The sequence below is a fragment of the Erwinia sp. PME.40.26/001 genome (assembly GCF_055556675.1).
The window spans coordinates 1,542,759-1,595,298 of record NZ_JBVHNP010000001.1 but is presented as its reverse complement, the minus strand read 5'-3'; the positions used below and the strand labels follow the sequence as shown (position 1 = coordinate 1,595,298).

Genomic DNA, 52,540 nt, shown 5'->3' with positions numbered 1-52,540 from the left:
CTGATGATCTGTTCGTCGGAAAAACGCTTCTTCATGGGGATGTCCTCATGTGGCTTATGAAGACATTACTAACATCGGGGTGTACTAATCAACGGGGAGCAGGTCAGGTTGGCGATGCCATTTGAAGAAAATCTAAACTGAAAAATTTTTCCGATCCGAAAACGGCAGGCGGGTGCGGTGTAGTGCCGTTTCGGTCTGCACTACATTTATTCTGCGTTGTTTGTATGCTGAAGTGATGAAATCATTGACAATTAATTTATTATTAGAGAATACTCTAATGATTGCACTTATTAGGATGCTTTGACGTAAAGTATCCTCTCAACATGGAATTAATATGAAACTTGAGAACATATCTTTTGGTGAACGAGTCGCCGAGCAGGAATCAGACAGACTATCAAATTATTTTGTGAAAACCCAGCAATGGGAGTCCTTGTATAACGGTGATGTTGATATAATTTTTGGTGCTAAAGGCTCTGGTAAAAGTGCATTATATACATTGTTGCTTAAGAGAGTTGAAGACTTCGAAAGTAAAAATATAATACTTCTATCCGCTGAAAAACCTACTGGTAAAACTGTATTTTCTGATGTAAGTGATGAGCCACCTACTGCTGAAAAAGAGTTTGTAACTTTATGGAAGGTTTATTTCTTGCAAATCACTTGTGACTGGTTGATAAAGAATGATTATTATAAAGGTGATGCTAAGTTAGTTATAGATAAACTAATTGCAGCAGGATTAATTGAGCAAAAAAATTCATTAAAAGCATTTGTTAATAGTGCAAAGAATTTCGCTAAGAAATTGATTAGTATAGAATCTGTTGAAGCGGGTGCAACATTAGATGGAGGAGTGTCTGGGAAGATTTCTTTCAGAACTCCCAGTGAAACACAACGCAGGGATGGATATAGTTCAGTTGATGAGTTGTTCGAGATTCTAAATATATACTTAGGTGAAATAAATGTTGACTTCTGGGTTTTATGTGATCGATTAGATGTAGCATTCGAACAAAGCTTAGAACTTGAAAAAAATGCGTTGCGAGCATTGTTTAAAGTTTATTTAGATTTGGAGGAGTTTGAAAATATTGCTCTAAAAATTTTCCTAAGAAATGACATATGGAATCGGATTACTAAAGAAGGGTTTAGAGAGGCAAGCCATATAACGCGAACTACTAATATTGAATGGTCTACTAATAATTTATTAAACTTAATAGTTGTTAGATCCTTGGAAAATCAAGAGATTATAAACGAATTGGGTATCAATCCTGATGACATCAGGGCTGATTTTGAGAAGCAAAAAGATTATTATTATACACTATTCCCAAGTCAGGTTGATGTGGGTGAAAAACAATCAGATACATTCGATTGGATTATTAGCCGAGTAAGGGATGGGCTAGGCTATGTTGCTCCGCGCGAGCTCATTCACTATTATAATCAAGCGGTTTTAGAAGAACGCAGAGAGCAAGATATTAGCAGTGATAAGGCTGAGCCGCCAAACATTGTAAGTCGGCAAGCTATAAAAAAATCAACTTTTGAAATTTCGAAGGTGAAATTGGAGCAAACAATATTTGCTGAATATCCTATGCTCAGAGAGCATATCATGTCTTTTGAAAATCAAAAGGCTGAGCATACTCTTGAAACAGCAGCAAATGTATGGGGGGTTGATATGGCTAAGGCTAAAAGTCTGGCAGTGCAATTGTCAGAAATTGGTTTTATTGATCAAAAGATTTTCAAAAATGACTCTCAATTGAAGATACCATTCTTATATCGACCATATTTGAATATCGTTCAAGGAAAGGCATTTTAATTCGCGCTGTGATGCAATTTTGATTGCATCACATTCTCACCGTACCAATTAATCATTTCTCTCCGCTGATTGATATATTGCGCATGATTGTAAGTTCCTCTAATAGAGTTCTTATCAACATGCGCAAGCTGCATCTCTATCCAGGCGCTATCAAAGCCATGCTCATGCAAAATAGTGCTCATCATATGCCTGAATCCGTGACCAGTCAGCCGGCCATGATAACCCAGCATCTTGATCACCTTATTGATACTGGCATCGCTCATGGGTTTTCTGACGTCATTCCTGCCCGGAAACACCAGCTGATATTTGCCAGAAATCACCTTCAGCTTTTTGAGGATCTCAACGGCCTGTGTTGAAAGCGGCACCAGGTGAGAACGGCGCTTCTTCATCCGTTCTTTAGGAATTTCCCAAAGTGCGTTTTTCAAATCGAACTCGCTCCACTCTGCGGCTCTGAGTTCAATTGTACGAACGCCTGTCAGCATGAGTAGCTGGGTGGCGTATTTAGTCAGTAAGCTGCCCTGATAGCCATCCAGCGCTTTCACAAAGTCTGGGACCTCTTTCTCAGTCAGGAAGGGGAAGTGATTCTGTTTTGGCTTGTTCAAGGCAATGGCCAAATCGGGTGCGAAATTATGTTTTGCCCTGCCCGTGACGACGGCATAACGCAGCACTTCACCGCAGCGCCGACGGATTTTACTGGCCTGCTCTAATGCCCCGCGTTTCTCAATTTTTTGCAGGACCGTGAGTAACTCCAGCGGCTCTATCTGATCGACAGGGCGATGACCGACAAAAGGGAATATATCGCGTTCCAGGCAGCCTAAAACCTCTTTAGCGTAGCCTTCAGACCATGTGCTTTGCTTGGAGCTGTGCCACTCTCTGGCCACGGCCTCGAAATTGTTCTCATGAGAGAACCGCAGCGCTATCTTCTCGGCTTTACGGGCATCGCTGGGGTTGATTCCTTTTGCCAGCATCGAACGGGCCTCATCACGCTTACGGCGTGCCTCAGCCAGAGAGACTTCCCCGTAAACGCCAAAAGAGATCATCTTAGGTTTACCAATAAAGCGATAGCGAAAGCGCCAGCCCTTTGCGCCATTCACCTCAACAAGCAGCGACAGGCCAGCGCCATCGTTAAGCGTGTAGGGTTTTTCCTGCGGTTTAGCGCGTTTAATTTGAATGTCAGATAGCAGCATGTGTATAGAAAAAATATCGAACCAGGTTATACGCAATATTATACACAACTGTGTATAGATTCCATTATATTTGGCGGGACGTTGCTGGACGTCAGGTGTGGGTTATTATTCTGTTTATAAAGGATTTTTAGACTTTCTGGAACGTGCCGGGAGGTGTAAATGGTGTCCCCTGCAGGAATCGAACCTGCAACTAGCCCTTAGGAGGGGCTCGTTATATCCATTTAACTAAGGGGACAGCGGCGCGCAGTATAGCGCAATTCATGCCGCAGATTAACCACTTACCGCGCTGACTGCGCGATTAACCATCAATTGTCCTGTTCTGCGGCCTCTTTTTTCTGCTGGCGCTTCGCTTCGGCTTCTGCTTTGGCTTTGGCTTTGTTACTCATATCGTTGCGAATCTGCGCATGGCTGATCAGCGCGAAGATAAAGGTACCGCCAATAATATTGCCTGCCAGCGTCGGCAGGGCAAACGGCCAGATAAACTCCTGCCACGGGATAGCGCCGTTAAACACCAGATAGAAGATCTCCACCGAGCCCACCACGATATGCGCCAGGTCGCCCAGCGCCACCAGCCAGGTCATCAGGATAATAATCCAGATTTTTGCCGCACCCGCTGAGGGGAACATCCACACCATGGTGGCAATGATCCAGCCGGACACCACCGCGTTGGCAAACATTTCGCCGGGAGTATTCTCCATCACTTTCTGACTGATGGTGACAAAGGCACCGCGAACGGCGTCGTCGAAAATCGGCATATGGTTAAAGGCCAGCGCGGCCAGCGCCGTGCCGATCAGGTTACCGAGCAGCACCAGGCCCCACAGGCGCATCAGCAGCAGCACGTTGCTGCCGCTGGGTTTGTGCATCACCGGCAGAACGGCGGTCACGGTGTTTTCGGTAAACAGCTGCTGGCGCGCCATAATGACGATGATAAAGCCAAAGGTGTAGCCCAGGTTCTCCAGCAAAAATCCGCCGGGGCCGTCATGCAGATTCACCTGGAAGATCCCTTTCGCCATCAGCGAGGCTCCCATCGACAGCCCGGCGGCGATGGCGGAAAACAGCAGCGCCAGTCCGTCACGCTCCAGCTCCTTCTCCCCCTCCTGACGTATCTGCTCGTGAACGGCGGCGGCGCGGGAGGGGAGGGCATCTTCATCCACCTCAATCTCCTCACCCTGTTCGCTTTCCTCACTTTCTACCTGGTTTTCATTATCGTTTTGTGTGGTTTTCATCATCGTTCCCGAAAAAATAGTTATCCCCTAAGCGTAGCGGGTATTTGCTGATGTGATGTCAGGTCACCCTGTTTAAGATTAAGAGTAACAAAGCTTTAACCACAGGCTACAATCGCTTAAAAAGCCGCCATTTCAGGGGGTTTTAAGGGGGTAAACGGCAACAGACCGGGCCTGGTCAGCTTAGGCAGACACACTCTTTGTGGTACTATCCCGCCATTAAATTTAACACTATGCGATTTTCCTCTCATGCTGGCAGCCCAAAATCTGACATGTGTTCGCGATGAGCGAACGCTCTTTAGCGATCTCAGTTTTACCGTTAAAGCCGGCGATATGGTGCAGGTGGAAGGGGAAAACGGTGCGGGCAAAAGCTCCCTGTTACGCATTCTGACCGGTCTCAGCCAGCCAGAGCAGGGGGCCGTGCTCTGGCAACAGCGCAGCATCCACCAGCAGCGCGACGCGTTTTACGCCAGCCTGCTCTACATTGGCCATCTGCCGGGGGTAAAAGCCGTACTGACCCCGTTTGAAAACCTCCGTTTCTGGTATCCGCACGCGTCGCAGGACGAACTCTGGCAGGCGCTGGAGCAGGTCGACCTCACCGGCTATGAAGACGTAGCGGTTGCCCGGCTGTCGGCCGGTCAGCAGCGGCGCGTGGCGCTGGCCCGGCTGTGGCTGTCCCGTGCGCCCCTGTGGATCCTCGATGAGCCGTTAACCGCTATCGATCAATCCGGTGTGGAAACGCTGATGTCACTGTTTATAAAGCATGCCGGGCAGGGCGGGGCGGTGATCCTGACCACGCATCAGGCGCTGCCTTCGGCGGCGGTCAGCCTCAGCCGCATTCGCCTGACGTCAGGCGGGGCCGTCTGATGCTGTGGCCGGTCATGAAGCGGGAGCTGCGCATCGCGTTTCGCAGCGGGGCGGAAATTGTTAACCCTCTGTGGTTTTTTCTGATTGTCATCACCCTGTTTCCTTTAGGGATTGGGCCGGAGCCTGAGCTGCTGGCGCGGATTGCGCCCGGCATTATCTGGGTGGCGGCGCTGCTTTCGTCCCTGCTGGCGCTGGAGCGTCTGTTCCGTGACGATTTTCTCGACGGATCGCTGGAACAGCTGCTGCTGCTGCCCACGCCGCTGCCGCTGACGGTGCTCGGTAAGGTTGCCGCCCACTGGATGGTCACCGGCCTGCCGTTGCTGATCCTCTCGCCGCTGGTGGCGCTGCTGCTGTCGCTGGATTTTACCACCTGGCGTGCGGTGGCGCTGACGCTGCTGCTGGGGACGCCCACGCTCAGTCTGCTGGGGGCGATTGGCGTCGGGCTGACCGTCGGGCTGCGTCGGGGCGGAGTATTACTGAGTTTACTGGTGTTGCCGCTGGCCGTGCCGGTCGTGATTTTTGCCAGTGGGGCGATTGAAGCGGCCAGCCAGGGGCTGCCGGTTGATGGCTATCTGGCCCTGCTGGGCGCTCTGCTGGCCGGCAGTGCGACGCTGGCACCTTTTGCCACGGCGGCGGCACTACGAGTAAGCGTACACTAACCGGCTGATAAGACAGAATAACAGGCTGACGTACGTACGATTGACGAACAACACCAGAACGATGACTTTTTGACTGTGAGCAAAATAATAATGTGGAAATGGATACATCAGCTGGGCAAGCCAGAGCGGCTGTACCAGTTATGCGGTCGCTTTGTACCGTGGTTTGCGGTCCCGGGCGTGGCCGTGCTGTTGCTGGGCTGGGTGTGGGGCTTTGGCTTCGCCCCGCCAGCCTCTGAGCAGGGTGACGGTTTTCGTATCATCTATATCCACGTGCCGATGGCCATGTGGTCGATGGGGATCTATGGCTCTATGGCCGTCGCCGCTTTTATCGGGCTGGTCTGGCAGTGGAAAACCGCCGATCTTGCCGCGATGGCCATGGCACCTATTGGCGCGGTGTATACCTTTATTGCGCTGGTGACCGGGGCCGCCTGGGGCAAGCCGATGTGGGGGGCGTGGTGGAAGTGGGACGCGCGTCTGACCTCTGAGCTGGTGCTGCTGTTCCTCTATATCGGTGCTATCGCGCTGTATCATGCCTTTGAGGATCGCCGGGCGGCCGGACGTGCCTCGGGCATTATGATCCTCGTGGGGGTCATTAACCTGCCGATTATTCACTACTCCGTCAACTGGTGGAACACCCTGCATCAGGGCTCCTCCGGGGTGCTGTTACAGGCTGTCGACCCGAGTATGCGTCCGCCGCTGCTGTGGGCGGTGCTGGGCGTCTGGCTGGTGTTTATCACCCTGACGCTGCTGCGCCTGCGCAATCTGCTGCTCCACAGCGAGCGCCACCGTCCGTGGGTGGCGGCGATCGCGGCAAAAGGAGGGCGCAGCGTATGACCCCTGCCTTCGCATCCTGGCATGATTTTTTTGCCATGGGCCACTATGCCTTCTACGTCTGGCTGGCCGTTGCCAGCACGTTGATCCCGCTGGCTCTGCTGGTGCTGCACACGCTGTGGCAGCGTCGTCGCCTGCTGGCCGGGATCCGCCAGCGACAGGCGCGTGAGCAACGCATTCGTGCGGTAAAAATGAAAAAGGCCGCCCCTGCCGCGGCAGGAGAAAAATCGTGAATCCCCGTCGTAAAAATCGCCTGATTCTGGTGACGCTGGTGCTGGTCGGGCTGGGTCTCGCTACCGCGCTGGTGATGTACGCGCTGCGATCGAACATCGACCTGTTCTATACCCCGGGTGAAGTGATCAACGGCAAGGGGGACCAGCAGGTGAAGCCGGAGCCGGGCCAGCGTCTGCGCGTGGGCGGGATGGTACTGCCGGGCAGCGTAAAGCGCGATCCGCATACGCTGAAAGTGTCGTTTAAGCTCTATGACGCGGTGGGGGTGATCAGTGTCAGCTACGAAGGGATCCTGCCGGATCTGTTCCGTGAAGGGCAGGGTGTGGTGGCGCAGGGTGTCCTGCAGGACGGCACTCACGTGACGGCCTCTGAGGTGCTGGCAAAGCATGATGAAAAATACACCCCGCCGGAAATTGAAGACGCAATGAAGAAAAACCATCGTTCCCCGGCGGCCACCGCCGCCACCGCCGCAGCGGGAGGTCAGCCATGATGCCGGAAGTGGGAAGTTTCCTGCTGTGCCTGGCGCTGGCGCTCTCGCTGCTGCTGAGTGTCTACCCCCTGTGGGGGGCCGCGCGCCAGGACCAGCGTCTGATGGGGCTGGCGCGTCCGCTGACCTACGGGCTGTTTGCCTGCATCGCCGGGGCCTTTGCGATCCTCGTCCATGCGTTTGTGGTAAATGATTTCAGCGTTGCCTATGTGGCCACCAACTCCAATACCCTGCTGCCGGTCTATTATCGTATTGCCGCCACCTGGGGCGCGCACGAGGGATCGCTCCTGCTGTGGGTGCTGCTGCTTAGCGTCTGGACGCTGGCGGTGGCGCTGTTCAGTCGTTCCATGCCGGAGGATGCCATCGCGCGCGTGCTGGCGGTGATGGGGATGATTAACCTCGGTTTCCTGCTGTTTATCACCCTGACATCCAATCCGTTCACCCGCACGCTGCCTGACTTCCCGATCGACGGCAGCGACCTGAACCCGATGCTGCAGGATATCGGCCTGATCTTCCATCCGCCGCTGCTGTATATGGGCTACGTCGGTTTCTCCGTGGCCTTTGCTTTTGCCATTGCTTCACTGATGGCCGGGCGGCTGGATACGGCCTGGGCGCGCTGGTCGCGGCCCTGGACCACGGCAGCCTGGGTATTTCTCACCATCGGCATCGTGCTGGGGTCGGCCTGGGCCTATTACGAGCTTGGCTGGGGCGGCTGGTGGTTCTGGGATCCGGTAGAAAATGCCTCCTTTATGCCGTGGCTGGCCGGCACCGCACTGATCCACTCGCTGGCGGTGACGGAAAAACGCGGCACCTTCAAAGCCTGGACGGTGCTGCTGGCGATCACTGCTTTCTCCCTCAGCCTGCTGGGGACCTTCCTGGTGCGCTCCGGGGTGCTGGTGTCGGTTCACTCCTTTGCCTCAGATCCGGCGCGCGGCATGTTTATCCTCGCCTTCCTGATTATTGTGATTGGCGGTTCGCTGCTTCTCTACGCCATTAAAGGCGGCAAGGTGCGCAGCCGGGTGCAGAACGAGGTCTGGTCGCGCGAATCGTTCCTGCTGGGCAACAATGTGCTGCTGATTGCCGCGATGCTGGTGGTCCTGCTCGGCACGCTGCTGCCGCTGGTGCATAAGCAGCTGGGGCTGGGCACCATCTCTATCGGCGAACCCTTCTTCAATACCTTATTTACCTGGCTGATGGCACCGATGGCGCTGCTGATGGGCATCGGCCCGCTGGTTCGCTGGCGGCGGGATCAGCCACAGAAGCTGTGGAAACGGCTCGGGCTGGCGCTGCTGGCCACCCTGCTGCTGTCCATCCTGCTGCCGTGGCTGATGCAGGATCGCATCGAGGCGATGACGGTCGTGGGGCTGCTGATGGCGGTCTGGGTGATCATCCTGACCTTGATGGAACTGCACGAGCGCGCTACCCACCGGCACGGCTTCTTCAGCGGACTGCGGCACCTGTCGCGCAGCCACTGGGGCATGGTGCTCGGCCACCTGGGTGTTGCGGTAACGGTGATCGGCATTGCCTTCAGCCAGAATTACAGCGTGGAACGCGATGTGCGTATGAAAGAGGGCGACGGCGTGGACGTGGCCGGTTACCACTTCACGCTGCGCGGCGTGAATCGCCTGGTGGGCCCGAACTATTCCGGTACGTCGGGGGTGATAGACGTCACCCGCGATGGAAAGCATGAGGCGACGCTGTCGGCGGAAAAACGCTTCTACAGCGCGGCGCGAACCATGATGACTGAAGCGGCCATCGACGGCGGATTCACCCGCGACCTTTACGCGGCGCTGGGCGAAGAGCTGGACGACAAGTCCTGGGCGGTGCGTCTGTACTATAAACCCTTCGTGCGCTGGATCTGGTTTGGCGGCGTGTTTATGGCGATCGGTGGGGTGCTGTGCCTGCTGGATCCCCGCTACCGGTCGCGTAAGAAAGCCCTTAAGGAGGCGGTATGAATAAGAAAGTGCTGTATATCCCGCTGATCCTGTTTTTACTGCTGGCCGCGGCGCTGCTCTGGCAGCTCAGCCGCAATGCCAACGGGGACGACCCCACCCGGCTGGAGTCCGCGCTGGTCGGTAAGCCGGTGCCGGTTTTTAAGCTGGAGTCGCTCGAGCAGCCGGGCAAAACCTATGACCAGTCGGTGCTTAACGACGGTAAGCCGATCCTGCTGAACGTCTGGGCCACCTGGTGCCCGACCTGCCGGGCCGAGCATCAGTATCTGAATACCCTGGCCGCGCAGGGCGTGCGCGTGGTGGGGCTGAACTATAAAGACAACCGGCAGAAAGCGGTCGACTGGCTCAACAGCCTGGGTAACCCGTATGCCCTGAGCCTGTATGACGGTGACGGAATGCTCGGGCTGGATCTGGGCGTGTACGGCGCGCCGGAAACGTTTTTGATCGACGGTCACGGCATTATCCGCTATCGCCACGCCGGGGATATGAACGAACGGGTCTGGCATGATGAGGTGAAACCGCTGTGGCAGAAATACAGCCAGGGGGCCGGATCGTGAAAGTGTACGGGATCCTGCTGGCGCTGGTGCTGTTCAGCGCGGGTGTGCAGGCTGACAACATTGATACCTATTCCTTCGCGACAGTGGCCCAGGAGCAGCAGTACCGCCAGCTTACGGCGTCGCTGCGCTGTCCGAAGTGTCAGAACAACAGTATTGCCGACTCAAACGCCATGATAGCGGGCGATATGCGCCTGAAAGTGTATCAGCTGTTACAGGCCGGACAGACACCTGAACAGGTGAAGGCTTATATGGTGGCGCGCTACGGTAATTTTGTTTCTTACCAGCCGCCGGTCACCCCGTCGACGCTGATCCTCTGGGCCGGGCCGGCCCTGTTTGTCATTATCGGCGCGCTGGTGATCATCCTGCGCAGCCGTAAACGGGCCGTACGCGTCGAGCTGGATGCTGAACAGCAGCAGCGGCTGGATGCACTGTTAAAGAATGACGGGAAGCAATCATGAGTGCGCTTTGGTTAACGATCCTGATCCTGCTGGTAGCCGCCTGTGGGCTGATTTTATTCGGCGCCGGGCGTCGCAGAAGACATAGCACAACCGATCGCGACCAGCTGAATCAGGTCTTTTATCATCAGCGTCTGCAGGAGCTGGAAGAGGATGAGGGGCAGGGCGTCGTGGCCGATCGCCCCGAGATGGTGCGGGAGCTGCAGGAAACGCTGCTGCTGGATATCCCGCAGCAGACCTCGCCGCCGCAGGCACGTCAGGTCAGCCGCTGGGTGCTGCTGCCCGGTGTGGTGATCCTCGTGGTGGTCAGCCTTGGCGTCTATTTTAAGACGGGAGGCCTGCAGCAGGTCATGGTCTGGCAGCAGGTGAAAAATGAGCTGCCTGCACTGCGGGCACAGGTGATGGACCCTCAGGCGCGACCGCTCAGTATGGAGCAGCTGGCGCGTCTGGCGCTGGGCATCCGTTCCGGGCTGCAAACCGATCCCGGTAATCTTGATGACTGGAAAATGCTGGGCCGCCTTGGCATGGTGCTGAATAACGCCGCGATGGCTACCCAGGCCTTCCGTCATGCGCTACAGCTGGCCCCTGGCGACCTGGATGTTCGGCTCAGCTATGCCGATGTGCTGACGCGGTCCGCCGATCCGCAGGATAACCGCGAAGCCCTGATGATGCTGGAGCCGATGGCGGTGCAGTATCCCGACAGTGTGCAGGTGCAGGGGCTGTTAGCATTCAATGCCTACAGCCAGCAAGATTACACGCAGGCGATTGCATCATGGAATAAGATGTTGTCTCTGCTACCGAAGGGTGACGGACGTGCGGTCATGATCCAGCGCAGCATTCAGCAGGCGAAAAGTGCGTCAGGTAAAGAGAACAGCCGCCTGGCATTAACAATCAGTCTGTCCCCGGCGGCAGAAAAAATGTTACCGAACGACGGAGTGTTGTATATTTCTGTGTCTGACGGTATTTCGCAGGTTCCCGTAGCCGTGAAAAAAGTGCCGTTGAGTCATTTTCCTTTATCGATCACGCTGGATGACAGTAATGCCATGATGCCAGATCGGTTACTATCCGCGCAGCATCAGGTGCAGGTTCGCGTACGCATCTCACGCGACGGCAGCGTAAATCGTTCACCCGGCGACTGGTTCGGGTTGAGCGAGATACTGCCATTTTCAGGTCAACAGCAGCTTGCCGTTGAAATTAACCGGCAATAGCGGGCGATAATCTAAAAAGTACAGGGAGAAAACTATGAGCTATCGCCTGACGGGTTTAGCGCTGGCGAGCGTACTGATGGTCGGCTGTGCCAGTTCTAAGACAGGGGATGAACCTCAGGGACATGCCGATCCTCTGGAAGGTTTCAACCGGTCCATGTTCAACTTTAACTACAACGTGCTGGACCCGTATGTCCTGCGCCCGGTTGCCGTGGCGTGGCGTGACTATGTGCCGCAGCCTGCGCGTAACGGGCTGGGTAACTTCTTCACCAACCTTAACGAACCGTCGACGATGGTGAACTACTTCATTGAAGGCAATCCGTATAAGGCGATGGTGCACTTTAACCGTTTCTTCCTGAACACGCTGCTGGGCATGGGGGGGCTGATTGACGTTGCGTCGATGGCGAACCCGAAGCTGGCAAAAGAAGAGCCGCGCGCCTTTGGCAGCACGCTGGGTCACTACGGCGTGGGCTACGGTACCTACGTGGAAGTGCCGGGCTACGGGGGGTTTACCCCACGTGAAGATATCGGTGGCCTGGTGGATGATGTCTATCCGCCGCTGCTGTGGCTGACCTGGTGGATGTCGGCAGGGAAATGGGCACTGGAAGGGATTGAAACCCGTGCGCAGCTGCTGGATTCCGACGCGATCCTGAAGAATTCAAACGATCCTTACGCCTTTATGCGTGCGGCTTATTTCCAGCATCATGATTTCCTGGCGAGTGACGGTAAGCTGATCCCGCAGGAAAACCCTAATGCGGCAGCGATTAAGAATGATCTCGGCGATATTGATGCCGAATAAGGCCTGAGTTCAGGCTGAATGTTTTCATCCGGGCATCAGCTTCCTCTGTTAATAAAAAACCCCACAGGCGTGGGGTTTTTTTTTGCTTTAACTCTGAAGAGCCGTCTCAGAATTTATAGTTGAAACTGGCACCGTACAGCCAGGCTTTACCGCTGGAGCTAAAGGTATAAGGCGTTGCCTGTCCATTCTGGGCGGTAGCAATCGGGTCATTCCCTTCCTTGACGGTGACTTTTTTACCGTGCATATAGGAAACGCCTAAATCCACTGACGCGTCTTTATTAAAGGCATACGACGTACCGGCACTCAGCCATAAACGATCCTGATCGGGAATGGAAATAGAACGTTTATCTGACGGTACCGGGCTGTCATCAAAGGCAATACCGGTGCGGAAGGTCCAGTTATCGTCGTAATAATAGCTGGTACCGAGGGCAATACGATAAGCATCGTGGAAGCTTTCGTCTTTATAGAACAGCTCCTGACCATTGCTGCCGGTGGCTTTTAATTCCTGGAACTGGCTCCAGCTGGTATAGGCCATGCTGTAGTGAACGGCCCACTGCGGTGCCACTTTGTGGTAACCGGAAATTTCCCACATTTCAGGCAGGTTCAGCGACAGCGAGCCCGGAATGGTGCTGCCGCTGGTGCCGGTAGGCAACCCGAACTGGCTGCCGATAGGGTTAAAGGCGACCGGAATATCACTGCGGTAGTCACCGTCAAAATCAATCTTCACTTCAGAGCGGTAGGTCAGACCGAAGCGGTTATTATCATCCACTTCATACAGCACGCCGGCGTTCCAACCGTAGCCCCATTCATCGCCTTTCAGGTGGGCAATCTGGGTATCGGCAGGGGCCGCAGGCAAGCCTGCTGCCGGCAGGAACGAACCCAGTTCGCCGATGGTACGTTCAATTTTAGCCCGGGCGTAGACTGCATCAAAGCCCACACCAAAGCTGAAATGCTGGTTAAGGCGGTAGGCAGTGCTGAGGTTCAGGTTCATCGTCAGCAGGTCGGTTTTACCGGCAAACGGACCACCGGCATAGCCGTCATTAAACTCAGTTGCGAGACCGTAATTGCTGGTGGCCGATGCGCCGATCCACCACTGGTCATTCAGCGGCTGCACATAATGAATATTCGGCACCCACTGGGTCGGAGCAATATTATCGGCATTCAGACTATTGCCTGCGCCAGACTGCCCCTGAATATTAACATCCGGGTCAATAAATACCGCGCCAATAGAAAACATCGGACGGTCCATTAATGCCATGGTTGCCGGGTTACGGCTGGCTGATGCCGCAGAATCACCCATCGCCCCTTCGCCTGCATAAGCACGACCCAGACCAATGGTAGAGAATTCGTTCAGTTGAAAGCCAGCTGAGAAAGCATTAGAAGAAACAAGCGCCACTGCTGCTGCGAGTGCAGACTTAGCAAACAGGTTTTTATGGTTCATAACCACAACCTCATTATCTGATTTTATAATTAAGCTCTGTTACTAGACGTAACAAGGGATCGCGGATTCTAGTGACTGACAGACAACGAACAAATCAGACCAGTGGCGCAAGTATAGGTCTGACCTGTGTATGTGTTGCAATAATGTTTTTCAAATATTTCTAAATTGTTCACGGAAAAGAGATCTGGCTAACAAAAACCTTACATTCCTTTTTTACCTCATTCAGTGTGACTTGTTTCGGATCAATTAATAGTGTGATTTTCATCACTCAACACCCTGTTTTCAGGGGATGACTGGAGCTGAAATAGTGTCGGGCGTAAACTGACGACAGTCTCAATTAATCTGCCGCCAGACAGACAGCGGCAAGCCGGAGGATGTATGACTGACGCGATTAACCGCTGTAATGCCAGCGAAACCGCAGCCTGTTGCTGTGTTGACGTGGGTACCGTGCTGGACAATACCGACTGTACTGCCAGCTACAGCCACACCTTTAACAGCCGTGATGAGGCAGAAGCGGCGCTGCGCACGCTCAGTGAAAAAGCCGCTGCCGTGGCCTCTGAGCCCTGTCAGATCGACAGCCGCTTCAGTGAGACTCCGCAGGGGGTCCAGCTTGACTGTGATTTTCTCTTCAGCTGCCAGGCTGAAACCATGATTTTCCAGCTCGGCCTGCGCTAATCTCCTGGTGGAGGGTGTGCCCCTCCACCAGAATCGTGTTTCTTCTCGCATTTTTATCTTCCTGCCGTAGCGCCCACCGTTATTCTGGTTAACACTGATCAGGTCAGACCTCTTGGCAGTGATGCCGTCGTTCTAAAGACAGGCCTTCATTCACCCCCATTGCCGCCAGTGCAGCTGTAATGTGATGTGATGCGGGCAGAAAGGTGAGAATAATGAGTAAAGCATTCCCATTGCTGACACGTCAGGGGGATCGCATCGCGATCACCCACGGGCTGCGTACGCCCTTTGCCCGTCAGGCCACCGCCTTTCACGGCATCCCCGCCCTGGAGCTAGGCCGGATGGTGGTCAGCGAACTGCTGGCCCGCAGCGAGATCCCCGCAGAGGTGATTGAACAGCTGGTGTTTGGACAGGTGGTACAGATGCCGGAAGCGCCTAATATCGCCCGGGAAATTGTGCTGGCCAGCGGTCTCAGCGTGCATACCGATGCCTACAGCGTCAGCCGTGCCTGCGCCACCAGCTTTCAGGCAGTGGCTAACGTCACCGAAAGCCTGCTGGCGGGGACGATTAGCGCCGGAATGGCTGGCGGGGCAGACTCCTCTTCCGTGCTGCCAATTGGCGTCAGCAAAACGCTGGCGCGGATGCTGGTCGACCTGAACAAGGCCCGGACCCTGCCGCAGAAACTCAAACTTTTCAGCCAGCTCCGGCCGCGTGACCTGCTGCCGGTGCCCCCGGCCGTGGCGGAGTATTCGACCGGGCTGCGTATGGGCGACACCGCCGAACAGATGGCCAAAGATCATGGCATCACCCGTGAGGAGCAGGATGCGCTGGCACACCGCTCCCACCAGCGCGCAGCCAGCGCCTGGCAGCGTGGCCTGCTGCAGGATGAGGTGATGACGGCCTGTGTCCCGCCGTGGAAGCAGCCTTTCCTGCAGGATAACAGTGTGCGTACCGAATCACGGCCTGAAGACTATGCCCGCCTGCGTCCGGCATTCGACCGTCAGCACGGCAGCGTCACGGCGGCCAACAGCACCCCGCTGACCGATGGCGCTGCGGCAGTGGTGCTGATGACGGAATCCCGCGCGCGTGAGCTGGGCCTGGTGCCCATGGGCTACCTGCGCAGCTACGCCTTCAGCGCGATTGACGTGCGGCGGGATATGCTGCTGGGCCCGGCTTATGCCACACCGCTGGCGCTCGAGCGCGCCGGTGTCACCCTGGCTGACCTTTCGCTGATCGACATGCATGAGGCTTTTGCGGCACAAACGCTGGCGAACCTGAAGATGTTCGCCGACGAGCGCTTTGCCCGTGAGGTGCTCAACCGGCCCCACGCGCTGGGTGAGGTGAATCAGGAGATCTTCAACGTATTGGGCGGATCTATCGCCTACGGACACCCGTTTGCCGCCACCGGAGCGCGGATGATCACGCAGACGCTGAATGAGCTGCGGCGTCGCGGCGGCGGACTGGGGCTGGTCACGGCCTGTGCGGCCGGTGGCCTGGGTGCGGCAATGGTTCTGGAGGCAGAATAATGGATTTACCCACTGCATTTACGCTGACGATGCGTCTGGATAACGTCGGGGTGATCACCATTGACGTTCCGGATGAAAAGATGAATACGCTGAAGGCAGCATTCGCCGGACAACTCCGCGAGGTGCTTCAACAGGCGCGGGCCAACCCGCAGCTCGCCGGGCTGGTGATTATCTCGGGCAAGCCGGATTCCTTCATTGCCGGAGCCGATATCAGCATGATTGCGGCCTGTACCACGGCACAGCAGGCGAGTGCGCTGGCGGAAGCCGGTCAGGCGGTGATGGCTGAGATCGCCGCACTGCCGGTTACGGTGGTGGCGGCGATACACGGGGCCTGTCTGGGCGGCGGGCTGGAGCTGGCGCTTGCCTGTCATCGCCGGGTCTGTACCCTGGATGATAAAACCCGACTGGGCCTGCCCGAGGTCCAGCTGGGGCTGCTGCCCGGTTCCGGGGGCACGCAGCGTCTGCCGCGCCTGATCGGGGCCTCCACCGCGCTGGATATGATCCTGACCGGGAAAACCCTGCGTGCGCGGGCGGCACGGCGTTGCGGACTGGTGGATGACGCCGTACCGCACAGTATCCTGCTGGAAACCGCTGCCCGCCTGGCGCTGAAACCGCGTAGCGCGACACAAGCCCTCCCGCTGCGGGAGCGTCTGTTAAACGGTCCGGCGGGCAGGGCGATCCTGTTTGCGCTCGCCAGACGTCAGACGCAGGCCAAAACGCACGGTAACTATCCGGCGACGGAAAAAATTCTCAGCGTGGTGCGCTGCGGGTTGGAGCAGGGCAGCGGCAGCGGTTATGCCGCCGAAGCAAAGGCTTTTGGTGAACTGGCCATGACACCGCAGTCAGCGGCCCTGCGCAGCCTGTTTTTTGCTACTACAGCGCTGAAAAAAGACCCTGGTGCCAGCGCAACGCCGCGCGTGCTAAACCGGATCGGTGTGCTGGGCGGTGGCCTGATGGGCGGTGGTATTGCCTGCGTGACTGCCACCCGCGCCGGACTGCCGGTCAGGATCAAGGATATCAGCCCGGACGGCATTAACGCTGCGCTGAAAGCCAGCTGGCAGGTACTGACCCGGCAGGTGAAGCGGCGGCATCTGAGCGCCGCAGAGCGTCAGCAGCAGATGGCGCTGATCAGCGGCGGCACCGATTATCAGGGCTTCCGTCAGCGCGATATGGTGATTGAAGCGGTATTTGAAGATCTGGCACTGAAGCAGAAGATGGTGGCAGAAATCGAAGCGCACTGCTCGCCGGAGACGCTGTTTGCGTCAAACACCTCTTCGCTGCCGATTGCCGCAATTGCAGCGGACGCGCAGCGGCCGGAGAATATTATTGGCCTGCACTACTTCAGCCCGCCGGAGAAAATGCCGCTGGTGGAGGTGATCCCCCATGCCGGCACCGCGCCTGTGACCATCGCTACCGCCGTCGCCCTGGCGAAAAAACAGGGGAAAACGCCAATTGTGGTGTCTGACCGGGCGGGTTTTTACGTCAACCGCATTCTGGCTCCGTATATGATTGAAGCCATGCACTGTCTGCTGGAAGGGGAGCCGATCGACTCTATTGATCAGGCGCTGGTCGGGTTTGGTTTCCCGGTAGGGCCGGTGCAGCTGCTGGATGAGGTCGGCATTGATGTCGGCGCGCATATTATGCCCGTGCTGCAACAGGCCTGGGGCGATCGCTTTGCACTTCCTGCCGCGCTGGATGCCGTTCTGAAAGATGACCGCAAGGGAAGAAAAAATGGCCGGGGTTTTTACCTTTATCCGCAGAAAGGGCGCAGAAAGCAGGTAGATAACTCCGTATACCGGCTGCTGAAGCTCAGTGAGAAACACCATCTCAGCGCACAGAATATCGCTCAGCGCTGTGTGATGATGCTGCTGAATGAAGCGGCCCGTACGCTGGATGAGCAGGTGATTGCCAGCGTACGTGACGGGGATATCGGGGCGGTATTCGGCATCGGCTTCCCGCCGTTTCTTGGCGGGCCATTCCGCTATATGGATCAGCTGGGCATTCGCGAGGTGGTGAACCAGTTAACCCTGCTTGCGCAGCGTCACGGGACACGTTTTACGCCCTGTGAGCGGCTGATAAAAATGGCTGAAGCGGGGGAATCTTTCTGTAAAACGGAAGTGAAGCTGAATAGTCGCACTGATTCAGCGGGTTAGTCTGGCGGGGCAGTGAATGCGCTTTTGTGGGGCATTCTGCGGGGCGCTCACTAAGTAAACAATCGGTTGACTATACTCAAGGCATTGGGGTACAACACACCGTTCATTCTCTGGATGAAGAGTCGGATGGCGTTGTCCCCCGGCGTTTTTGTTTAACAACAGCGGTGCTATATGCAAGTTTTCATTATGCGTCACGGCGATGCGGCATTAGATGCAGCCAGTGATTCTGTCAGACCTCTGACCCACTGCGGCTGTGATGAGACTCGTCAGATGGCGAACTGGCTTAACGGCCAGTCGGTGGATATTGAGCGGGTACTGGTCAGCCCGTATCTGCGTGCGCGGCAAACGCTGAACACGGTTCGTGAGGCGTTGCCCCTGCCCGAAGGCGAAGATGTGCTGCCGGAGCTGACGCCGGGAGGCGATCCGGGGCTGGTAGCCTGCTATCTGCAGGTGCTGGCGAACGAAGGAGCCAGGTCGGCGCTGGTGATCTCTCACCTGCCGCTGGTGGGCTATCTGGTGGCTGAACTCTGCCCGCAGGAAGCGCCACCGATGTTTGCGACCTCCGCCATTGCGTGCATTGAGTTTGATGCGGAGAACGCCACTGGCAAGCTGGAGTGGCAGGTTTCCCCTGCCAAACTCGCCAGGGCGATATGATCGACGGCGGCGGACCGGATCAACCGGTCCGCCCCTACGGCAACATCAGTTCTGGCGGCAGCCACTCTTCGATTTCAATCAGCACCAGCAGTGCTGCATCCCCACCAAACAGCTTTGGCGCCTGATGAAAGGCCATCACCATGGGGTGCTGGGCCAGCCACAGCGGCGTTTGCTGTTTAAGAACATGTTTGCCGTGGCCGTGCATCACGCTGGCGCAAAAGATATGCTCACGGCGACAGGCGGCAATCAGCGCGCCCAGCTCTTCTTTGGCCTGTTTCTGCGTCAGCCCGTGCAGGTCGAGAAAAATTTCCGGGCTGTAATCCCCGCGACGCAGCTTCTTCAGCTCATAGTGGTCAACATCCGCACGTACATAACGCACCGCACCTTCACTGGCCAGCAGCGGCTGAAATTCATCTGAAAAATAGTGGCTGTTATCCATCTGCTCTGACAGCAGGCGCTTCTGCGGCACATGGTCTGTTTTTTTACGCAGCGGCTTGTGGACAATGGTGTCCTGGGCCAGCTTACGCGTGCCGGCCATCAGCCCGCGAAACAGCGCCAGGTCTTCTGCATTCAGATTCTCTTTTTTACTCATTCTCTGCGATCGCTATGCGTTAGGTGAGGGCCATGACACCAGTTAAAGGGCCATAACATGCGTTTTCTGCCGTCAGTCTACCTTTTCCGCGCCTGCGGCTGAAACAAATCTCAGCTTTTTCACCCCCCCGCGCTGAATTATCTCAAGCTTCGTGGCAAACTAGCGCCCGGGTTTAACAGAACGGCCTGCGGAGGGCACTTTGGACAAAATTTTCGTCGATGAAGCAGTCAATGAGCTGCACACTATTCAGGATATGTTGCGCTGGTCGGTCAGCCGCTTTTCTGCCGCTGATATCTGGTATGGCCACGGCACCGACAATCCCTGGGACGAAGCCGTTCAGCTGGTGCTCCCTACGCTCTATCTGCCGCTGGATATTCCGGAAGATATGCGCAACGCGCGCCTGACCTCCAGCGAGCGCCACCGTATTGTTGAGCGCGTGATCCGCCGCATTAATGAACGGATCCCGGTGGCCTACCTCACCAATAAAGCCTGGTTCTGCGGGCACGAATTTTATGTGGATGAGCGTGTGCTGGTGCCGCGTTCACCGATTGGTGAGCTGATTAACAGCCACTTTGACGGTATCATCAGTCAGGATCCCCAGCACATCCTCGATATGTGTACCGGCAGCGGCTGTATCGCCATCGCCTGTGCCTATGCCTTCCCGGATGCGGAAGTGGATGCCGTTGACATCTCTACCGACGCGCTGGCGGTGACCGAGCAGAACATTGGCGCACACGGTCTTGACCACCATGTGACGCCGATCCGCGCTGACCTGTTCCGCGAGCTGCCAAAGACCCAGTACGATCTGATTGTGACGAATCCGCCGTATGTGGACGCGGATGATATGGACGACCTGCCTAATGAATACCGCCACGAGCCGGAGCTGGGTCTTGCCGCAGGCAGCGATGGCCTGAAGCTGGTGCGCCGTATTCTGGCCTGTGCCCCGGACTATCTCAGCGACCAGGGCGTGCTGATTTGCGAAGTGGGTAACAGCATGGTGCATATGATCGACCAGTACCCGGATGTGCCTTTCACCTGGCTGGAGTTTGATAAAGGCGGGGATGGCGTGTTTATGCTGACTAAACAGCAAATTATCGACGCACAGCATCATTTTAAAATTTATAAAGACTGATGATCACTTTTAGCGAGGAAGTAAGTCATGGCGGGTAATACCATTGGACAAGTTTTTCGGGTCACAACGTTTGGCGAATCGCACGGCATCGCTCTGGGCTGCATCGTCGATGGCGTGCCGCCGGGCATCCCGCTGACCGAAGCTGATTTGCAGCACGATCTCGATCGCCGCCGTCCTGGCACTTCACGCTACACCACCCAGCGCCGCGAGCCGGACCAGGTGAAAATTCTGTCCGGGGTGTTTGAAGGGAAAACCACCGGCACCAGTATCGGCCTGCTGATTGAGAACACCGATCAGCGCTCGCAGGATTACGGCACGATCAAAGATCTCTATCGTCCGGGCCATGCGGACTACACCTACGATCAGAAATACGGCTTCCGCGACTATCGCGGCGGCGGACGTTCTTCTGCGCGTGAAACGGCAATGCGCGTGGCGGCCGGGGCGATTGCCAAAAAGTACCTGGAGATGAAGCACGGCATTATCGTGCGCGGCTATCTGGCACAGATTGGCGACGTTGCCTGCGAACTGAAAGACTGGGATCAGGTTGAACTGAACCCGTTCTTCTGCCCGGACCCGGACAAAATTGAAGCCCTGGACGAACTGATGCGTGCCCTGAAAAAAGAGGGGGACTCCATCGGTGCCAAAGTGACCGTAATGGCAGAAAACGTTCCGGCGGGCCTGGGTGAACCGGTCTTTGACCGTCTGGACGCTGACCTGGCGCACGCGCTGATGAGCATCAATGCGGTGAAAGGTATCGAAATTGGCGACGGCTTTGCCGTGGTCGGCCAGCGCGGCAGTGAACACCGGGATGAAATCCGTGCCAGCGGTTTCCAGAGCAACCACGCTGGCGGTATTCTGGGCGGTATCAGCAGCGGTCAGTGCATTATCGCTAACCTGGCGATGAAACCGACTTCCAGTATCACCGTACCGGGGAAAACGCTGACCCGCAGCGGTGAAGAAGTCGAGATGATCACTAAAGGCCGTCACGATCCGTGCGTGGGCATCCGTGCGGTGCCGATTGCCGAAGCGATGATGGCGATTGTGCTGATGGATCACCTGCTGCGCCACCGCGCGCAGAATGCTGATGTAGAAACCTCTTATCCGCGCTGGTAAATGATGAAAAAAACGCTGATGGCGCTGTGTGCGCTGCTGCTCTCTACGACCGGTCAGGCCGCCACGCCGTGGCAGACCATTCAACAGCCGGTAGCCGGCGTGCCACAGTCCATCGGAGCCTTTTCTAACGGCTGCATTATCGGCGCGCAGCCGCTGCCGCTGGAAGCCTCCGGTTACCAGGTCATGCGTACCGATCAGCGTCGCTACTATGGTCACCCTGATCTGATCGCCTTTATTCAGCGCCTCAGTACCCGCACCCGTCAGCTGGGGCTGGGGGAGGTGCTGGTCGGGGATATGGGCATGGCGGCAGGCGGGCGCTTCAGCAGCGGTCACGCCAGCCATCAGTCCGGTCTGGACGTCGATATCTGGCTTCAGCTACCGAAGCAGCGCTGGACACAGCAGATGCTGCTGAAGCCTCAGCCGCTCGACCTGGTGGCCGCCGACGGTAAAAACGTGGTGGCCCGCCACTGGCAGCCGGAAATCGACAGCCTGATCAAGCTGGCCGCGAAAGATGATGATGTGACACGCATCTTCGTTAACCCGGCGATCAAAAAGCAGCTGTGTGCCGATGCCGGAGCCGACCGTGACTGGTTACGTAAAGTGCGGCCGTGGTTCCAGCACCGTGCGCACATGCACGTGCGTCTGCGCTGCCCGGCGGGTAGCCTGGAGTGTCAGGATCAGCCCATCCCGCCGCCGGGCGATGGCTGCGGTGCCGAGCTGCAAAGCTGGTTCGCCCCGCCTAAACCGGGCAGTACACCGCCGGTGAAGCGTGAGCCACCGCCGTTACCGCCATCCTGCCAGGCTCTGCTGGATAACCACCGACTGTAAGGCGCTGAGAAAAAATGGAATGGGTAAACGTGGCTCCGTGGCTGCTTGGCGTACTGTTTCTGGTGGCCTTACTGGCAGGGTTTATTGATGCTATTGCGGGCGGCGGCGGCTTACTGACCGTGCCTGCGCTGCTGGCGGCCGGGCTTTCACCCGCGCAGGCGCTGGCGACCAACAAGCTGCAGTCCGTAGGAGGATCGTTTTCGGCCAGCCTGTACTTTATCCGCCGTAAGGCGGTGGATCTGCGCGAACAAAAGCTGAACATCGCGCTGACCTTTTTAGGTTCGATCAGTGGCGCGCTGCTGGTTCAGCACGTCAAGGGCGATATTTTGCGGCAGCTGCTGCCGCTGCTGGTGATCGCGATTGGCCTCTATTTTCTGCTGATGCCGAAGATTGGCGAAGAGGATCGCCAGCGCCGCCTGCACGGACTGCCGTTTGCGCTGGTGGCCGGGGGCTGCGTCGGCTTCTATGACGGATTCTTTGGTCCCGGTGCCGGCTCATTTTACGCGCTGGCGTTTGTCACCCTGTGCGGCTATAACCTGGCCAAATCCACCGCCCACGCCAAAGTACTGAACTTCACCTCTAACCTCGGTGGCCTGCTGCTGTTTATGCTGGGCGGGAAAGTGGTGTGGCTGGTGGGCCTGGTGATGCTGGCCGGTCAGGTATGCGGTGCCCGGCTGGGGGCACGTATGGTGCTGACCCGCGGACAGACGCTGATCCGCCCGATGATTGTCATCGTCTCGGCGGTGATGAGCGCCAAACTGCTGTACGACAGCCACGGCGCGGACATCGCCGCGTGGTTGCATCAGCTATAAGGGGCGAATCTGTTACTGTTCGCCCCTGCGCGGGTTAACCTCTACCCACAGCGATCCAGCGGCGCTGCTCCATCGAATCCTCAATTGCCTGCAGGATGCGCTGATTCTCCCAGCCAAAGTTGAAGTTTGGATAACAGTCGTCGTCCCGGCAGATGCCCTGCACCAGGTCATGCACCTCCAGCACTTTGACATCGAAATAACCCAGCCCGCCGCCGCCAAAATCAAAGCCAAAAAACGCCGAGTAGGAGGGGATCTGACTGCCGGCATACAGGGTTTTGAAACCACGATCGCGCTTATCGTCGTTAAAACGAAACACCTGCAGTTCATTGAAACGTTCACCGTCCATATACAGCGTGCCTTCCGTCCCGGAAACTTCCCAGTAGACGCCAAAAATTCGTCCGGCGGCAATGCGGGATGATTCAATAACCCCGGCGGCACCGCTGGTAAAGCTCATCAGACACTGCATCTGATCGTCATTTTCCACCTCACGGCGTTCAGCATTGGCTTCCACCTTGCTGGCGTAGCCGCTGTCCACGCCCGGCACTGGCCGGGTTTTCAGATGCGTCTGCCCGCTGGCGCAGACCTCAGACACGCCGCCCATCAGATACTGCGCCACTGACAGGGTATGCGCTCCCAGATCCCCCAGCGAGCCGGAACCTGCCAGTGCCTTTGAGCAGCGCCACGACCAGGGAAGCTCCGGGTCGTTATAAAAACCCTGGTCGAACGTGCCGCGAAAGCGCACCGGTGTGCCGATTTCACCACGTTCAATCAGCTGCTTTGCCAGCTGTGCGGCCGGGGTTTTGATGTTGTTAAAGGCCACCATGGTTTTGACGCCGGCCCGCTGTGCTGCCTGAGCCATTTCGCGCGCCTGAGGCTCGGTTACCGCCAGCGGTTTTTCGCAGTACACGTGTTTCCCGGCGGCAATCGCGGCCAGCGCCATCGGGTGATGAAGATGATTGGGAGAGGTGATGTCAATCACGTCAATATTCGGATCCTGTAACATCTCGCGCCAGTCGCCGTAAGCGTGCAGCGCACCGAAGCGCGTTGCCGCCTGCTCAGCCAGTGCCTGGTTCTGGTCGGCGATGGCGTAAAGCACTGGCGTTTTCGGCAGGTCCGGATAGAGCAGGGCGGCACGGCGAATGGCGTCAGCATGGGCCTGGCCCATAAAGCCGGAGCCGATCAGGCCAATATTCAGAGTGTCAGACATGGCAATTCTCCTACAGCGAAAAAAGAGCGTTGATGTGATGTAAAGCGCGGGTGACGGTGGGCACCGGCGGCGCTTGCCGTGGGTCCTGCTCGGCTTCGACGATCAGCCAGCCGCGATAGCCGCCGTGGCTGACAAAGTCCACTACGGGCTGATAATCGATGCTGCCGTCGCCGGGGACGGTGAACATGCCGCCGCGTACCCCCTGATTAAAACTCTCATCCTGTGCAAACACCTGATCCAGCCGCGCAGGGCGAATATCTTTCAGATGGATATGGCAGATGCGGCTGCCGAACTGCCGGATCAGCGCCCGCAGATCGCAGCCTGCGGCCACGGCGTGTCCGGTATCCAGTAACATACCGACGTCATCTGTCGTGGCGGTAAAGAAACGTTCAATCTCATCCTGGTGCTCAACCAGCATCATCAGATGATGGTGGTAGGCCAGCGTCAGGCCATATTCCTGATGCAGCGCCGAGGCAAACTGGCTGATACGCCGCGCGTAGGCATCGACGTCAATCCCGCTGAGTCCGGGGGAGTGAGAGAGGCCGAGATCCAGCGGCGTTTCGCCCGGCATCCCGCCGCACTCGCCGTATACCATCACCGAACAGCCCAGCGCCTGCAGCAGGCGGGCGTGGGCGGCAACGTTATGCAGTTCCTGCTGGACGCTGATGTCTGCCAGGGTGCCGGAAAACCAGCCGGAGGCCAGCGACAGGCCGGTTTCCTGTAGCAGTGGCGTGAGTTGCGACGGTTCGCGGGGAAACTTACGGCCCAGCTCAATCCCCTGATAGCCTGCGGCGGCCGCCTCCTGCATACACTGTAATGCGCTGACATCATCCCCCAGATCTTCCAGCACGTCGTTGGTCCAGGCGAGCGGACTGACGCCCAGACGCACGTTGGCATTGGCCATAATTTTCTCCTGTCTGAAATCAAAGTTTGAAGTGCGTCGCATAATCGCGCTCTGCGCGCAGTCCGGTGTTGCATTAGCCGCTATCCGGCTGAAGAGTGGAGAAAAGATAGCCTGTACGGGGGCGGGGGGTACATGACCAGAGTGCTGAAAAAAATGTCTGATATCACACTGACGGTGCCCGTCATTGAGGGGTACTTCGGTCTGTCGCGCTACGGGGCAGGGGACGTTTACGGGCCACGCATACAGCGCGGGATCCAGTTTATCGCCCTGCTGAGTGGTAGCGTCACCATTGAGACGGCGCAGCACTCCCTGCCGCTCCTGCCCGGTGCTCTGGCGCTGCTGCTGCCGGGGCAGCGTGAGCTGTTTCGTTTCGACCCGCTTATCCCCAGCGAACATATCTGGTGCCAGCTGGATTTTGCCGCACTGCCGGAGAATTTTAATCTTGAACTGGCACAACTGCCGCCTGTCATTGCTTTCGATCATCAGGTCGAGCAGCTGATGGAGCTGGGTATCAGTCTGACCTCACAGCCGGGAGGGGCCCCGCTTGCGCTGATCTCGCTGGCCGAAACCCTGCTCTATTACTACGCTTCACGCGGTATTCCGCCGCGCGATGAGGGGCGGAATACCATGCCCAAAGGGGTACGTGAAGCCTGCCGCTATATTGCGCTGCGCTATCAGCACCCGCTGGCGCTGGAGGATATTGCCGCACGCGCCCACTGCTCAGTGAACCATCTGATTGCCCTGTTCCGGCGGCACCTGCGTCAGACGCCCGCGCGTTACCTGCGTGACGTGCGCCTGCGCCATGCGGAACGCCTGCTGACGCGCAGTGCGCTGCCGGTGGCGCTGATCGCCGAGCAGTGCGGGTTTGTCTCGCCATTTCATTTTTCACGTCTGTTCAAAGAGCATTACGGCCTGGCACCGCTGGCATTTCGCCAGCAGGCGCTGGCGTCAGCTCCGCCAGAACGCTGAGTCTTTCAGCCGCTCAATGGCCACCGGCTGGCCAATGAAATAGCCCTGCAGGCTGTCACACTGCAACAGCGTTAACTGCTCCAGCTGGGACTGGGTTTCAACGCCCTCAGCGGTCACGTCCAGCGCGTAGGCCTTGCCAAGGCCCACCATATTTTCCACAATCTGGCGCGCGCGCGCGGAGTCTTCCATCGGAAAAATAAAGGACTTATCAAGTTTGATACCGTCAAAAGGAAACGTCCGCAGATAGCTCAGGGAGGAGAAGCCCGTTCCGAAATCATCAATCAGAAACTTCACCCCCAGCGCTTTGATCTTCAGCATAATCTGCTGGGTTTTAACCGGGTCCTGCAGCGTGACGTTTTCGGTGACTTCGATTTCCAGTCGCGAACTTTCCAGGCCTGTTTTTTCCAGCGCCTCTTTGATTCTGTTGTACAGGCCTTTATCCTGGAACTCCCCGGCGGAAAGGTTGACCGACACGGATAATCCCGGCAGATGGCAGCGGGTTTCAGCGCAGGCCGTCTCCAGTACCCAGTCGCTGAGCGCGTAAATCAGCCCGGTTTCTTCTGCCAGCGGGATAAACTGATCGGGCATCAGCAGGCCATGATGCGGGTGCTGCCACCTGACCAGTGCCTCGACCCCGGTGATGCGGCAGGATTTAGTGCTGTAACGCGGCTGGTAAACCAGGCGGAGCTGACCGCTGCGGATACCTTCGCGCAGCTCCTGCTCCATCTCGCGGCGCTGAACAATCTTTTCGCCCATATCGCGCTGGAAGAAGGCCCACTGGTTGCGCCCCTCATTTTTGGCTTTATACAGCGCAATGTCGGCATAGCGCAGCAGGTCTCCGGCGGCACGCGCATCCTGGGGGGCAAGCGCAATGCCCAGACTGGCCCCGATAAAGATTTCACTGCCGCCCACCAGGAAGGGGGCGTTAATGTCCTGAATGATCTGACGACACAGCTGTTCGATATCGTCGTTGTGCTTCACCTCGGGCAGAATAATAATAAACTCATCCCCGCCGTGACGGGTCACCATGCCGGACGCTTGCAGACAGCGGCGCAGGCGGGAGGAGACCTCATGCAGCACCGTATCGCCTGCGCTGTGCCCGTAGACATCGTTGACGGGTTTAAACCTGTCCAGGTCGACCATGATGATGGCGAGCTGACCGCCCCCGGTGGGTTCAGAATTGAGTTTCCCCTCAAGGAACTCCTTCATCTGCACGCGGTTGGGCAGGCCGGTGAGGTCGTCAAAATGCGACAGATAGCGCACCCGCTCCTGCGCTTTCACTTCCTGGGTCACGTCCGTAGCGGTACCGCGGAAACCGGTTTTCCCGCCGGGCAGTAACACGCGCTTGACGATCATATTGCAGTAGCGCTGATGCTGCTGCGCTGAAAGATAACGGCTGTTGGGCAGAGTGATGCGGCCACCGGACTGGCAAAGGTCGGCCAGGTGCGCCACAGCATTGCTGTCGTTAAGTAAAAATTCGCTCGCCGGACGCCCCATCCAGTCAGAGATGTGATAACCGGTGATGGCCGGAAAACGTTCGGAAATCCAGGTAAAGCGTAGGTTTTCATCCGCCTCCCAAATCCAGTCCGTGGTGGTTTCGGCCACGTCTCTGAACCGGCATTCGCTGCTGTGTAGTGCCTGCTGGCTCTGCTCCAGCAGGAAACGCGCTTCATCGCTCATCCGTGCCTTGCGCAGCGCATTCTTCATCAGCACAAAGGCGATGAACAGGGTGGCCAGCATCAGTAATACCAGTGCAGGAAGAAGACCCGTTAACAGGGCTTCGCCAGGATTATCGCTCTGCCACGCTATGCTGACCGGCCCACCGGCCGCGGGCAGGATCAGTCGGTTGCTGGCGGCCGGATCGGTGGGCACCTGCGGGCTGAGAATATGTGCGCCACGGATGCCGTACTCAAGGGCCATTTTATTCACCTTTTCAGGCGTGAGACGGTCGGCAAAGATCATTAACGACCGTGGGCCACTGTCGCTGATCACGCTGCTGTCCCCTCCGGGTGAAATCCAGGCGGCACTCAGCAGAGTGACCTGGCCTTCTGATACCACCAGGGTCGACACGGCTTTCTCTCCGCCAGTGGCAAGCATCGCCTTCAGGTGGGGGACCGGATCTGTTCCCAGCCAGCTTTCAACCAGCTGCAAATGCAGCTGTCCGTTAATGACGCTGTATCGGGTCTGTCCGTCCGGGGAGATGACAAAAATCCCCTCATAATGGAAGGTCTGGTACAGCGACGCGCCGAGGTTCTGATTGTCCCACGCCCATTCGGTATTGATGGTCAGATGCAGGTTTTCATAAGCCTCTCCCCAGTCAGCGTTGTCGAGGGTGTGCGAATGCATGATTTCCTGACGGTTTTCAATGGCCTTACCCATTAGTAAACGGAAATGCTCATCTTCGTGCGCATTCTGCCTGCCGGCGATAAAAAACAGCGCAATAATAGCGAGAATGAATAATGTGCCCAGCAAAAAAAGCATGGCAATCATTGGCTGTCTGACCAGCCCGCTCGCCTCCCGGTGTTGAATTATTCTTTTTATTGTCGATTTTTGCTTCATGGGCATTCGCCTGAAAGGGGCATCGGGTGGTTAACACGGCTTTCGTGTCAGTTGTGGCGTCTGGTAAACTGATCTAATCAGGTTTTACTGTGAAATAGTGTGCGGTGGCTCCGGGTGAATGAACTGATTTTTCGGCTCATTCAGGGATAAAATCGTCAAACCGGACGCCCGGTTTAACACTGGTCTATCGGCGCGAAAATGAAAAACTTGATGTCCGGCGTAATCTGGCCGGAACAAGGCCAGGGGTTCCTGTCCGTCTGCGGCCCCGGTTGGCGTCAGGCGCGCGCTGGCAGACCGGCGGCTTTCTCGGGCGAAAACAGTAATAGTTCTCGAAACCTGCCTGACAAAATGTCAAAATTGCGCGTTTTTTACTTTGACGACAGACAGCTATGAGCCAGCAACACCACTATCAGGACCTGATCGATATCTTCGATCGCTGTTTTATGAATGATTTTCAGACCCGCCTGATTAAAGGCGATGATGAACCGATCTATCTTCCTGCGGATGACACGTCACCGTGGAACCGGGTGGTGTTTGCGCACGGGTTCTACGCCAGTGGAATGCATGAAATCTCCCACTGGTGTATCGCCGGGGCCGAACGCCGCAAACGTGTGGATTTTGGCTACTGGTACTGTCCGGACGGGCGCGATGCGCAAACCCAGGGGCAGTTTGAGTCCGTCGAGGTGAAGCCGCAGGCGCTGGAGTGGTTATTCAGCGTGGCGGCGGGCTTTCCGTTCAATGTCAGTTGTGACAATCTGGAAGGTGATTGTGAACCCGATCGCATTGCGTTTCAGCGCAGGGTCCATGCCCAGGTGATGGCGTATCTTGAAAAAGGTATCCCCGACCGTCCGGCGCGTCTGATCGCTGAACTTCGCGCGTTTTATTCCACTCCACCGCTGACGTCAGCCCAGTTTCCGTGGCCGGAAGATCTGAGCTGAACGGGGAGCGTATAGATGACAGAGGTTTTTATGATCGATGAATTTGAGGCGCGTATTCTGGGCCTGATTGATGACATGGTCGAGCATGCCAGCGACGACGAACTGTTTGCCGGCGGCTATCTGCGCGGCCACCTGACCCTGGCCGTGGCCCAGATCGAACTGGCCGGTGAGCATACGCCGGAAGCGCTGCAGGTTCAGGTACAGGAAAGCCTGGAGAAAGCGATTCAGGCCGGGGAACTCTCGCCGCGTGACCAGGTGCTGGTCACCTCCATGTGGGACAAACTTTTTCTGCAGGCGCAGTAGATGGCGGTCTGAGCGCAGGCCTGCCGGCGCTCAGAGGCCATTTTTTACCCGCACAATATCCGCCACAATCGCCAGCGCAATCTCCGGCGGCGTTTTACTGCCGATGGCCATGCCGACCGGAGCGCTGATCCGCGCCAGCTGCTGCGGCGTCACCTCTCCCATTTCGGCCAGTCGTATCCGTCTGCGCTCACTGTTGCGCCGGGAGCCGAGCGCCCCGATATAAAAGGCCGGGGTCTGACAGGCTTCCGCCAGTGTCAGATCGTCTATCCGCGCATCGTGTGTCAGACTGAGCACCGCCGTGTGGGCAGGGCAACCGTTCAGTTCCAGATGGCGCGCGGGAAAGCGGCGAACCAGCGCCACCCCGGCATAGCGCTCAGGATGCCCGGCAAAGTCCGCAAGGTAGGATTCGCGGTGTTCGCAGACCACCACAGGAAAACCCAGCATACGCGCAAAATGAATGCAGTAATCGGCCACCGGTGACAGTCCGGCAATCAGCAGGGAGGCGGTGGCCGCCAGCGTCAGGCTGACGCCGTCTGCGGCAGGCAGCGCTGGCGTACCGGCGGGCCTCAGACGGGCAGGTTGTCCGTTGACCACCTGCTTTTCCAGTATCAGTTCACCGCGCAACGCCCGTAACATCTGTGTCAGGTACGCTACGCTGTCGGCCGAAGGTGGCAGGTATTCAATCAATACCGTCAGACTGCCGCCGCAGGGCAGGGCAATATCCGGCGTCAGGCCACCCGTACCATAGCGCACCTGCTGGCTGGGCTGGCGGTACTGACCTGCAGTCACTCGCTGCAAAAAATCCTGCTCAATGCAGCCGCCGGAGAGCGATCCGCACAGGCTTCCGTCCTCACTGACCGCCAGCAGTGAACCGGGCGCACGCGGGGCCGATCCCCAGGTTTGCAGTACGGTACACAGCCACAGAGGCTGTTGTCTGTCCAGCCACCGGCGCGCGCTTTCCAGCACTGTGATATCCAGCGAGTCCACCGTCATGTTTTCTGCATCCAGTCGTCAGGAACATCGACGTCGCGAACGCAGCCGGGATCGTTCACCTTCAACAGCAAAGGTGGCGCGCCCTGGAGAAGCCGGCGTGCGCCATCCTCGCCTTTCAGGGTGAGCAGGGCATCACAGACGTCCGCACTGAAGCCGACCGGATGACCGGGCTGCTGCTGCCACAGGGGGCGGACAATATCGGCAAAGGCCAGAGCCTGACAGACCCGCCTGACCGTACTCAGCTGCAGCCAGGGCATATCCGCCAGCATCACCAGCCACCCGGACCAGTGTGGGCAGGCCGCCACGCCGGCAGCAATCGAGTCCCCGAGGCAGCGGCTTTCCAGCAGGGTCGTGCTGCAGCGGTAGCGTTGCGCAATCTCGATCAACTGGCCATCTTCAGGACGCAGCAGCACATTCACCCGCTTACCGCACGCCGCCGTTGCTAACTGCAGGCTGTGTGCCAGCAGCGGCAGATTGCAGCACGCCGGATGCCTGACCAGCAGCTTATGCTGCCCGTTCTGCTCCCGGTAGCGGCGGCTGTGACCGGCCGCCATGACTAACACGCCGACGCCCATTTATTCTGCTCCCTGCGGCTGCTGGCGGATTTCGGCCACCTTCTGCTCGAGTTCGTTCCACGGCGTCTGACCGGCGAGATCGGTCCGCATCCAGTTCAACAGCGTGGCAATCTGCCGGTCGCTCAGCTGGTGGCGAAAGCCGGGCATGGTACCCAGGTCCTGGGTTGCCGGGTGGTCAATGCCGTCCAGCACGATACGGATCAGGTTTTCCGGTGAGTCAGTATACAGATTACTGTTGAGCACCAGCGACGGCCGTACGCCGGACAGATGCGGGCCTTTCTGCTGCGAGTGGCAGGCCATGCAGGAACCGGCGTACTGACGCGCTCCGGCAGAGTTCTGTTGGAATCCCCGCTGCTCGGCGTCTGAAATCAACGTGGCGGCCTGACCGGCAGCGGGTGCCTGGAAGCTCATCAGCCAGTGCGCCAGCGCCCGCAGATCGTCCTCCGACTGATGTGCCAGTCCGGACCCGATCACCGGCCCCATCGGGCCAGCCGCGACCCCGTGCTCAGGAGAGAACCCGCTGCGGAAATAGTGCTGAAACTGGGCTTCGTTCCAGTTCACCGGCGCGGGTGAGCGTGCGTTCAGGGCGGGAGCGACCCACCCCTCAGCGATCCCGCCGCTGAGGAAGGCATCTCCCTGTTTTTCAGCGGCGGCCAGATTGCGCGGCGAATGGCAGGCGCTGCAGTGGCCCAGCCCTTCCGCCAGATAGGCTCCCCGGTTCCACACGGCATCATGCTGCGGGTCAGGGGCGCGTTCGCCCGGGTGCAGAAACAGCCAGTTCCATGCCGCCATGCCCTGGCGGATATTAAAAGGAAAGGTCAGCCGGGTCTCCGGTACGCGGTCGCTGACGGCAGGCTGGCTCATCAGGAAGGCATAGAGATCCTGCAGGTCTTCATTACTGGTATGAGTGAAAGCGGTGTAAGGAAAGGCCGGATAGAGATAATTCCCCCGGCGGTCGATGCCGTAGCGCATGGCTCGTAAAAATGCCGGATAAGACCATCGGCCAATTCCGTTGTCGACATCCGGGGTTATATTGCTGGTATAGATGGTACCAAAGGGCGTGTCCATTGCCAGCCCTCCGCTGTTGGGCGCGCCGCCCGCCCGCGTGTGGCAGGCGCTGCAATCGCCCAGTGCCGCCAGCGTTTTACCCCGGGCGATGCTGGCCGCTGAAAAGTGTGTCGTTTGCGGCGGGTCGATGGGGGCGATCTCTGGCTGCAGGCTGAACAGGGCCGCGATGACGACAACCGCCAGCACAACAGTCCCTGAAACGCGTAGCCACTGGTTTCTTAGGGTCATACTTTACCTCCCTGTAAAGCGCGCAGGACGCGATCCGGTGTAAACGGCGGCGCGCGGAAGCGGATGCCGGTGGCATCAAACAGCGCATTGGCAATGGCCGCTGCGCCAGGCACGGAGGTGGACTCACCGGCCCCCATGGCGGGCTCTTCCGGGTAGTCGAGCAGGGCAATCTCCACCTCCGGCAGCTCATCAAAACGCAGTAGCGGATAGCTGCCCCACTCAAGAGAGGTGGTGCCGCTGGCGTCAAAGGTAACAAACTCTTTCAGCACCCGGCTGGCGCACTGAATGACATTGCCGTGTACCTGATGGCGGACCCCGGCCGGATTGACCATCTCCCCGCAGTCGTGGCAGACGTAAATCTTATCCAGCCTGATTTCGCCGGTCAGACGGTTAACGCTTAAATCACACACCCAGCCTGCCCAGGCGGCACCAAAACCCGGGAACTGGCTGTGGATGTAGCGTGCCCAGGCAAAACCGCGTCCGCACAGCCAGTCCCCTTTTTTCTGCGGCTGGTGATGCGGAGGGCCGCTCTGCCATTGAGCCATTTTTTTCAGATGGTTAATCAGGGTGATTGCCCGTGAGTCGTCCAGGTAATCCAGGCGCAGATCGATCGGATCGCGTCCGGCATGCCAGGCAACTTCATCTACCCAGCTTTCATGGGCGAAGACATTCGGCAGGGCAGAGACGCCGCGCATCCAGGATGCGCGCACCAGTGGGGCGGCATCCTCACAGATCATGCGCATATGCGGGAAGCGGTACAGCGGAATGGCGGTGCGATCCCCCATGGACTGCACCACCGGCTGATTAGCCACTTTCCCCGTCAGGATCAGCGGCAGGGTAGGGGCATTATTAGAGGGATAGCAGGTGCGGAGTGTATAGCAGGAGATGTTCATCATACGATCCAGTCCCCCCCTGACGCGGATGAGCTGGCCGGTGCCTTTCGGCTCCCAGGCCGCCTCCTGTTCGCGCATCAGCTGGACGCGCACGGGCTGCCCCGTGGCTCTGGACAGTAGCGCCGCGTCGGCAGCGACATCATCCGCGCAGTTTCGGCCATAGCAGCCGGAGGCTTCCATACGCTTCACATCGACGGCCGTCGCCTCCATCCCCAGCAGCAGCGCGATATCCTGCCGTAGATCGTGCGGGTTCTGCGTACCTGACCAGATCCTGGCCTGGCCGTCGCGGATATCGGCCACGGCGCAGGAAGGCCCGATGGAGGCGTGCAGCTGATAAGGCCAGACGTAGTCAGCATCCACCGTGATATGGCGCTTTTTCAGCGCGGCATCCGTACCCTGATCGTCACGCAGCACGCGCGGATGTTTTTCGCACTCAGCCAGCGTGTCATACAGCTGATCCAGGCCCAGCGCCGGCAGTCCGGCCCAGGGTTTCCAGCTGACTTTCAGGGCGTACATGGCGGCAATCGCCTGCTCCTCACGCAGGGCAACCACCCCAACAAAGTCATTCACCACCACCACGCGGACGATGCCCTTCAGGTGTGCAATCGAACTTTCATCGACTGCGATCAGGCTGTTTCCCAGCGGGGCGCTGCTGTCGGCACCGCCATAGGGCGGCCGCACTACCCGCCCGTGCAGCATACCGGGTACGCGCAGATCGTGAATCCAGGTCAGCTCACCGCTTACCTTGGCCGGAATATCCACCCGGGCGACTGAGGTGCCGACGTAGCGTCGTGCAGAGTAGAGCGGAACCGTCGTGTCCAGGGAAAGGTGTGTGTCTTTTTCCTGTGTCAGCTGGCCGTAGGCCAGGCGGCGTTCCGGCCGCAGACTGTCGATGACCCAGCCTGATCCGGTGCGCAGCTGGCTAACGGGAACGCTCATAATCTTCGCCGCGAGCTGCATCAGCTGCAGGCGCAGCTGGCTGGCCGCCTGACGCAGGGGCCGTGCCGACACCTGTAAGGTTGCGCTGGCAATAGTCGGGCCCTGATCCGGCGTCAGGGCCGTATCGCCAAGTATCATCGTCACGGCGCTGAAGGGAACATCCAGAGCATCGGCAACGTACTGAGCCAGCGAGGTCCGTACCCCGGTACCCAGGTCAACATGTCCGTTAAAGGCGGTTACCTGGCCGTCCACCGACAGCGCGATAAAGCTTGCTACCCGGTTGCCAGGGGGGACGGCTGAGGGTGTGGCTTCTGCCCGTGCGCTGCCCGGCAGCAGGGTGCTGATGCCGATAAAGCCTCCAGCCTGCAACAGGCGTCGGCGGGTGAGATGAAACAGGTTCATGGCTGATTCTCCCCGGCAATGAGCTCGCGCGCCTTCCGGGCCGCACGCAAAATTTCCAGGTGGGTGCCACACCGGCACAGGTTAAACGCCAGTTCATCTTTAATCTGCTGTTCGGAGGCCTGCGGGAGTCGCCGGAACAGGGAGACCAGCGTCATGATCATCCCGTTGGTGCAGTAGCCGCACTGGGCAGCCTGCTCATCAATAAACCCCTGCTGCACCGGGTGCAGCCGGTCTCCCTCTGCCAGCCCTTCCAGGGTGGTGACGCGTTTACCTGCGACCGTATGGGCAGGGACGCTGCAGGCGCGGGCGGCGATACCGTCGATGTGAATGGTACAGGCACCACATTCGCCGATGCCACAGCCATATTTGGGGCCGTTTAACTGAAAGTCATTACGTAAGATATAGAGAATGGGGGTATCTGAATGCGCATCATCAAGGATGACGTGCTGGCCGTTAAGCGTGAATTCCATAGTAAATCATCCATTGATGGCCCGTCCTTTCCGTGTCGCGTCTGCGGGGCCAGAGACAAAAATGCCCCTGAAGAGTTCAGGGGCACAGATGAAATATTATGCTATTTAGTGCGATTTAGTAACGTTATTTAGTGGCATAAGCATTTTTCAACAAAGATAATTCTTACTTTAGCGGTTTCCCTTTCAGCAGCTTACGTATCCAGAACCGGTTGGGGCTGGTGGCGGCCAGCGTGGCGGCGTCGAGTGGGATCGGTTCGCCGCACAGCTGCGCGGCCAGCACTTCCGCGGCCAGCGGTCCGCTGCACAATCCGCGTGAGCCAAGGGCACCCAATACAAACAGCCCGCTATGGACCGGAGCGGGGGCGGGCTGTGTCTGCTGCGCCAGGGTTTCATACTGTTGCAGGGTGGCGTCGTAGTCCGGCAGGGCCCCCATCATCGGCAGATGATCGCGCGTGGCGGCACGTACGCCGCAGCGGGCTTCGCCGTCGCTGACATTAATATCCAGCGGCCAGGCGGCATCGGGCAGGCAGCGGATCAGCCGCTCCCGGTTCTCCTGCTGGTCATCATCGCGGTAGTCGATAGCGGTGTCGCCACGATGATAGCTCGCGCCGATGCAGTGCTGACGGAACTGCGGGCTGACCGGCGTCAGATAACCGTCATAGCACAGAACCTGTTTCAGGGCTGACAGGGCCGGAGTGGTCGGCACGTGGCTGACCTGGCCGCTCACCGCATAGACCGGCAGTTTTTCACTCTGGCTGAACGCCGTCAGGCGATGGCCGGTGGCCAGCACCACGTTTCGGTGCGTGACGTCAGGCTGGTGGGCAAAGCTTAACTGCCAGCCCGACGGGTGTGGGGTTATCTGCGCGATCGCCTGCTGCCAGTGCAGGGTGGCTCCCTGCTGTGCTGCCCGTTGCCATAGCGCGGCGGTGAGCTCCGCCGGAGAGAGCCAGCCGCCCAGCGGATAGGCGATGCCACCACAGCCGGTGGTCACGCCGCACAGCGCCTCCGCCTCTTCAGCAGTCAGCGCGGACGCCAGCGCAGCCGGCAATTCCATCTGTAACATTTTGCTGATTTTATCCGCGCTTTTTTCATCAAAAGCCAGCTGGGTCACGCCGCACCAGTCGTGCTCAAAGGGCAGGCCGAGACGGTCGTAAAGGCGGCGTGCGAAGGTGAAAGCGGTAGGGAAGAACTGTGCCAGCGCCGGATCGTGAGGGCTGAGCAGCGGATACACCGCCCCCTGACGGTTGCCGGACGCGCCCTGTGCCGGACGGTCGTCGGCGCAGTAGAGCGTGACCTTTTTGCCCCGCCGCAGCAACGCCAGCGCCAGCAGTGCGCTGGCAATACCGCCGCCAGCCAGGGCGATATCCATGCCTTCTGCCGCCGGACGGGCGTACCAGGGGGTGCGTGCAGGGGAAGGCACGGCGGCAGGCAGGCGGCCGACCAGCATCTCACGCTTCTCGCCGAAGCCTTTACGCTTGCTGACCTCGAACCCGGCCTCTGCCAGCCCGCGCCTGACGAATCCGGCGGCGGTAAAGGTCGCCAGCGTCGCGCCTGGACGTGCCAGGCGGGCCATACAGTCAAACAGCGCCGGCGTCCACATATCCGGGTTTTTTGCCGGGGCAAAGCCATCCAGGAACCAGGCATCCACCTGCTGGTTCAGGGTGTCATCAAAAGTAGGTATAAGCTGGTTAATATCGCCAAACCACAGGTCGAGCGTGATGCGCCCGCCGTCCAGCAGCAGGCGGTGACAGCCCGGCAGCGGCAGCGGCCACTGCTCACGCAGCTGGCGCGCCACATCGGCTAACTGCGGCCAGCTGGCGTGAGCGGCCTCGAGATCGCTGACCGTTAACGGGAACTTCTCGCAGCTGATAAAATGTAAGCGCTGCAGCCGGGCATCCGGCTGATGCCCGGTAAAGGCATCGAAGGCCTGCCACAGCGTGAGAAAGTTCAGGCCGGTACCGAAACCGGTTTCGGCCACGATAAACAGGTCGCGCGGATGGCTGGCAAAACGATCCGGCAGCTGATTGCCGTCAAGAAAGACGTAACCGGTCTCTTTCAGACCATTCTGGTTAGAGAAATAGACATCATCAAACTCTCGGGATACAGGTGTACCCTGATCGTTCCAGCGTAGCTCTGCGTACTCTATTGGTGCGGTTTTCACGGCAAAGGCTCATTGCTCAGGCAGTGGCGGGATTTTAACGATGTGCTTGACCCTACGCAAATTTACACAAGGAATATGCTGATCGGACTTGTTCGGCGTACAACTGTACGCTAGAGTGCCACTCGAATCCTAATTAGAAGTGAAAGAGGTATTGAATGAAACGTGCTGTGATTACTGGCCTAGGGATCGTTTCCAGTATTGGTAATAACCAAGAGGAAGTTCTGGCATCATTACGCGAAGGACGCTCTGGTATTACCTTCTCGCAGGAACTGAAAGATTCCGGTATGCGTAGTCACGTCTGGGGTAACGTTAAGTTAACGAAAGACGATATTTCAGCCCGTATTGACCGCAAGATGCTGCGTTTTATGAGCGATGCGTCCATTTATGCTTTCCTCTCCATGCAGGATGCGGTGAAAGATGCTGGCCTGACCGATGAGCAATACCAGAACAACCCGCGTGTGGGTCTGGTTGCCGGTTCTGGCGGTGGTTCACCGTTCTATCAGGCTGCCAGCGTTGACGGTATGCGCGCCAAAGGCCTGCGCGGCGTGGGTCCCTATATGGTGACCAAAGCGATGGCATCCGGCGTTTCTGCCTGCCTCGCCACGCCGTTTAAAATTCACGGCGTCAACTACTCTATCAGTTCTGCCTGCGCCACCTCTGCACACTGCATCGGTAACGCGGTAGAGCAGATCCAGCTGGGCAAACAGGATATCGTCTTTGCCGGTGGTGGCGAAGAGCTGTGCTGGGAAATGTCCTGCGAGTTCGATGCGATGGGCGCGCTGTCGACCAAATATAACGAGACCCCGGAAAAAGCCTCCCGTACCTACGATACCAGCCGTGACGGCTTTGTTATCGCCGGCGGTGGCGGTATGGTCGTGGTGGAAGAACTGGAACACGCCCTGGCGCGTGGCGCACATATTTACGCTGAGATCGTGGGCTACGGAGCCACTTCAGATGGCGCGGACATGGTAGCGCCGTCAGGCGAAGGCGCCATGCGCTGCATGCGCATGGCGATGGAAGGTGTGGATACTCCTATCGACTACCTGAACACCCACGGTACCTCTACGCCGGTAGGCGATGTGAAGGAACTGGGTGCTATCCGTGCCGTCTTCCCGGACAAAACGCCGGCAATGTCGGCCACCAAAGCCATGACCGGCCACTCGCTGGGTGCCGCAGGTGTGCAGGAAGCCATCTACTCCCTGCTGATGCTGGAACACGGCTTTATTGCGCCAAGCATCAACATCGACGAGCTGGACCCGGCGGCAGAAGGCCTGGATATCGTGACTCAGCCTACCGAGCGTAAGCTGACCACCGTGATGTCTAACAGCTTCGGCTTCGGTGGCACCAACGCCACCCTGGTGATGCGCAAACTGGCATAATTTGCCATCCTGCCGTGCTGACAAAGGGGCGACTGAGGTCGCCCCTTTGTTTTGCCTGCTACTCTTCCCGCAGCGCCAGCGGGCGCTGTCGTTTTGGCATGCCGGCAACCACCCGATCGTACGACTCCCGCACCAGCTGCCTGACTAATCCTTCCGTAATCTGCTGACCCGCATAAATTGAAATCCAGTGGCGTTTATTCATGTGGTAGCCCGCGTGGATGCTGTCGTAGATTGCCCGGTGCAGTTCGCCCTCTTCAGGGCGGCACTTGAGGTTCACTATCCGTTCACCCCGTACCTGTGACATCAGGACAAATATCTTGCCGCGTACCTTAAACACCTCATACTCCGGGCCAAACGGATAACAGAGCTCCGCCTCCGGCTGCTCACCAGCGACCTGTCTGGCAATATTCTGTATCTGCTCTCCATCCACTGTCGCTCTCCTTCGGGATAATGTTCTTCCCGCAGGCTAGCACAAAGGCGGTGCTTACTTCACCGGTGCTGATGATTTATGTGGGTCAGCGGTGTTTTCCGGGGTGTGGTAGTAGTGCCAGGTATCATAGGGCAACATCAGCGTGTCCCCGACAATCGACACGGGCAGATCCAGCCAGCACCAGAAGCAGTCGTGCAGCGTGTGGTAGTCGAGCTGCGTACCCGCATAGAACGAATTTTTCGGGTTATTACCGACGGTATGGCTGGTGATGGTCGCGCAGCCGCTGAGTAGCAGCATGGTGCAGATGAGGCCGGTTTTTCTGAGCATAATTCACGTCCCTGTTTTAATACCGTTAACAGGGTAGGGGAAAGGCCCGGGCAGAAGGAGGATCAAACGTGCGGGATGCGGTGTCGCCAGCTAGCACGGTCTTGCGGGGATGGGGCCAGTTTGAGGTAAGCCGGTCGTCACGCGGCAGGGATGCCGCGTGACGAGGCCCGCATGGATGCGGACTTTGCGGATCCGGTGTGCTCAAACTGCCCCCAGGCCTGAAGCTGAACGATTAGCGACTAAAAATGTGTGGAGATCCCTCAGGAGTTACTCCTCCCTCAACACTTTCCCCACATTCCCCCCCGGATGCACCTCCAGCAGGTTTTTCTTGCTGAAGCCGCTCTGCGACATCAGCACTGAGATCATCGCGTCAAACACCGCCAGCACGCTGATAATAGAAGTGGTGGCCAGCATCTTCAGTGGATCGATCTCCTGCGATTTTGGCATCAACAGCAGCAGGTCGGCAGCCCAGGCAATGGCAGAGTGGGCGTTTTCAGTGACGCTGATCAGTGTACAGCCCTTGACGTTGACCGTATGCAACAGCCGGGTGAGCTCCTCCGAGTTACCGCCGCGCGACAGCATGATCAGGATATCGCCCTTGCGCAGGAAGCCGATATCACCGTGGGCGGCATCGGCGGCGCTTAACCAGATCGCCGGGTGTTCAATGCACGCCAGCATATGGGCAATTTTACGTGCTGCAATGCCGGAGGTGCCAATCCCGGTCACAGCGATCTTGCCGGGGCAGGTGGCGAGGGCGTCCAGCACTGCCAGCCACTGCTGACGGTCAAGCTGGGTGTGCAGTGTATCCAGCGCCTGACGGTAGGTTTCCCAGGCTGTGCTGGCCTGTTGCCAGCTCTGCTCCGGGGTCATCTCTCCTCCTGCATCATTTGCTGATATTTCATATGGTCGTGATACAGCTCACGGAACACGCGGTATTTACGATCGTAATAGCGTTTGATCTCATTGGTCTGCGGCGTCACGGTTTTGCCAATGCGGCTCATGGCATTCATCGCTTCCGGCAGCGTGTCATAGACGCCTGCCGCAACAGTGCCCATCATCGCGCTGCCCAGCAGCATTGATTCACTCTCCTCTGCCAGCAGCATGGTACAGCCGGAGGCGTTAGCGTGCTCCTGCACAAAAACAGGATTTTTGGTGCCGCCGCCGCTGGCCATAATGGTGTCAATGCTGTAGCCCGTCTGGTTCATGGTTTCAATAATGTGCCGGGTGCCAAGGGCAATGGCCTGAATGGTCGCCAGATAGTGCAGGGCCATATCTTCCGGGGTGCGCGACAGCGTCAGCCCGGTCAGGATGCCGGTCAGGTTCGGATTTGCACGCGGTGAGCGGTTGCCGTGGAAGTAGGGCAGCATATGGATATCGCGGGTCAGAAAAGCAATCTTATCCGCGTCACCGGCCATCTTGCGCAGCAGGGCATTGAGGACCTCATAAATAGTTTTGCCCTGAGCCTGCCCCTGCTCCCGCAGTTGGGTATAGCAGGGGTGTGACTGGATCACATGGTCTATCAGCGCTCCGGTAGCGGACTGCCCGCCCTCGTTCAGCCAGAAGTCGGGCAGTACCGCCGAGAGGTAAGGCCCCCACACGCCTTTAATAAAGCGCGGCTCACGGGAGATGGCCATATGCCCGGTTGACGTACCACCAATCAGTGCAATGCGGCGGTCAAAGTCAGCCAGTTCACCGGAAGGACCGGCAGCGCCCAGCGTCCCCAGGCTGCCGGCGTGGGCATCGATGATGGAAGCGCTGACCGGCGTACCGGGCAGCAGGCCCAGTTCGCTGGCCGCACGCTGCGTCAGCCCGCGACCCAGCGGTTCACCCATGCCTTTAACGTCACTGCCAATTTTCGCCGCATCGTGCTCCAGCAGATCCTCCAGCCCCACCTGTTTGAAGTAGCTGCTATCCCAGCCGTCCTGGTGCGCCAGCCAGGTCCATTTGCACACCAGCGAACAGACCGAACGGGTCACATCGCCGGTGGCGCGCCAGGTCAGGAAGTCGGGCAGGTCAAACAGGTGCCCGACGTTCTGCCAGCTGGCGGGCATATGCTGCTTCAGCCACAGCAGTTTCGGCGTCTGCATTTCCGGAGAAATCACCCCGCCGACATAATCCAGCACCGGGTGTTTTAACGCATTGATACGTTCCGCCTGAACAATGGCGCGGTGATCCATCCACACAATAATATTTTGCTCGCTGCGCCCGGACGGGCTGACCGTCAGCGGCTGGCCCTCTTTATCCAGTACCACCAGCGAACAGGTGGCATCAAAACCCAGCCCTTTAATCTGTACCGGATTGATATTGGTCTGATTAATGGCATCGCGCACGGCCTGACACACCGCCTGCCAGATATTGTCAGAAGACTGTTCAACAAAGTTAGCCTGCGGGCGATACAACGCGATCTCACGGCTCGCCTGGCCCATCATGCGCCCGGTAACATCAAAAATGCCTGCGCGGGCGCTGCCGGTTCCCACATCCACACCAATATAATAGCTCGCCATTTTTATCCTCAGTCTCAGGTTCTGCGATGTTGCAACGCAATAAACAGGATCAGTACACCACCCCAAAGGGCCATAGTGAGGTAGCTGCTCACCCCCAGCAGGTTCAGCCCGCTTTCCAGCATCTGTAGCACGATCAGCGCCAGGATCAGGCCGGGAATGCGCCCGAAGCCGCCGTCCGGATTGATGCCACCCAGCACGGAGGCAAGGATGGTCACCAGCAGCCAGGACTCGCCGTAGCCGGCTTTGGCGGAGTTAAACATCGACATCATCAGTAGCGCCGCACCCCAGCTCATCAGCGCCGACAGGATATACACCACAATGGTCACGCGGGTGGTGTTGACCCCGCTAAAGCGCGTGGCCTTTTCGTTACTGCCCAGCAGCAGAATAGTGCGTCCCAGCGTGGTGCGTTCCAGCAGCAGCCACATCAGGGCTGCGACGGCAAGGAAAAGCAGCAGCGACAGCGGTACGCCGGCGACATCGCCGTTGCCAAGCATCTGTATCAGCGGCGGGAAGCCGGAGATCACCGCACCGTCAGACAGCAGGATATTCAGCCCGGCAATCAGCGTCATGGTACCCAGCGTTGCCAGAATCGGCGACACACCAATCACCGCAATCAGTACGCCGTTGACCACGCCAATTACCACGGCGAGGGCCAGCCCGGCCAGCAGCGCCAGCGCTATCCACTGCGGCTGGTCAGGATGGGCAACAATCAGCGCGGCCATCAGCAGCGAACAGGCGTTAGCGCTGGCGATGATTGACAGGTTAATGCCGCCGGTCAGCATCGTCACGCCCATGCCCAGCGCCAGCAGACCGAGCACCGGCAGCTGGCTGGCGATCGACTGGAAGTTACCGACGCTGAAAAAGCGCCCGCCCAGCGTGAGGGAAAACAACACCAGTACCGCCACCAGCATCAGGACCTGCAGGCGGATAATGCGGTCACCCGGCAGTTTATTCAGTAATGTTTGCATCTCAGTTCCCCTTTGCGCGCTGGTGTTTTTCATTCCAGGCCGTAGCGCTGACGCTGACCAGAATAATGATGCCGCTAAACACCATATGCCAGTAGGACGACACCGCCAGCAGCGTCAGGCCGTTTTGCAGAAAGGCCAGCAACAGCACGCCCAGCAGGGTGCCGGTCAGCGTACCGCGACCTCCGCTCATGCTGGTCCCGCCCAGTACCACCGCTGCCAGTACCGTCAGCTCGTAACCCACCAGTGAGTTGGGGGCAACGGACTGCGTGGTCTGCGCCTGAACAACGGCCGCTACCCCGGCCAGCACGCCCATGTAGCCATACACCGCCAGATGCAGGCTGCGCAGATTGATACCAAGACGTGACGCCGACTCGCGGCTGCCGCCCATGGCGTAGATCTGCCGCCCGACGCGGGTAAAGTTCATCAGCACCCCGGTCAGGACGAAAACCGCCAGCAGGCAGAGCAGCGGCAGCGTCAGGCCATATTCGTAGCCGTCGGCGGCGGTGAACGAGAACCAGTTAATGCCGTTCATAAACCAGTCGGGAAAGCCGTACAGCCAGGTGCCGTTTGTCGCCCAGACCAGCAGTCCGTAAAAAAGGTTCAGCGTGGCAATAGTGATGATGATCGCCGGGACCCGCAGCAGAAAGACCAGCAGGCCGTTAAGCATCCCTAACAGCAGGCCACAGGCGATGGCCACCGCAAAGGCGCTGAACAGGTTGCCGCCGTGCGCCAGCATGGTGCTGGCCATTACGTATTGTGCAATGGCGGTCATGGCCGGGAACGAGATATCAATCCCTCCGGCGATCAGCACCACAAACAGGCCGCAGGCCAGAATGCCGAGGATGGCGTAGCTGGTGGCGACGTCAGTCAGATTGCCGAGCGTCAGAAACTCGCTGGTGCGCAGGCTGAGGCCCAGCGCCAGCAGCACAATTAGCATACCCAGCCAGAACTCGTGCTGGCTGGCCAGATGTCGTAATTTGTTATTCATTGACCACCCCGGCAATCTCCTCTTCGCGGCACTGATGCGGGGCGAAGCTGGCGACCAGCTCACCTTTGCGCATCACCAGCACGCGGTGGCTGTTGTAGTAAGCTTCCGGGATCTCATCGCAAATCATCAGCACCGCCATACCGGACTCGGCCAGCTCACGGGCAATACGATAGATCCCCTCTTTATTGGCGATATCGACGCCGACGGTAGGGGAGTCGAGGATCAGCACCTTCGGCCGGGTGGCGACCCATTTACCAATCGCCACGCGTTGCGCGTTGCCGCCGGACAGGGTCTGAACCGCCAGCTGACTGTCGGAGACTTTGATATTCAGCTCGCGGATCAGTGTTGATGCCCGCTGACGTGCCTCATCGCGGTCCAGCAGGCCCAGACGATTACGCAGGTGCGGGAAGATCGGCACCAGCAGGTTATCGAAGATCGACTGCGTCATGATCAGCCCTTCGGTCTGCCGGTCTTCCGATACGTAAGCAATACCGTGGCGGATGGCGTCGCGGTTGTTGCGCAGTTTCACCGGCTTACCGTCAAGGATGATTTGACCGCTGTCGGGTTGGGTAATGCCAAACAGTGACAGGCACAGTTCGGTTCGCCCGGCCCCCAGCAGGCCGACGATGGCGGTGATTTCGCCACTTCTTAACTGCAAATTGATCTGCTGATACTGGTTGCGGCGTGAGAGGTTGCGCACTTCCAGCAGCGGCGTGTCACTGCGTTCGGCACGCTCCGGCAGGTGGCTGAAGCTGAAGCGCTGTCCGGTCATCAGCCAGGCCAGCTCGTCGCTGTCCAGTTTGCTGGCGGCATAGGTGCCGACCAGTTTGCCGTCGCGGATGACGCTGATGCGGTCAGAGACCTCCATCACTTCATCCAGCTTATGGCTGACGAACACCACGCAGATCCCGGCGGCTTTCAATTCACTGACCACCCGCAGCAGGCCGTTAACCTCGTGGCGGGTCAGGGAGGCGGTGGGTTCGTCCATGATCACCAGGCTGGCATCGGCAGCCAGCGCGCGACAGATGGCCACCAGCTGGCGGTCGGCTATCGACAGTTTTTCAACCTTGCGCGACGGGTCAAGCTGCACGCCAATGCGCGCCATGGTCTCCTGTGCCAGCTGGCGCATCGCCCGGCGGTTGACCCAGAAGTTGCCGCCCGGCAGAAAGCGATGGGCGGCGATATTTTCCATCACCGACAGATTCGGGAACAGAGACAGATCCTGATAGATCACCTGAATGCCGTAGTAGGCAGAAAGGGCCGGTGTTAAGTGGGTCAGTAGCTTACCGTCAATGCTGATATGCGATCCTTTGTCCGGCTGGTAAACCCCGGAGATCACCTTGATCATCGTGCTTTTTCCGCAGCCGTTTTGCCCGGCCAGACAGTGTACTTCACCCCGGTTAAGCGTCAGCGTTACCGCATCCAGTGCGCGTACGCCCGGGAAGGATTTGCTGATATTTTCCAGCGAGATAAACGGTGTTTGCGTGGACATAATTCAGTACCCTGGTGTGGAACAGGGCCAGCAGAGACTGGCCCGATACGATCAGAAGCCGAGGGATTTCGCGTTATCTTTGGTCACTTCAAGGATGCGGTTAAAGCGGATCACATGGTGTTCCATATCCACATCGGCTTTACCCAGGCCGTCAATGGTCAGGTCCGGGGTAACCTGTTTGCCGTCCAGCAGCTGGTCCGCGAGGCTGACCAGCGCAAAGCCGGCATCTTTCGGATCCCACAGCAGGGCTTTTTTGATATCACCGCTCGCCAGGTAGGGTGCCGCCTGGGCTGGCATCGCAATGCCGACGACGGCAATTTTATTCTTCGCCCGTTTGCTCTTCACTGCCTGCCCGGCACCAATCGGGCCGAGCGAACCGAAGCCGATAATGCCTTTCAGATCCGGGTAGGTGCGCATCAGGTCAAGCGTGGTGGCGTAAGATTTATCAATACTCTCTGCCACCGGCAGGCGCGAGGTGACTTCGTGCATGTCAGGGTATTTTTCTTTCTGATATTTGATAGCCGCATCCGCCCAGGCGTTGTGCAGCGGCACGGTCAGGGAACCGACATAGATGGCATAGCCGCCTTTACCGCCCATGCTGCTGGCCAGTTCATCCATGTTCTTTTCAGCATATTTGACGCTGTCGATGGTCTCGACATCCCACTGGCCAATCGGCTGGTCCGGGGATTCATGGGTCAGGACCACGATGCCCTGAGCGCGTGCTTTTTTCAGTACCGGCTCAAGCACTTTTGCATCATTCGGTACCACGATAATCGCATCGACTTTTTTGGCGATAAGGTCTTCAATCACCTTGACCTGCTGCGCCGGGTCAGCGGTGGATCCCCCCACCTGGTAAGCGTTAACATCCAGTTTTTTCGCGGCTTCATCCACGCCGACGGCCATACGGGTGAACCAGGGAATACCGGTCACCTTGGCTACCACGGCGATATCATGTTTTTCTGCGGCCAGCAGGGGAGTCGCGAACAACATGCAGGCAGAGACGACACAGGCGTTGAGTAACGAGAGGTTAAATTTCATAGCAGTACCTTGTTATCCGGTTCGTTGTTTTTGTCAGGTAAGAGGTGGCGTTGACCACCGAAACAAGATAGCAAGAAGATTTTGGCGAAGAGTTGAGCAGAGCGCAGAAGTGTGATCGCTGACTTTTAATGTTAAAATCAATGAATAATCAGGTTAAATTTTTGTTTAAACTGATGTCTTTGTTGTTTTTTTACTACGGAAAAATGTTATTTATTTGTTTGTTTTTATTTTTGTTAACTTTTAATTAACAAATCAGATGATTGAGCGAGGCATTCTCCTTCGGAAAGCGGCAAGCCGGATGTGATTCAGGCGGTGTTGTGCGCATAATGCGAGAATCCTCGCGATTTCCCCCTCATTTCTCGCCGATGTGAACGAAAAAAAAGAGGGGGAGAAACGTAATTTCATTACAGGAGGTCAGTCCAGGCGCATTGCCTCCCTCGAGGCACAAAGGGCTGCCGACTATTTTGTCTTTTCTGCCAGGCGATATACGCTATCGAAGCGTACGTTCATCCCGCCGCAGTTACTGTTGTCGCGCACGATAAGGTTACCGTTAACCAACAGCATTTCGCCGCCGCACTCATACGTCGTTGAGTCCGGCACGCCAAAGGTCAGACGGTTTCCCTTCACCGTGGCGTCATCGTCAATTTCGCCCACATGCACCACCTGTTCACCGTAGCTGTTGATACCCCCGTGCCAGTCTGCGTTACCGCTGACGTGCAGGTGGCCACCACGGCGGGAGAGGGTAATCACATTATTACCTTCGACGGGCAGCCAGCGTCCCAGCCAGTCCGCTTCCTGCACGGTGCGGGTCGGGATCGGGCTCAGGCTGGCAGAGGGGATCCAGCTGGTAAAATCGCGTTTTTTAGCAAAATACCAGACGCAGCTCCAGCCGGGTTTGGTCTGCGCAACCAGCACCGTGTTGCCCGGCACCAGCCAGGCCTTCCGTGCACAACTTTCGCCTTTTTCCGGGCAGCCGTTCATATCATCATAGAAATGCACCTGACCGGCCCCGGCGCGAATTTCCGCCTGGTGATACTCGCCCTGGTAGCCGGGGAAAAAGCCGTTACGACAGCTCTCTTCTTCAGCGGAAAAGGCAGAAGTACTGGCCAGCAGTGCGGAAAACGTGAATACGATAGCCCCTGTTTTCAATTTCTTATTCCCGAATAGCCCATGTTGCCGTGATAATAAACGACGGCGGGCTGACTCACGAAGGGCATTCTGTAATATTGCTGATGTCACCCCTTTTTATCCCGGTTTAGCCGCCGTGTATTCCCTTGCAAATAATATTTCATCCAGACCGGATCGGCGGCACAGGCTGTGCCGCAGGGGTCACCAGGAGACGTTTACCATGCCCACCCTTTCAGATATCAGCCCGAAGCAGGGGACGCGCGCACTGGCGCGTATTGCCTTTGCTGTCTTTCTTACTTACCTCACGGCGGGCCTTGCCCTGCCGGTGATCCCGCTGTACGTCCACCATGAGCTGGGGTTGAGTAATGTGATGGTGGGGCTGGCGGTGGGTGTACAGTTCTTTGCCACACTGCTGACGCGTGGCTATGCCGGGCGGCTGGCCGATCAGCGCGGGGCGAAGCGGTCGACCCTGCAGGGGATGCTGGCGCTGGCGCTGGTGGGCGTTGCCTATCTTCTGGCGGCGCTGCTGCCGTTGCCGGTGATGGGGAAATTTGGCCTGCTGGTGGCTGGCCGTCTGCTGCTGGGCTTTGGTGAAAGCCAGTTGCTGACCGGAAACCTGACCTGGGGAATGGGCCTGGTGGGGCCTAAGCGCGGGGGACAGGTAATGTCGTGGAACGGCATGGCCATTTATGGTGCGCTGGCCGCCGGTGCTCCGCTGGGGCTGTGGCTGCACAGCCTGTGGGGCTTTGAGGCGCTGGGTGTGGCCACGCTGCTGCTGCCGTTAGTGGCGCTGCTGTTCAATGCCGGTATTCGCGGTGTGCCCGTCCATGGCGGGCAGCGCCCTTCGCTGTGGAAGGTGGTGGGCCTGATTACCCGGCCGGGTCTGGCGCTGGCCTTACAGGGCGTCGGTTTCGCGGTGATCGGTACCTTCACGTCGCTCTATTTTGCTGACCAGCAGTGGGGCAATGCCGGCTTTGCCCTCACCGCCTTTGGGCTGGCCTTTGTGCTGGTCCGCGTGCTGTTTGGCGGGCTGCCGGACCGTCTCGGAGGTATTCGCGTTGCCCTGATCTCTCTGGCGGTTGAGGCCTGCGGCCTGCTGCTACTGGCAGGGGCGACCAGTGGCGGTATGGCGCTGGCGGGCGCGGCACTGACCGGCTGCGGCTGTTCACTGGTCTTCCCGGCGCTGGGCGTGGAGGTGCTGAGGCGTGTGGCTCCGCAGGTGCGCGGTACCGCGCTGGGCGGATTTTCGGCATTTCAGGATATCGCCTACGGCGTCAGCGGGCCGCTAACGGGCGTACTGGCCACGACGCTGGGTTACGGGGCGGTATTTGCTGCCGGTACGGTCTGTGCGCTGGCGGGTATAGCGGTCACTTTCAGTTTCTCGCGCACGACGGTCAGTAGCGCAGACGGCTGAGTTTACCTGCTGCCTGCACGATTTCGGCAGGCTGTAGAGCCGAAAACCCCAGTAGCCAGCCTTCCTGCGCGGGCTGCTGCTGATACAGCGGCGACAGTCGCGGCAGCAGCAGCCCGTTTTGCGCGGCCTCCTGCGTCAGCCGTTTTTCTCCCCCTGTTTTCAGACCGACCGTCAGTTGTAGCCCGCCCTGATGCGGGAACAGGACCAGGCGATCCGCCAGCTTATTATTGAGTTGATCAATCAGCAGATGACGGCGGCTGGCGTACAGTTGGCACATCAGCCGCAGGTGGGCGGCAAAGTGTCCGTGCTGGATAAAGTCAGCCGTCACCGCCTGCATCAGCTGGGCGCTGTGGCCGTCCATCACGCTGCGCAGTCGGCGCAGCGGATCAATCAGTGCGTCGGGCACTACCAGATACGCCAGCCGCAGCGACGGAAACAGTACTTTGGAAAACGTACCCATATAGAGAACCCGAGCCCTCTCTTCCAGCCCCTGAAGAGCGGGCAGCGGACGTCCATCGTAATGAAACTCGCTGTCGTAGTCGTCCTCCACCAGCCAGCGCTGATGCTGATGTGCCCACGCCAGCCATGCCTGACGCCGCTGCATGCTCATCGTCACGCCGGTGGGGTACTGATGTGCCGGGGTCAGATAAACCAGGCGAGGCAAAGGGGCTTCAATGATAACCGCGCCCTCATCATCGGTGGGAATGCCGGTCACCTGCGCGCCTGCGCTGGAAAAAGCATGCCATGCCCCCCGGTAGCCCGGATCTTCCATCCATATCCGATCGCCCGCATCGCACAGCAGCAGGGCAATCATCTGTAGCGCCTGCTGCGAGCTGGTCAGGATCACCACCTGGTCAGCGTTACAGCGCACGCCGCGTGACTGACCCAGATAGTGAGCCACCGCCTGGCGCAGGTCGGGCAACCCCAGTGGATCGCCATAACGCATCAGTGCTTCGCCCGACCGCAGACGGTGCTGCGTCAGACGGCGCCATAGCATTTGGGGGAAAGCACGTAAATCGGGTGAACCTGAGGCAAAAGCCCGGGGGTAAAGGGGATCTTCGCAGCCACCACTACTGACGATCTGCTTTCCGCGCAGCGACAGGGAGAGCGCCGGAGAAGGAGGCTGCGGCCCACGCACAACCGGGGAAGGCGCGATGGCGACAAACGTGCCCCGTCCGCTATGTCGCGACAGATATCCCTCGCTCTCCAGCTGGCTATAGGCGGCTTCAATCGTGACACGGGACAGGGCGAGATCGCTGGCCAGTACGCGTGACGAGGGCAGGCGCGCGCCAGCGGGCAGCACGGCGCTGGCAATGGCCTGACGCAGCATGGTGCACACTTTTTCTCGAAGCGTGGCGGCCCTCTGCCGGGAAAACAGGGCAGGGAAGGGGACAGAAGTGGCGGTCATCGTGGTCTTATCATCTCAAGGAAATGGGTCTTATGATTAAGACCCATTCACTTTATGATGGCAACCTTAATGATCCCGAGGAGTTTTCCATGAGTCAGCTTTCCGCCGTTTTACAATTTCCCCCGCCGTCTCCCCAGCAGAGTGCGTCATGGCTGCACGATAAGCTGGCGCACTATGCCGATGCCTGGGATGTCGCTCAGGATCTCTCCCGGGGGATCGCCGGAATTGTGGTGATCGATACCCGCTCTGAGCAGCAGTATCATGCCGGGCATATCTGCGGTGCCTTAAGCTTTCCCCATCGGCTGATGAATGCCGACACGCTGGCCGGGTGGGATCGCGAGACAGTTTATATCACTTACTGCGATGGCATTGGTTGTAATGGCTCGACCAAAGGTGCCTGGAAGCTGGCGTCTGCGGGACTGAAAGTGAAGGAACTGATTGGCGGGCTGGATTTCTGGCGTCGCGACAGCCATCCGGTCACCGAAGGCAATGAACCCGGTCACTGGCCGGAAGAGCCGGGCCTGCACGACTGCGGCTGTTAGTTTCCTGATAAATTGGCGAAAACTGTGACGGAGTCTACACTTTTAGCCCGACTCACCGTGTAAGCGATTTCACAAGCCGTGTGAGCGTCACAGGCCTTTCTTTTTATTCAGGGATTATATGAACACAACATCTGCTGACTCATCGGGTGATGAGTCTGAGCGTGCCGTTACCGTCAGACAACGCATTTTCTTTGTGGTGCTGGTGGCCACGATGGGCGCGCTGGCCTTTGGCTACGACACCGGCATTATTTCGGGGGCGTTGCCCTATATGTCTGCGCCTGCCGCACAGGGCGGGCTGGGGTTAACTTCCTTTACCGAAGGGCTGGTAGCGTCATCGCTGGTCTTCGGCGCTGCACTGGGGTCTTTCCTTAGCGGCTTTTTTTCGGACAAATTTGGCCGTCGGCTTACCTTGCGCAGCCTGGCCGTGCTGTTTGTTCTGGGTTCACTTGGCACGGCCCTCGCCCCTTCCGTCCCTGTGATGGTGGCCATGCGTTTCCTGCTGGGGATTGCCGTCGGCGGCGGTTCGGCCACCGTTCCGGTTTTTATTGCTGAAATCGCCGGGCCTAAATTAAGGGCACCGCTGGTCAGCCGCAATGAGTTGATGATCGTCACCGGGCAGCTGGTGGCCTATGTAGCCAGTACCTTACTCAGCTACCTGCTTCACGATGAACATCTGTGGCGCTATATGCTGGCGATTGCCATGATCCCTGGTCTGCTGCTGTTTATTGGCACCTTTTTTGTTCCTGCCTCGCCTCACTGGCTGGTGGCAGAAGGGCGGCTGAAGGAAGCGAAGAACATCCTGAAATACCTGCGCGAAACGCCGCGTGAGGTGCGTAAGGAAATGAATGAAATGAAAAAGCAGGCACGTAAAGCAGAGCGTGGGCCGGATGTACGCACCCTGATCCGGGAGAAATGGGTATTACGTCTGCTGTTAACCGGCACGGGGCTGGGTTTTGTGATCCAGTTTACCGGCGTTAATGGGTTTATGTATTACACGCCGATCATTCTTAAATCCACCGGCCTCGGCACCAGTGCCGCCATTGCCGCGACCGTCGGCAATGGCGTGGTCTCGGTGCTGGCAACCTGTGTCGGGATCTGGGCCGTCAGCCGCTTCCCGCGCCGGAAAATGCTGATGACCG

At 58.1% G+C, this 52,540-nt stretch carries 49 protein-coding genes and 1 tRNA gene (1 of these 50 running past the window's edge); 26 read left to right on the top strand and 24 right to left on the bottom strand.

Annotated features, from left to right (window positions below; translation table 11 throughout):
* The first annotated feature begins 334 nt into the window (after positions 1–334).
* Positions 335–1,798 (top strand): P-loop ATPase, Sll1717 family, encoded by a 1,464-nt coding sequence (locus ACZ3HG_RS07515; RefSeq protein WP_465332530.1) that lies wholly within the window; start codon positions 335–337, stop codon positions 1,796–1,798.
* Here ACZ3HG_RS07515 and ACZ3HG_RS07510 read toward each other — a convergent pair.
* The 3 genes from ACZ3HG_RS07510 to ACZ3HG_RS07500 all read right to left on the bottom strand — a co-directional run bounded on the left by ACZ3HG_RS07510 (position 1,795) and on the right by ACZ3HG_RS07500 (position 4,211).
* Positions 1,795–2,985: a tyrosine-type recombinase/integrase gene (locus ACZ3HG_RS07510; RefSeq protein ID WP_465332595.1), complete on the bottom strand. Its 1,191-nt coding sequence runs from the start codon at positions 2,983–2,985 to the stop codon at positions 1,795–1,797. The two genes, ACZ3HG_RS07515 and ACZ3HG_RS07510, sit on opposite strands and share 4 nt — an antisense overlap.
* Positions 2,986–3,145: 160 nt before the next feature.
* Positions 3,146–3,220: transfer RNA gene (locus ACZ3HG_RS07505), tRNA-Arg, on the bottom strand.
* Positions 3,221–3,290: 70 nt separating this feature from the next.
* Entirely contained in the window at positions 3,291–4,211 is a 921-nt protein-coding gene (locus ACZ3HG_RS07500; protein WP_465332528.1) for a formate/nitrite transporter family protein, read from the bottom strand.
* A gap of 246 nt (positions 4,212–4,457) precedes the next feature.
* On the opposite strand from ACZ3HG_RS07500, the gene ccmA reads away from it, so the two are divergent.
* The 10 genes from ccmA (at position 4,458) to mlaA (ending at position 12,251) form a co-directional block, all read left to right on the top strand.
* Positions 4,458–5,075 (top strand): cytochrome c biogenesis heme-transporting ATPase CcmA, encoded by a 618-nt coding sequence (gene ccmA / locus ACZ3HG_RS07495; RefSeq protein WP_465332526.1) that lies wholly within the window; start codon positions 4,458–4,460, stop codon positions 5,073–5,075.
* Positions 5,075–5,734 carry a heme exporter protein CcmB gene (ccmB, locus tag ACZ3HG_RS07490; RefSeq protein WP_062743033.1) on the top strand — a complete coding sequence of 220 codons (660 nt, stop codon included), beginning with the start codon at positions 5,075–5,077 and terminating at the stop codon, positions 5,732–5,734. Before ccmA ends, ccmB begins: the two co-directional genes overlap by 1 nt.
* Positions 5,735–5,824: 90 nt before the next feature.
* Positions 5,825–6,568: a heme ABC transporter permease gene (locus tag ACZ3HG_RS07485; RefSeq protein WP_191927976.1), complete on the top strand. Its 744-nt coding sequence runs from the start codon at positions 5,825–5,827 to the stop codon at positions 6,566–6,568.
* Entirely contained in the window at positions 6,565–6,798 is a 234-nt protein-coding gene (gene ccmD / locus ACZ3HG_RS07480; protein WP_062743031.1) for a heme exporter protein CcmD, read from the top strand. Before ACZ3HG_RS07485 ends, ccmD begins: the two co-directional genes overlap by 4 nt.
* On the top strand, positions 6,795–7,286 hold the full coding sequence (ccmE, locus tag ACZ3HG_RS07475) for a cytochrome c maturation protein CcmE (protein ID WP_222682068.1): 492 nt from the start codon (positions 6,795–6,797) through the stop codon (positions 7,284–7,286). The genes ccmD and ccmE overlap by 4 nt, the downstream gene beginning before the upstream one ends.
* Positions 7,283–9,238 (top strand): heme lyase CcmF/NrfE family subunit, encoded by a 1,956-nt coding sequence (locus ACZ3HG_RS07470; protein WP_465332524.1) that lies wholly within the window; start codon positions 7,283–7,285, stop codon positions 9,236–9,238. Before ccmE ends, ACZ3HG_RS07470 begins: the two co-directional genes overlap by 4 nt.
* Positions 9,235–9,792, top strand: a complete 558-nt coding sequence (locus ACZ3HG_RS07465; RefSeq protein ID WP_191933066.1) for a DsbE family thiol:disulfide interchange protein — start codon at positions 9,235–9,237, stop codon at positions 9,790–9,792. Before ACZ3HG_RS07470 ends, ACZ3HG_RS07465 begins: the two co-directional genes overlap by 4 nt.
* A complete protein-coding gene (locus tag ACZ3HG_RS07460) occupies positions 9,789–10,250 on the top strand; it encodes a cytochrome c-type biogenesis protein CcmH (RefSeq protein WP_191933065.1) in 462 nt (153 codons plus the stop codon). The genes ACZ3HG_RS07465 and ACZ3HG_RS07460 overlap by 4 nt, the downstream gene beginning before the upstream one ends.
* Positions 10,247–11,455, top strand: a complete 1,209-nt coding sequence (gene ccmI / locus ACZ3HG_RS07455; protein WP_465332521.1) for a c-type cytochrome biogenesis protein CcmI — start codon at positions 10,247–10,249, stop codon at positions 11,453–11,455. The genes ACZ3HG_RS07460 and ccmI overlap by 4 nt, the downstream gene beginning before the upstream one ends.
* Before the next feature lie 34 nt (positions 11,456–11,489).
* Positions 11,490–12,251 carry a phospholipid-binding lipoprotein MlaA gene (gene mlaA, locus ACZ3HG_RS07450; RefSeq protein WP_191933063.1) on the top strand — a complete coding sequence of 254 codons (762 nt, stop codon included), beginning with the start codon at positions 11,490–11,492 and terminating at the stop codon, positions 12,249–12,251.
* Between the two features lie 106 nt (positions 12,252–12,357).
* Here the strand turns inward: mlaA and fadL are convergent, their stop codons facing one another.
* A complete protein-coding gene (gene fadL / locus ACZ3HG_RS07445; RefSeq protein WP_191933062.1) occupies positions 12,358–13,692 on the bottom strand; it encodes a long-chain fatty acid transporter FadL in 1,335 nt (444 codons plus the stop codon).
* A 378-nt stretch (positions 13,693–14,070) separates the two neighbouring features.
* Between fadL and ACZ3HG_RS07440 the strand changes: the two genes are divergently transcribed.
* From ACZ3HG_RS07440 to sixA, 4 genes are all read left to right on the top strand, one after another.
* Positions 14,071–14,367 carry a YfcZ/YiiS family protein gene (locus ACZ3HG_RS07440; protein WP_191936666.1) on the top strand — a complete coding sequence of 99 codons (297 nt, stop codon included), beginning with the start codon at positions 14,071–14,073 and terminating at the stop codon, positions 14,365–14,367.
* Positions 14,368–14,579: 212 nt separating this feature from the next.
* On the top strand, positions 14,580–15,890 hold the full coding sequence (gene fadI / locus ACZ3HG_RS07435) for an acetyl-CoA C-acyltransferase FadI (protein WP_465332518.1): 1,311 nt from the start codon (positions 14,580–14,582) through the stop codon (positions 15,888–15,890).
* Entirely contained in the window at positions 15,890–18,043 is a 2,154-nt protein-coding gene (gene fadJ, locus ACZ3HG_RS07430) for a fatty acid oxidation complex subunit alpha FadJ (RefSeq protein WP_465332516.1), read from the top strand. Before fadI ends, fadJ begins: the two co-directional genes overlap by 1 nt.
* A 171-nt stretch (positions 18,044–18,214) precedes the next feature.
* Positions 18,215–18,697: a phosphohistidine phosphatase SixA gene (gene sixA / locus ACZ3HG_RS07425; RefSeq protein ID WP_191933058.1), complete on the top strand. Its 483-nt coding sequence runs from the start codon at positions 18,215–18,217 to the stop codon at positions 18,695–18,697.
* 34 nt (positions 18,698–18,731) lie between these two features.
* Here the strand turns inward: sixA and smrB are convergent, their stop codons facing one another.
* Complete coding sequence (gene smrB / locus ACZ3HG_RS07420) at positions 18,732–19,289, bottom strand: endonuclease SmrB (RefSeq protein ID WP_191933057.1); 558 nt, start codon at positions 19,287–19,289, stop codon at positions 18,732–18,734.
* A 199-nt stretch (positions 19,290–19,488) separates the two neighbouring features.
* Here smrB and prmB point away from each other — a divergent pair, with 199 nt between their 5' ends.
* The 4 genes from prmB to ACZ3HG_RS07400 are packed head-to-tail and all read left to right on the top strand — an operon-like array spanning position 19,489 to position 23,174.
* Positions 19,489–20,421, top strand: coding sequence for a 50S ribosomal protein L3 N(5)-glutamine methyltransferase (gene prmB / locus ACZ3HG_RS07415; protein ID WP_465332513.1), 933 nt, complete (start codon positions 19,489–19,491; stop codon positions 20,419–20,421).
* A gap of 27 nt (positions 20,422–20,448) precedes the next feature.
* Positions 20,449–21,534: a chorismate synthase gene (gene aroC / locus ACZ3HG_RS07410; RefSeq protein WP_062743018.1), complete on the top strand. Its 1,086-nt coding sequence runs from the start codon at positions 20,449–20,451 to the stop codon at positions 21,532–21,534.
* A 3-nt stretch (positions 21,535–21,537) separates the two neighbouring features.
* Positions 21,538–22,362 (top strand): penicillin-insensitive murein endopeptidase, encoded by an 825-nt coding sequence (gene mepA, locus ACZ3HG_RS07405; RefSeq protein ID WP_465332594.1) that lies wholly within the window; start codon positions 21,538–21,540, stop codon positions 22,360–22,362.
* Positions 22,363–22,376: 14 nt separating this feature from the next.
* Positions 22,377–23,174 (top strand): sulfite exporter TauE/SafE family protein, encoded by a 798-nt coding sequence (locus ACZ3HG_RS07400; RefSeq protein ID WP_191933055.1) that lies wholly within the window; start codon positions 22,377–22,379, stop codon positions 23,172–23,174.
* Between the two features lie 34 nt (positions 23,175–23,208).
* Here ACZ3HG_RS07400 and ACZ3HG_RS07395 read toward each other — a convergent pair whose 3' ends face one another.
* Together ACZ3HG_RS07395 and iolE are read right to left on the bottom strand one after the other, a co-directional pair.
* On the bottom strand, positions 23,209–24,381 hold the full coding sequence (locus ACZ3HG_RS07395; protein WP_465332510.1) for a Gfo/Idh/MocA family protein: 1,173 nt from the start codon (positions 24,379–24,381) through the stop codon (positions 23,209–23,211).
* A gap of 10 nt (positions 24,382–24,391) precedes the next feature.
* Positions 24,392–25,285: a myo-inosose-2 dehydratase gene (iolE, locus tag ACZ3HG_RS07390; RefSeq protein ID WP_465332508.1), complete on the bottom strand. Its 894-nt coding sequence runs from the start codon at positions 25,283–25,285 to the stop codon at positions 24,392–24,394.
* A 153-nt stretch (positions 25,286–25,438) separates the two neighbouring features.
* Between iolE and ACZ3HG_RS07385 the strand changes: the two genes are divergently transcribed.
* A complete protein-coding gene (locus tag ACZ3HG_RS07385) occupies positions 25,439–26,254 on the top strand; it encodes a helix-turn-helix domain-containing protein (protein WP_465332506.1) in 816 nt (271 codons plus the stop codon).
* On the opposite strand, the gene ACZ3HG_RS07380 is transcribed toward ACZ3HG_RS07385, so the two are convergent.
* Positions 26,234–28,813 (bottom strand): bifunctional diguanylate cyclase/phosphodiesterase, encoded by a 2,580-nt coding sequence (locus ACZ3HG_RS07380; RefSeq protein WP_465332504.1) that lies wholly within the window; start codon positions 28,811–28,813, stop codon positions 26,234–26,236. The two genes, ACZ3HG_RS07385 and ACZ3HG_RS07380, sit on opposite strands and share 21 nt — an antisense overlap.
* 389 nt (positions 28,814–29,202) lie before the next feature.
* Here ACZ3HG_RS07380 and ACZ3HG_RS07375 point away from each other — a divergent pair, with 389 nt between their 5' ends.
* Complete coding sequence (locus tag ACZ3HG_RS07375) at positions 29,203–29,751, top strand: elongation factor P hydroxylase (RefSeq protein WP_465332502.1); 549 nt, start codon at positions 29,203–29,205, stop codon at positions 29,749–29,751.
* 30 nt (positions 29,752–29,781) lie between these two features.
* Positions 29,782–30,054, top strand: a complete 273-nt coding sequence (locus tag ACZ3HG_RS07370; RefSeq protein ID WP_191933050.1) for a YfcL family protein — start codon at positions 29,782–29,784, stop codon at positions 30,052–30,054.
* A gap of 30 nt (positions 30,055–30,084) precedes the next feature.
* On the opposite strand, the gene ACZ3HG_RS07365 is transcribed toward ACZ3HG_RS07370, so the two are convergent.
* From ACZ3HG_RS07365 to mnmC, 6 genes are all read right to left on the bottom strand, one after another.
* Positions 30,085–31,047 carry an XdhC family protein gene (locus tag ACZ3HG_RS07365; protein WP_194710586.1) on the bottom strand — a complete coding sequence of 321 codons (963 nt, stop codon included), beginning with the start codon at positions 31,045–31,047 and terminating at the stop codon, positions 30,085–30,087.
* Positions 31,044–31,622, bottom strand: coding sequence for a nucleotidyltransferase family protein (locus tag ACZ3HG_RS07360; protein WP_465332500.1), 579 nt, complete (start codon positions 31,620–31,622; stop codon positions 31,044–31,046). The genes ACZ3HG_RS07365 and ACZ3HG_RS07360 overlap by 4 nt, the downstream gene beginning before the upstream one ends.
* A complete protein-coding gene (locus tag ACZ3HG_RS07355) occupies positions 31,623–32,918 on the bottom strand; it encodes a c-type cytochrome (RefSeq protein ID WP_465332498.1) in 1,296 nt (431 codons plus the stop codon).
* Complete coding sequence (locus tag ACZ3HG_RS07350) at positions 32,915–35,152, bottom strand: xanthine dehydrogenase family protein molybdopterin-binding subunit (RefSeq protein WP_465332496.1); 2,238 nt, start codon at positions 35,150–35,152, stop codon at positions 32,915–32,917. Before ACZ3HG_RS07350 ends, ACZ3HG_RS07355 begins: the two co-directional genes overlap by 4 nt.
* Entirely contained in the window at positions 35,149–35,622 is a 474-nt protein-coding gene (locus tag ACZ3HG_RS07345) for a (2Fe-2S)-binding protein (RefSeq protein ID WP_191933046.1), read from the bottom strand. The genes ACZ3HG_RS07350 and ACZ3HG_RS07345 overlap by 4 nt, the downstream gene beginning before the upstream one ends.
* A gap of 163 nt (positions 35,623–35,785) precedes the next feature.
* The gene (gene mnmC, locus ACZ3HG_RS07340; protein WP_465332495.1) at positions 35,786–37,783 is read right to left on the bottom strand and encodes a bifunctional tRNA (5-methylaminomethyl-2-thiouridine)(34)-methyltransferase MnmC2/FAD-dependent 5-carboxymethylaminomethyl-2-thiouridine(34) oxidoreductase MnmC1; all 1,998 of its coding nucleotides are present in this window, start codon (positions 37,781–37,783) and stop codon (positions 35,786–35,788) included.
* Between the two features lie 155 nt (positions 37,784–37,938).
* Between mnmC and fabB the strand changes: the two genes are divergently transcribed.
* Positions 37,939–39,162: a beta-ketoacyl-ACP synthase I gene (gene fabB, locus ACZ3HG_RS07335; protein WP_191933044.1), complete on the top strand. Its 1,224-nt coding sequence runs from the start codon at positions 37,939–37,941 to the stop codon at positions 39,160–39,162.
* 58 nt (positions 39,163–39,220) lie between these two features.
* Here fabB and ACZ3HG_RS07330 read toward each other — a convergent pair whose 3' ends face one another.
* The 9 genes from ACZ3HG_RS07330 to ACZ3HG_RS07290 form a co-directional block, all read right to left on the bottom strand.
* Complete coding sequence (locus ACZ3HG_RS07330; protein WP_191933043.1) at positions 39,221–39,592, bottom strand: MmcQ/YjbR family DNA-binding protein; 372 nt, start codon at positions 39,590–39,592, stop codon at positions 39,221–39,223.
* A 54-nt stretch (positions 39,593–39,646) separates the two neighbouring features.
* Positions 39,647–39,919, bottom strand: a complete 273-nt coding sequence (locus ACZ3HG_RS07325) for a YceK/YidQ family lipoprotein (protein WP_465332493.1) — start codon at positions 39,917–39,919, stop codon at positions 39,647–39,649.
* A gap of 267 nt (positions 39,920–40,186) precedes the next feature.
* Positions 40,187–40,789, bottom strand: coding sequence for an SIS domain-containing protein (locus ACZ3HG_RS07320; protein ID WP_465332491.1), 603 nt, complete (start codon positions 40,787–40,789; stop codon positions 40,187–40,189).
* Positions 40,786–42,423, bottom strand: a complete 1,638-nt coding sequence (locus tag ACZ3HG_RS07315; RefSeq protein ID WP_191933035.1) for an FGGY-family carbohydrate kinase — start codon at positions 42,421–42,423, stop codon at positions 40,786–40,788. The genes ACZ3HG_RS07320 and ACZ3HG_RS07315 overlap by 4 nt, the downstream gene beginning before the upstream one ends.
* A gap of 14 nt (positions 42,424–42,437) precedes the next feature.
* On the bottom strand, positions 42,438–43,391 hold the full coding sequence (locus ACZ3HG_RS07310) for an ABC transporter permease (protein ID WP_191933034.1): 954 nt from the start codon (positions 43,389–43,391) through the stop codon (positions 42,438–42,440).
* Position 43,392: 1 nt separating this feature from the next.
* The gene (locus ACZ3HG_RS07305) at positions 43,393–44,379 is read right to left on the bottom strand and encodes an ABC transporter permease (protein ID WP_191933033.1); all 987 of its coding nucleotides are present in this window, start codon (positions 44,377–44,379) and stop codon (positions 43,393–43,395) included.
* A complete protein-coding gene (locus ACZ3HG_RS07300) occupies positions 44,372–45,871 on the bottom strand; it encodes a sugar ABC transporter ATP-binding protein (RefSeq protein ID WP_465332488.1) in 1,500 nt (499 codons plus the stop codon). The genes ACZ3HG_RS07305 and ACZ3HG_RS07300 overlap by 8 nt, the downstream gene beginning before the upstream one ends.
* Before the next feature lie 51 nt (positions 45,872–45,922).
* Entirely contained in the window at positions 45,923–46,909 is a 987-nt protein-coding gene (locus tag ACZ3HG_RS07295; protein WP_062742995.1) for an autoinducer 2 ABC transporter substrate-binding protein, read from the bottom strand.
* A gap of 459 nt (positions 46,910–47,368) precedes the next feature.
* On the bottom strand, positions 47,369–48,058 hold the full coding sequence (locus ACZ3HG_RS07290) for a hypothetical protein (RefSeq protein WP_191933031.1): 690 nt from the start codon (positions 48,056–48,058) through the stop codon (positions 47,369–47,371).
* Between the two features lie 199 nt (positions 48,059–48,257).
* Between ACZ3HG_RS07290 and ACZ3HG_RS07285 the strand changes: the two genes are divergently transcribed.
* Positions 48,258–49,451 (top strand): MFS transporter, encoded by a 1,194-nt coding sequence (locus ACZ3HG_RS07285; RefSeq protein WP_191933030.1) that lies wholly within the window; start codon positions 48,258–48,260, stop codon positions 49,449–49,451.
* On the opposite strand, the gene pdxR is transcribed toward ACZ3HG_RS07285, so the two are convergent.
* Positions 49,432–50,859 (bottom strand): MocR-like pyridoxine biosynthesis transcription factor PdxR, encoded by a 1,428-nt coding sequence (gene pdxR / locus ACZ3HG_RS07280; protein WP_137269905.1) that lies wholly within the window; start codon positions 50,857–50,859, stop codon positions 49,432–49,434. The two genes, ACZ3HG_RS07285 and pdxR, sit on opposite strands and share 20 nt — an antisense overlap.
* An 89-nt stretch (positions 50,860–50,948) precedes the next feature.
* Here pdxR and ACZ3HG_RS07275 point away from each other — a divergent pair, with 89 nt between their 5' ends.
* Both ACZ3HG_RS07275 and ACZ3HG_RS07270 read left to right on the top strand, forming a co-directional pair.
* Positions 50,949–51,401 carry a rhodanese-like domain-containing protein gene (locus tag ACZ3HG_RS07275; protein ID WP_062743106.1) on the top strand — a complete coding sequence of 151 codons (453 nt, stop codon included), beginning with the start codon at positions 50,949–50,951 and terminating at the stop codon, positions 51,399–51,401.
* A gap of 118 nt (positions 51,402–51,519) precedes the next feature.
* On the top strand, positions 51,520–52,540 hold the 5' portion of the coding sequence (locus ACZ3HG_RS07270; RefSeq protein ID WP_465332484.1) for a sugar porter family MFS transporter. 428 nt of this gene lie beyond the right edge of the window; the window shows 1,021 of its 1,449 coding nt (coding positions 1–1,021); the start codon lies at positions 51,520–51,522; its stop codon lies off the right edge, out of view.

What these genes read in the sequence shown, in the direction of transcription:
- ACZ3HG_RS07515 (WP_465332530.1), top strand. Translation starts at nt 335, where the DNA reads ATGAAACTTGAGAACATATCTTTTGGTGAACGAGTCGCCGAGCAGGAA.
- ACZ3HG_RS07510 (WP_465332595.1), bottom strand. Translation starts at nt 2,985, where the DNA reads ATGCTGCTATCTGACATTCAAATTAAACGCGCTAAACCGCAGGAAAAA.
- ACZ3HG_RS07500 (WP_465332528.1), bottom strand. Translation starts at nt 4,211, where the DNA reads ATGAAAACCACACAAAACGATAATGAAAACCAGGTAGAAAGTGAGGAA.
- ccmA (WP_465332526.1), top strand. Translation starts at nt 4,458, where the DNA reads ATGCTGGCAGCCCAAAATCTGACATGTGTTCGCGATGAGCGAACGCTC.
- ccmB (WP_062743033.1), top strand. Translation starts at nt 5,075, where the DNA reads ATGCTGTGGCCGGTCATGAAGCGGGAGCTGCGCATCGCGTTTCGCAGC.
- ACZ3HG_RS07485 (WP_191927976.1), top strand. Translation starts at nt 5,825, where the DNA reads ATGTGGAAATGGATACATCAGCTGGGCAAGCCAGAGCGGCTGTACCAG.
- ccmD (WP_062743031.1), top strand. Translation starts at nt 6,565, where the DNA reads ATGACCCCTGCCTTCGCATCCTGGCATGATTTTTTTGCCATGGGCCAC.
- ACZ3HG_RS07470 (WP_465332524.1), top strand. Translation starts at nt 7,283, where the DNA reads ATGATGCCGGAAGTGGGAAGTTTCCTGCTGTGCCTGGCGCTGGCGCTC.
- ACZ3HG_RS07465 (WP_191933066.1), top strand. Translation starts at nt 9,235, where the DNA reads ATGAATAAGAAAGTGCTGTATATCCCGCTGATCCTGTTTTTACTGCTG.
- ccmI (WP_465332521.1), top strand. Translation starts at nt 10,247, where the DNA reads ATGAGTGCGCTTTGGTTAACGATCCTGATCCTGCTGGTAGCCGCCTGT.
- mlaA (WP_191933063.1), top strand. Translation starts at nt 11,490, where the DNA reads ATGAGCTATCGCCTGACGGGTTTAGCGCTGGCGAGCGTACTGATGGTC.
- fadL (WP_191933062.1), bottom strand. Translation starts at nt 13,692, where the DNA reads ATGAACCATAAAAACCTGTTTGCTAAGTCTGCACTCGCAGCAGCAGTG.
- ACZ3HG_RS07440 (WP_191936666.1), top strand. Translation starts at nt 14,071, where the DNA reads ATGACTGACGCGATTAACCGCTGTAATGCCAGCGAAACCGCAGCCTGT.
- fadI (WP_465332518.1), top strand. Translation starts at nt 14,580, where the DNA reads ATGAGTAAAGCATTCCCATTGCTGACACGTCAGGGGGATCGCATCGCG.
- fadJ (WP_465332516.1), top strand. Translation starts at nt 15,890, where the DNA reads ATGGATTTACCCACTGCATTTACGCTGACGATGCGTCTGGATAACGTC.
- sixA (WP_191933058.1), top strand. Translation starts at nt 18,215, where the DNA reads ATGCAAGTTTTCATTATGCGTCACGGCGATGCGGCATTAGATGCAGCC.
- smrB (WP_191933057.1), bottom strand. Translation starts at nt 19,289, where the DNA reads ATGAGTAAAAAAGAGAATCTGAATGCAGAAGACCTGGCGCTGTTTCGC.
- aroC (WP_062743018.1), top strand. Translation starts at nt 20,449, where the DNA reads ATGGCGGGTAATACCATTGGACAAGTTTTTCGGGTCACAACGTTTGGC.
- mepA (WP_465332594.1), top strand. Translation starts at nt 21,538, where the DNA reads ATGAAAAAAACGCTGATGGCGCTGTGTGCGCTGCTGCTCTCTACGACC.
- ACZ3HG_RS07400 (WP_191933055.1), top strand. Translation starts at nt 22,377, where the DNA reads ATGGAATGGGTAAACGTGGCTCCGTGGCTGCTTGGCGTACTGTTTCTG.
- ACZ3HG_RS07395 (WP_465332510.1), bottom strand. Translation starts at nt 24,381, where the DNA reads ATGTCTGACACTCTGAATATTGGCCTGATCGGCTCCGGCTTTATGGGC.
- iolE (WP_465332508.1), bottom strand. Translation starts at nt 25,285, where the DNA reads ATGGCCAATGCCAACGTGCGTCTGGGCGTCAGTCCGCTCGCCTGGACC.
- ACZ3HG_RS07385 (WP_465332506.1), top strand. Translation starts at nt 25,439, where the DNA reads ATGTCTGATATCACACTGACGGTGCCCGTCATTGAGGGGTACTTCGGT.
- ACZ3HG_RS07380 (WP_465332504.1), bottom strand. Translation starts at nt 28,813, where the DNA reads ATGAAGCAAAAATCGACAATAAAAAGAATAATTCAACACCGGGAGGCG.
- ACZ3HG_RS07375 (WP_465332502.1), top strand. Translation starts at nt 29,203, where the DNA reads ATGAGCCAGCAACACCACTATCAGGACCTGATCGATATCTTCGATCGC.
- ACZ3HG_RS07370 (WP_191933050.1), top strand. Translation starts at nt 29,782, where the DNA reads ATGATCGATGAATTTGAGGCGCGTATTCTGGGCCTGATTGATGACATG.
- ACZ3HG_RS07365 (WP_194710586.1), bottom strand. Translation starts at nt 31,047, where the DNA reads ATGACGGTGGACTCGCTGGATATCACAGTGCTGGAAAGCGCGCGCCGG.
- ACZ3HG_RS07360 (WP_465332500.1), bottom strand. Translation starts at nt 31,622, where the DNA reads ATGGGCGTCGGCGTGTTAGTCATGGCGGCCGGTCACAGCCGCCGCTAC.
- ACZ3HG_RS07355 (WP_465332498.1), bottom strand. Translation starts at nt 32,918, where the DNA reads ATGACCCTAAGAAACCAGTGGCTACGCGTTTCAGGGACTGTTGTGCTG.
- ACZ3HG_RS07350 (WP_465332496.1), bottom strand. Translation starts at nt 35,152, where the DNA reads ATGAACCTGTTTCATCTCACCCGCCGACGCCTGTTGCAGGCTGGAGGC.
- ACZ3HG_RS07345 (WP_191933046.1), bottom strand. Translation starts at nt 35,622, where the DNA reads ATGGAATTCACGCTTAACGGCCAGCACGTCATCCTTGATGATGCGCAT.
- fabB (WP_191933044.1), top strand. Translation starts at nt 37,939, where the DNA reads ATGAAACGTGCTGTGATTACTGGCCTAGGGATCGTTTCCAGTATTGGT.
- ACZ3HG_RS07325 (WP_465332493.1), bottom strand. Translation starts at nt 39,919, where the DNA reads ATGCTCAGAAAAACCGGCCTCATCTGCACCATGCTGCTACTCAGCGGC.
- ACZ3HG_RS07320 (WP_465332491.1), bottom strand. Translation starts at nt 40,789, where the DNA reads ATGACCCCGGAGCAGAGCTGGCAACAGGCCAGCACAGCCTGGGAAACC.
- ACZ3HG_RS07315 (WP_191933035.1), bottom strand. Translation starts at nt 42,423, where the DNA reads ATGGCGAGCTATTATATTGGTGTGGATGTGGGAACCGGCAGCGCCCGC.
- ACZ3HG_RS07310 (WP_191933034.1), bottom strand. Translation starts at nt 43,391, where the DNA reads ATGCAAACATTACTGAATAAACTGCCGGGTGACCGCATTATCCGCCTG.
- ACZ3HG_RS07305 (WP_191933033.1), bottom strand. Translation starts at nt 44,379, where the DNA reads ATGAATAACAAATTACGACATCTGGCCAGCCAGCACGAGTTCTGGCTG.
- ACZ3HG_RS07300 (WP_465332488.1), bottom strand. Translation starts at nt 45,871, where the DNA reads ATGTCCACGCAAACACCGTTTATCTCGCTGGAAAATATCAGCAAATCC.
- ACZ3HG_RS07295 (WP_062742995.1), bottom strand. Translation starts at nt 46,909, where the DNA reads ATGAAATTTAACCTCTCGTTACTCAACGCCTGTGTCGTCTCTGCCTGC.
- ACZ3HG_RS07285 (WP_191933030.1), top strand. Translation starts at nt 48,258, where the DNA reads ATGCCCACCCTTTCAGATATCAGCCCGAAGCAGGGGACGCGCGCACTG.
- pdxR (WP_137269905.1), bottom strand. Translation starts at nt 50,859, where the DNA reads ATGACCGCCACTTCTGTCCCCTTCCCTGCCCTGTTTTCCCGGCAGAGG.
- ACZ3HG_RS07275 (WP_062743106.1), top strand. Translation starts at nt 50,949, where the DNA reads ATGAGTCAGCTTTCCGCCGTTTTACAATTTCCCCCGCCGTCTCCCCAG.